The sequence below is a fragment of the Nocardia sp. CA-107356 genome, assembly GCF_050946365.1.
Lineage (GTDB): Bacteria > Actinomycetota > Actinomycetes > Mycobacteriales > Mycobacteriaceae > Nocardia.
This window is the reverse complement of sequence record NZ_CP191992.1, coordinates 1,198,554-1,256,224: the sequence shown is the minus strand read 5'-3', so window position 1 is coordinate 1,256,224 and position 57,671 is coordinate 1,198,554. Positions and strand designations below refer to the sequence as shown.

Genomic DNA, 57,671 nt, shown 5'->3' with positions numbered 1-57,671 from the left:
TGCGACGATCACCTCGGTGAAGATTTCGGAGACCTGTTCGGCCATCTCGACGGTGACCTCACCATTGGCAGCGATCACGCCGCCATAGGCGCTCACCGGATCGCACGCGTGCGCCTTGCGGTGCGCCTCGGCGATATCCGCGCCGATCGCGATGCCACAGGGGTTGGCGTGCTTGATGATCGCGACGGCAGGCGCGGCATGGTCGTAGGCGGCGCGCCAGGCGGCATCGGCATCGGTGTAGTTGTTGTACGACATTTCCTTGCCGTGCAACTGCTTTGCCTGCGCCAGCCCCTGGCTGCCGTCGTTCTGGGTGTAGAGCGCGGCGGCCTGATGCGGGTTCTCGCCGTAGCGCAGCACCGAAGCGCGATCCCAGGTGCCACCGATCCAGCTCGGGAACTGCTGTGCGGCAGCCTCATTCGGTTCGCCGGCGGGGGCGAGCACGCTGGACATCCAGCTCGCGACCGCGACGTCATAGCTTGCAGTGTGCTGGAATGCCTTGGCCGCCAACGCAGTCCGCTCGGCGAGGGTGAAACCGCCCGACCGCACCGCGGCGAGCACATCGTCGTAGTCGCCGCTGTTGACGACCACCGCGACCGACGGGTGGTTCTTGGCGGCGGCGCGCACCATGGACGGGCCGCCGATATCGATCTGCTCGACGCATTCGTCGTTGCTGGCGCCACTGGCCACGGTCTGGGTGAACGGGTACAGATTCACCACGACGAGCTGGAATGCCTCGACACCGAGTTCGACCAGTTGGTCGACGTGTTCGGCCTTGCGGGTGTCGGCGAGGATGCCTGCGTGCACCCGCGGGTGCAGGGTCTTGACCCGGCCGTCGAGCGTCTCCGGGAACCCGGTCAGATCCTCGACCTTGGTCACCGGAATGCCCGCTTCGGCGATCTTGCCCGCGGTCGAACCGGTCGAGACCAGTTCGACACCAGCGGCGTGCAGTCCGCTCGCGAGCTCGATCAGGCCCGTCTTGTCGTAGACGCTGATCAGCGCCCTGGAAATCCCCTTACGCCCAGCTGGATCCAATGGTCGTTCGCTGCGCTCACTCACCGAAGTACCCGCTCATCTGGAATTACTGCCTTTCGTCCGTCGGAGACAATGCCTCTGGTGGCGACGGCGGCGACAACCTCCGCCAGTAACCGTCGCTCGACAACCTTGATGCGCTCGTGCAGCGTGGCCTCGTCGTCGCTGTCGAGCACGACCACCGCTTCCTGCGCGAGTATCGGGCCGGTATCGATGCCGGAATCGACCAGGTGCACGGTCGAACCGGTGACCTTCACCCCGTACGCGAGCGCGTCGCGGACCCCGTGCGCGCCGGGGAATGCGGGCAGCAGCGCGGGGTGGGTATTGATGATCCGGCCGCCGAAGCGGGCCAGGAAGGCCGGGCCGAGGAGCTTCATGAATCCAGCCGAGACCACCAGATCGGGTTCGTAGGCGGCGACCGCATCGGTCAGCGCGACATCCCAGGCGGCCCGATCGGGAAAGTCCCGCAACACCATCCGGAAGTTCGGGATCCCCGCGGCGGCCGCGTGTTCGGTGGCCTGGCAGACCCGGTCGACTCCGACAGCGGCAATGGTCGCCGGATAGTCCGGCGCGACCGCGGCCTCGATGAGGGCGCGCAGCAATGACCCGGTGCCAGAGGCCAGCACGACTACGGTTGCCGGGGCCGTTGCGGGCACCAAGGGGGCATTCGGGGAGGCCAGCGCTCTACTCCTGCGTGTCGGTCGAACGGCGGAGGCGGTGCGACACCGCCGGGTAAAGCCTAACGACCGTCCACCCGGTCACTTTCCGGCAGGTCCGCCTCGACCACTTCGGCATCGACGATGTCGGGGAAGGTGTTGCTGCCCGCGGCGCGCGAGGTGGCGATGGAAGTCTGCTCGTCGACGAGTTCGGCATCGAGTTCTACCTCGAGGTCGGGGCCGTCGTAGTCCTCGTAGTCGTCGTCGTAGTCGTCGTATTCGTCGTAGTGATCGCCCTCGTGGTGATCATCGTCATAGTCGTCGTACTGATCGTCTTCGTCATAGTCGTCGTGATCATCGTGATAATCGGTGATCGGCGCGCCGACCGGAACGATGAACCAGCGCGCGAACACCAGGCCCACGTATCCGGCGGCGGCCAACCAGCCGAAGGTCACCGCCGCGAAGATCGGCAGGTCCAGACCCATATGTCCGAAGGTGCCGAGGTCACCGCCCGCGACCGCGCCGAGCAGCATCAGCACCACGGTGGCCACCCCGGCCGAGGTCAATGTCGCCCACGGTGCGCCGGCACGGTCATTGGAGGTGCGTCCGATATCCAGCCCGCCGAGCACACCCACGGCCGCCGGGATGAGCAACAGCACCGGCCACCAGCCAGCGGCAGGGCCGGGCGGCACCGCCGCCATGACCGGAACGGCTGGAATCGGCCCGCCGACAACGGAGAACACACCGATCGACGCATCGCCGAATTGCGCGCCGGAGCCGACAACTACACCGACGGCCCCGAGCACCACATTCGGCAGATAAGCCAGTGCGAGCAGGCTCAGCCCGATCACACCCGCCGCATTGCCCGCGGTCTGATAGGTATCGCCGATGCGCGACCAGTGCACGAAGAAGGACACGATGACGACCACGGTGGCGCAGGCCAGCAAGCGCAGCACTGACCGGCCCGCGGCGAATGTGCCGGCGACCGCCCAGTCGGGCAGGCGCAGCAGCGTGAAAAGCCTGCGCCGGTTCCGGCTCGCGATGCCGCCCGCCGCGGCGACCAGGTACAGACCACCGATCCAGCCGAAGGCGGTGAGGGTATTCGGCGGCTGCAGCGCGACGACACCGGAGGCATCCTCGGCGACCGCCAGACAGACGGCCGTGACCAGCAGCGGCCCGGCCAGCGCCGCACCGACGATCCAGCCGAGATCGGTGCGCGAACTCTCCGGCTCGACCGCTCGAGCGCAATCCCGACCGCACAACCAGACCAGCAGTCCGGTCGGCAACAGCGGTAGGAGTCCGAGCGAGGTCTTGCCGATCACCAGCGGAACCTGGTGTACCGCAAGCCAGCCCGCGGCGATCGCACCCGAGGTGCCCGCCAGGCTACTGCCCGAGGAGAGCAGGGTGGCCAGGGCCAGGATCGTGATGCCGACCAGTGCGTAGGTCGTCGGACGGGCGGCGACCAGGAGCAGCATGCGGGCGCGCTCCGGGGTCAGCGACAGAAATCCGGCCTCGTCGAGACCGTCGGCGTGTGAACCGCGCGGTGATCGGTCGCTCCGCGCCGAGGGCTCCGGCGCGCCGCGGGACTCGGCGGTCCGGCGAACAAGAGGGGATCTCGGGGAGCTCATAGAAATTCAGCGTGGCAGCTCCCCCGGCGCGAGCGGGTCAGGCGCGCCGACCCGGTCTGGTGCGCGCCGGGAGAGCCGGGGAACTACTTGTTGTCCTCCGACGGGCGGAACGCGTGGGTCGCGTCCGAGGACGGGTCCGAACCGGTCTCACCGCCGAAGGGCTGACCCGGCTGACTGGGCTGACTGGGCTGGCTCTGACCGAAACCCGGTGCGCCGTACTGCTGTCCGGGCTGCTGGGCGCCGAAGTGCTGGGTAGCACTCTCATCCGGGCGCGGCTGCGCGGCGGGCGAAGCACCGTAGGGCGAACCCGGCTGTGCCGCACCATATCCGGGCTGCTGGCCATAAGAGGGCTGCTGACCGTAGGACGGCTGCTGGCTCTGGCCGTAGGACGGCTGGCTCGGCTGGCCCTGACCGTAGGGCTGCTGCGACTGGTACTGCGGACCGGTCTGGCTGCCGTATCCCGGCTGGCCGTAGGACTGACCCGGCTGGCTCTGGCCGTACGGGCTCGGGCTCTGGCCGAAGAGAGAGGGCTGGCTCTGGCCGAACGCGCCCTGCTGGCCGTAGCCGCCGGTGCCGAATCCGCTCGGCGGGCCCTGCGGGGTAGCGGGTTTGGGCGCGGGCGGGGTCAGGATGCCGGATTCGAACAGCACGGCGACGACCGCGACGGCGGTCTGCACGAAGGCCAGGAAGAGCAGCAGGTAGGCGCCCCACTTCAGCTCGACGTTCAGATCGTCGGGCGTGGTGAAGGACAGGAACAGCGTGCCGAGGAAGCCCGCCGCCGATGCCGCGGCCGCGGCGCCGGTCCAATTCTGCTTGGGCAGCAACGAGAGTCCGGCCAGCAGTCCGCCGAGCAGCAGGATCGCCAGCAGCCCGGCCGCGCCGAAGTATTGGAAGAGACTGAGCGTGTCACCGCCGTCGACCGTCACACCGCCACCGACGTTTCTCGGCTTCTGGCCGAAAAACGGCAGAAAGCCGAGCAGGAAATTGATCACACCGAGCGCGGCGACGCCGACCACCAGGAAATACGGCAGGCCCTTGGCGCTGGACTCGGTGCCGGTACCAGCCGACTGGCCGGTGCTGGAAGGTGCGGGTGGCGTCACGGGTGCGTTGTACCCGGAGCCCCCGGTCGGGTATGACATGGTCGTCGTCTCCTAGGTCGAGTCGTACGTAGTCTTGACGGCTTGGATCTCTCCTGACGCTACTGCACTCGCTGGCCGCGGTCACCCTCGAGGAACTGGCCGGGCCGCCGAAAAACACCGTCTACGCTGGTCCTCTGCGAATCCGCGTCCGCCGATAACAATTCAGTGCTACCACCTCCGATGGGAACGCCATTCGGCCCGGAGCGTCGGGCGCTCCGGGCCGAAACCCCTCGATGCGATGACCCGGCGGCAACTAGTGGGGCACGACATACCAAGCGCCGTAGCTGCCCACGCAGTCGTAGTCCTGCCATTCGCCGTTCTGCATGCCTTGGTTGCCGCGGGCGAGGCATTCGGACTCGTATTCGAACGGGCCGAGGTTGCCCGGCTGGGCCTGTGCCGATCCCGTGCCGAACGGTCCCGCGACAGCGGGTGCGATACCGCCGATGAAACCGGCGACGGTCAGAGCGGCGATGGCCGCGATGCGGGCGGGGCGGGTGCGGTTGATGGTCATTGTTCGCGCTTTCTGTTGGGTGTGCGTTGGCGATGACCAGCGTCTCGTCCACCCGTCTCAGCGCGATTTCACCCGCATTTCACGAGGTACTGCCGGGTTTTTCGAGCTCTTCCAGCCTGGCGACGTAGCGTTGCCAGCCGAAACCTGCCGTCTGATAATCGGCACGGATGCGCTCTATCCGATGCGGCCGACCTTGTACGTGCCGCAGCGCGGCCTCGATCGCGCGGGCCGCCAGGCCGGGGACGCCACCGACGGCCGCCGCGTCGTGCTCCGCGAGCAGCGCCGCGGCCTCGTCGAGTTCCCCCTTGGCGATGAGCACATCGGCCAGCTCGAGCCGGGCCAGACCCGCCTCGTCCTCGTGGGCGAGAGCGGCCCGACAGTAGGTTTCGGCCGCGTCGAGTTGCCCGGCAGCCAAGGCGACGGCGGCGCGGGTGAGGTCGTTCAGCGGCAGGATCTGCCGGTCGTCGAGGCGGCGGGCGTAGCGGTCGGACTCTTCGGCCAGTGCGAGCGCGTCCTCGGTGCGGCCCAGATCGAGCAGCGCCTTGGCTTGATTGCTGAGGCCGCGCGAAAGGCCGTGCTCATCGTCATTGACCCGGTCCACTTCGGTGGAGCGCTGATACGCGGCGAGCGCGCCCGCGGCGTCACCCGAGTACAACAGCGCGGTGCCGAGCGCGTCCGCGAAAGACGAGGCCTGCGTGACCCGCACCGCCAGCCGCTCCCCCTCGCGCAACCGCGCGACCGCCTCCGGCAGCCTGGCCCGTTCTATATCGACGATGCCCTGGTAGTAGCGCACGGTCTGGGCGAGTTCGATATCGTCGAGCGGCGCGGCCAATTCACTCGCCCTGCCCAATTGTGCCGCGGCGGAGTCGAAGTCGCCGGTCATCAGGGTGTGGAAGCCGTAATGACTGAGCGCTTGGGCCAATTCGGCCGGTGATACCGGCGCGTCGGCCAGGGCTGGGGCCGGAGCGTCGCCGGGGTGCGAAGTCGTGGCACCACCGATCCGCCCGGCCACTGTGCCATCAGCCTGCCCGGTCGCGGCGGCATTTGGTGGGGCGGCCGGTGTGGCCGCGAGCGATTCGATCAGTGCACCGTAGTGCCGACGGGCCTCGCGGAACCAGGCTCTGGCCAGCCAGGGCACATGCATTGCAATGGCGAGTCGCAAACCGATTGCGGCTCTTGGTGTTCCGGGGGCGTACTCGAGTGCGGCCAGGATGTTCGGCCATTCGGCGAATACCGCGGCCACTGATTCGGCCGTGGCGAAATCGTCGGGCTTCCCGATTTGCCGCACCAGCCCGAGGCCCCAGTCCGCGTGCCGGGCGCGCAACGAATCGGTCTCGCCGGTTTCCGAGAGTTGAGCGAGGGCGTAATCGCGGATGGTCTCCAGCAGGGCGAATCGCCGTGACGCACCGTAGTTCTGGACGGTGACCAAACTTCGGTTCACCAGATCCGCCAGGGCGGGGGCGATATCGCCGACCGCGAGATCCACACGCGTATCGCTCGAACTGTCATCGGGTGCAACCGCTTCGGCCGCCTCCAGCGTGCACCCACCGGCGAACACCCCGAGCCTGCGCAGGACCGCTCGCTCCCGTTCGGCCAGCAGTTCATAACTCCAGTCGAGAGCCACCCGCAGACTCGTATGCCGCCCGCCCCCGGCATCGCGCGCCCCGCCGACCAATAGCCGTACCCGATCATCGATACGCTGCGCCAGCTGCGAAATCGTGAGTGTGCGAGTGAGACCGGCGGCCAACTCGATCCCCAGTGGCAGCCAATCCACCGCTGCGCAGATCCGCACCAGATCTTCCCGCTCGGCCGCGGTCACCAACCCGTGCAACCCGGCCCGCTCGGTGAACAGCGCGACCCCGATCCCCCGCTCCAGCGGCCCCAACGGATAGACCGACTCTCCCGCCACCCCCAACGCCCGCTGCGAAGTAACCAATACGCTGGAATTCACAGCTGTCGAGACCAATTCGACAACCGGCTCGATCACATGTTCGGCGTTGTCGAGCACCAGGAAAACTCTCCGCCCGATGCCGTCTCCCCCGGCAACCGAGTACGCGGATACCGACGAAGCAACCGATCCGTCGACGTCATGCCACACATCCGAACCGCCCAGGGCGGCCGCATGCGCGCCTTCGTTGGCATCCGAATCACTCTGGGCGCCTGAGTCATTCGGCGCACCTACGCCACCGGACACACCTGAACTACTGCACGCACCCGAATCACGGTGCGCAGCTGAGCCACTGGTGCCGCCCAAATCGCCGAGCACCGCCGAATCACCCAGCGCATCCGAACCGCTCCGCGAACCCAACTCACTCGGCGCACCTGAATCGCTCGGCGCACGCAAGTCACTGCGCGTATCGGAGTTACCGGGGGCGCTCGAACCACCTAGCGCCGCAATGATTCCCGGCAGTGGGTCGTCGGGGGCGATCGAGATATCGGTCGCAAGCCCATTGGCCTCGAGCGCAGCGACGACAGCAGGGAGCACATCCTCGGTCCTGGCCAGGGGAGCCAGTTCGACGAAGGCCACCGCGCGGCCGGAGTTGGCGGCCGCGCGGGCGAGTTCGGCTGCCAGGCGGGACTTTCCGCTGCCTGCGACGCCGACCAGGGTGGTGAGACCGGGTTCGGCGAGCCGGGCGCCGAGCGTGTCGAATTCGCGGCCGCGGCCGACGAAGCTGGTCAACGGGGCCGAGACAACCGGGTCGGGACGGGGTACGGCGGTTGTTGTTTCGGTGGATGCAGCCACGCCGCCGCCAACCGGAGCACCGGCCACACCGCCGAACGGTGCACCGGCCACACCACCACCGTGCGGCACACCGCCCGCGCCGCCACCGTGCGCGGCACCGCCACCGCGATGCGCCACACCACCCGCACCACCGCCGTTCGCCACACCACCCACGTCGGTGCCGAACGGCACACCACCATGCGGTGCAGCGGCCGAGGCGGTGTCGACAGGGGCTGCGGCCGTGTAGATGCCGGCCGCACCGGCGGCCGCGCTCGCGGGGCGCAGCGTCGGATCGTGGTCGAGGATGCGCAGCTCCAGCCTCGCCGTCTCGGGCGCCGGGTCGACACCCAATTCCTCGGCGAGCAGCCTTCGCAATCGGGCCAGCCGGTCCAGCGCATCCGCTTGTCGCCCAGTGCGATACAGCGCAAGCGCGAGCAGACCTGACAGCGGCTCGTGCAGTGGGTGCCGAGCGACCAGACCGGTGAGCTCGGTGACCACCTCCTCGGCCGCACCGAGTTCGAGATTGGCCTCCAGCCCCGCAACCGTCAGCGATAGCCGCCAATCATCGAGGCGCTCACCCTCGGCCGCCGCATACGGCACGGCCCGCAGATCCGCCAGCGCGGGCCCGCGCCACAACGCCAGCGCATCCCGCGCGGCTGCCGCGACTGCGGCATGATCGCTGCCGCGGCGCGCGCCGTACAACCGCTGCGCCGCCGCCTCGGCCGTCGACAGATCCGATGCGCTGACGGTCGCGTGGTACCCGGCTGGCGTGCGCCCGATGACCTCGGCACGCGGCCCGAGTGCGGCCCGTAGCCGCGACACCACCACCCGCAGTCGCTGCACCGGCCGCTCGACATCACCGCCCCACAGATCCTCCGCAAGTCGCCCATCCGGCACCGGTACACCGCCCGCCAATGCCAACCGCACCAGCAGCGCACGTTCCAGTGGCCGATCGATGGCGACATCGTCTTCGCCTGCCCAAACCTGCACTGGGCCCAACACCAGCACATCCACGCCACACAGCATGGCAGTGCCGAAGCCCGGCCGCCCACCCGCCGCTGCGACCTGCGAAACCACGGCCAACGGGAATCGAACCCGCGACAATTCCCCACGCCCGCAACAGCTCCGACATCACGACTGGGCCGCCCTGTGTACGGCCCGCTCAGAATCACTATCCGAGCCCAGGTCACGAAGCCGGGGTCGCACTCGAGTGCGATCATTGTGTCGGACGCCCAGTTCTGGGTACCTTCCCACGGCGCAGGGCGGAAACGGTCCCGAATACTGACTGAAACGTCAACTCCGACAAGCATTCCAAAACGGACACAGGTCTGATCCTGGGCGGGCCATTGTGGGTTCGGCGTGCCAAGCTGTCAAGCGATGCTCACGTATACCCAAGCCGTTGTGATCGGCGCACTGCAAGGCATAACCGAACTGTTCCCGATTTCCAGCCTGGGTCATTCCGTTCTGGTGCCCGCATGGCTGGGTGGGTCCTGGAGCGAGCTGGTCACCCAGGGTGATTCCGATTCCGGTACACCGTATCTCGCCTTCGTGGTCGGGTTGCACGTGGCAACGGCGATCGCGCTGCTGGTGTTCTATTGGCAGGACTGGGTCGATATCGTCACCGGTCTTCTCACCACGCTGCGCACCCGGCGGATCGAGACCTCGACGCAGCGCCTGGCCTGGCTGGTGCTGCTCGCGACCGTGCCGGTCGGCATCCTCGGACTGCTGCTGGAACATCCGTTGCGCACATTGTTCGCGAAACCCCTTGCGGCGGGACTGTTTCTCACGCTCAACGGAGTCGTGCTGATCACCGGCGAGGTGCTGCGCCGCCGCAGCCAGCCGACACTGGCCGACTACGGCCGCCGCTTCGCCGAGTCCGAGGCGCGGGCCAAGGCCATCGAAGAGGGATATTTCGTGGCGACGGCGGAGGAGCAGACCAGCCTCGGCGATCTGTCCGTCAAGGACGCGTTGATCATCGGCACCGCGCAGACGGGCGCGCTGTTCGCTGGCATCAGCCGCTCCGGCATGACCATGGTCGGCGGCCTGCTGCGTGGCCTCGATCACGAGGACGCCGCGAAGTTCGCCTTCCTGCTCGCCACCCCGGTCATCCTGGCGGCTGGCGTGCTGAAGCTGCCGACGCTCGCCGGTCCGCAGGGCGAGGGCATCCTCGGTCAGGTTCTGGTCGGGTCCATCGTCGCGGGCGGCGCCGCATATGCGGCGGTGCGTTTCCTGGAGCGCTACTTCAAGTCGAATTCACTGCTGCCGTTCGCGGTGTACAGCCTCGCGTTCGGTATCGCCTCGGTGGCCCACTTCCTCTGAGACAACGACAAAGGCCGCCTTCCGGACCTGGAAGGCGGCCTTTGTGCGTAAGCAGCGGATCAGGCCGTAACGCTTGCCTTCTCCAGGATCTCGCGCGCCAGTGCGGCGGTCTCGGACGGCGTCTTGCCGACCTTGACACCGGCAGCCTCGAGCGCGTCCTTCTTCGCCTGGGCGGTACCGGCCGAACCGGAGACGATGGCGCCCGCGTGGCCCATGGTCTTGCCCTCGGGGGCGGTGAAGCCCGCGACGTAACCGACGACCGGCTTGGTGACGTTGGCCTTGATGTAGGCCGCGGCCCGCTCCTCGGCGTCGCCGCCGATCTCGCCGATCATCACGATCAGCTTGGTCTCGGGATCCTTCTCGAACGCCTCGATGGCGTCGATGTGGGTGGTGCCGATGACCGGGTCGCCGCCGATGCCGATGGCGGTGGAGAAGCCGAAGTCACGCAGCTCGTACATCATCTGGTAGGTCAGGGTGCCGGACTTCGACACCAGGCCGACCGGGCCCTTGCCGGTGATGTTGGCCGGGGTGATGCCGACCAGCGACTCGCCGGGGGTGATGATGCCGGGGCAGTTCGGGCCGATGATCCGGGTCTTGTTGCCCTTCTCCACGTTGTAGGCCCACGCGTAGGCGGTGTCCTGCACCGGAATGCCCTCGGTGATGACCACGAGCAGCGGGATCTCCGCGTCGATGGCCTCGATGATGGCGTCCTTCGAGAACTTCGGCGGCACGAACGCGATGGACACGTCGGCGCCGGTCGCCTTGATGGCCTCTTCGACGGTGCCGAACACCGGCAGCTCGACCGGGTTGCCGTCCTTATCGGTGTGCGCGACGGTGGTGCCCGCCTTGCGCGCGTTGACACCGCCCACGACCTGGGTGCCAGCCTTCAGCATCAGCGCGGTGTGCTTGGTGCCCTCACCACCGGTGATGCCCTGGACGATGACCTTGGAATCCTTGTTGAGGAAGATAGACATTTCCGGTTTCCTTACTTGGCCGCTGCCAGTTCGGCGGCCTTGTCGGCGCCTTCGTCCATTGTCTGCGCAAGCGTGATCAGCGGATGCGCGGCATCGACGAGAATCTTGCGGCCCTCGTCCACCTTGTTGCCGTCGAGACGGACGACCAGCGGCTTGTTCGCCTCGGCGCCAAGGATTTCCAGTGCCTTCACGATGCCGTTGGCGACCGCGTCACATGCGGTGATACCGCCGAAGACGTTGACGAACACGCTCTTGACCTGCGCATCGCCCAGGATGACGTCCAGACCGGCGGCCATCACCTCGGCCGAGGCGCCACCGCCGATGTCGAGGAAGTTGGCGGGCTTGACGCCATTGTGGTTCTCGCCCGCGTACGCGACGACGTCCAGGGTGGACATGACCAGACCCGCGCCGTTGCCGATGATGCCGACCTCACCGTCGAGCTTGACGTAGTTGAGGTCGTTCTCCTTGGCCTTGAGCTCGAGGGGATCGGTCGCGTCCTTGTCCGCGAAGGCCTCGTGATCCGGGTGCCGGAACTCGGCGTTCTCGTCGAGGGTGACCTTGCCGTCGAGCGCGAGGATCTCGTTATCGGGGGTGCGGACCAGCGGGTTGACCTCGACCAGCGTGGCGTCCTCGCCGATGAACACCTCCCAGAGCTTCTGGATGGTCACGGCCGCGGCGTCGAGCACGTCGGCGGGCAGATGGCCCTGCTCGGCGATCGAGCGGGCGAACGCGAGGTCGACCCCCTTGACGGCGTCGACGGGAACCTTGGCGAGGCGCTCCGGCTTGGTTGCCGCGACCTCTTCGATCTCCATACCGCCTTCCACCGAGCACATGGCCAGGTAGGTGCGGTTGGAGCGGTCCAGCAGGAAGGAGATGTAGTACTCCTCCGCGATGTCCTTGGCCTCGGCGACAAGGATCTTCTTGGTGATGTGGCCCTTGATATCCAGGCCGATGATGTTCTGCGCGTGCGTGAACGCGTCATCCGGGGTGGCGGCGAACTTGACGCCACCCGCCTTACCACGGCCACCGGCCTTCACCTGGGACTTGATCATCACCGGCTTGCCGATTTCCTCCGCGATGGCGCGGGCGTCTTCGGCCGTGTCCGTGACGCGGCCCTCGGACGAAGGCACTCCGTGCTTAACGAAGAGCTCCTTCGCCTGATATTCGAAGAGATCCATGTACTCACCGTCTCGTCTGCGTTGTGATGACAACGTCTTTGTTGGCGGCCCGACGTCGGAAGCGGGTCGGTCGGACTTTAACCAGTCACATGGAGGGCTAAACGGCCACGTTCATCGTAAGTGGCGCAGGTCACGGCACGATGCTCAGGGCAGGAAAAAGCCTGGCCAAGACTACTCGCGGGTAGGTTGTGGACGGTGCGCCAGGTAGAGCCGCCGAACCCCGGCGCCTACGGGCTTCTACTACACATTGTCGTCGGACAATCTCACGCACATCCCCCGATTACAGTGAGATATTCCGGTGCGTTACCGTGATCAATCTCACATGTTTGGATTGATCGCACGTAGCGCTTGCGGACCCCGCAATCGTTTCGTTACCGTCATTGAGGTCGATGTCACAACACGGTCACGACTAGGAGGACGGCAAGCTTGACGCAGCACAGCACTCCGCAGACGGAGAGCCGTTCCATAGCGCCTCTGGGTAGGCAGTTCGACACCGTGATCTTTCGCTCGATGATGTGGCACTCCTGATGAACCATCGCTCGACCTTCGCTTCCGATAATCGCGCTCGCTCCGGACATCGTTATCGTTCGGATGACGATGAGGCATTTGGCGGCCATTCCAATGCGGCGGTAGATCCGTTCGGCACCTCTTCGCGGCGGTCCGCCGCCGACGGACACCGGTACGCCGCGCCGGCCGGTGCGGCTGGGCATGACCTCGACGAGAACTCCTGGGGCGCACACGATTCGTGGGCGCAGGCCGATCCGCAGCAGGAATCCGATTCATGGTCGCAGTCGCAGTCCTGGGCGCAGGGCGATTCGTGGTCCGACGGTGGCGCCTGGGCCTCCAATGATTCCTGGACACCCGAGAGTGACGATTCCTGGACCCCCGACTCCGAAGCGTCGTGGACGCCGGAGGCGGACGGATCCTGGGATGACGATGAGTCCTGGGATGGCGACTCTGCTTGGGAGTCCGAAGATCCGGAATCTCCGGCCGGTCCCACTGTCATTCCGGCCCGCCGCGCGAACCGTGGCAGTGGTGGCGCGCATCGGATGCCAGCACCGCCCGCCTCACTCAAGGGCCGCGCCGCGGTCGTCGCCGTCGCCGCGGGTGCGGTGGTCGCCGCCGGACAGTGTGCCTTCGCCTCGCCCGAACAGCCATCGCACGCTGTCGACTACGAGGCCGCTGGCCAGATCCACGAGATCGCCGCACAGTCGGTCAGCCTGGCCGACCCCAACACCTCCCCGGATTCGCCGCAGGTACTGAACGTTTCGGCCCCGACCAACGTCGGCCAGTTCGGCGACATGCTGCAAAAAGGCCAGAAGTTCGCCGAAGATATGGCGGCACAGGAGGCCTCGAAGCTCCGCCCGCTGTTCACCAAGTTCGCCGCGGGCAATTTCACCTCCGGCTTCGGCGCCCGCTGGGGCGTACAGCACCTCGGCGTCGATATCGCGGGCCCGATCGGCACCCCTATCTACGCCGTAGCCGACGCCACCGTGATCGAGGCGGGCCCGGCCTCGGGCTTCGGTATGTGGGTCCGGCTGCTGCACGATGACGGCACCGTCACCATCTACGGACATATCGACACCGCCACCGTGTCGCAGGGACAGCGAGTCATGGCCGGCGACCAGATCGCGACCATCGGCAACCGCGGTTTCTCCACCGGCCCGCACTGCCATTTCGAGGTCTGGCTGAACGGAGTCGACAAGGTCGACCCGTTGCCCTGGCTGGCGACGCGGGGCATCAGTTTGGGTCAACAGCGCGACTAGAAAGCCAGCGGCACATGAGCTTTGGTACGGGCGGCGCACCACGGTGTGCCGCCCGTTCTGGTCCGTATCCCTGCGGCGGAGCCGAACCCGTTCCGGGGCAATGGGATTCATCGGACACCGGTTGCAGGGCCGCAACCGATTCGTTACCGTCGATGGGCCGATCCCCCATCGGCAAGCGTGACCGGAGGATGAGAACCTGAATGCGCGTTGCGAACATCCTGAACGCATGGCTCGACATCCGAAGGCCAGGAACTTTCGAACTTTTAGAACATTTCGGATGCTGTAGCGGTGTGATGCGGTCGCAGCGATGAGGCAGGGACATCCGGACGGTTCCGCGGGACGCGGCGTACCGATTCAGCATTATCTAGACAATTCTCAGCAACCCTCCCAAGTGCCCGGCAATGTCGAATTCTGGCGAGTGGGAGATCCTTGGCCGCAAGCGGTTCCGCCGTTCGACGATGGCGCTGAGAGCTACGACAGGCGTCTGGGTTACAGCAGCCCGGGTTACGACAACAGCCAGGGTTACGACAACAGCCAGGGCTATGGCTGGAGCCAGGGTTATGGCTGGAGCCAGGGTCACGCCGAGAGTCAGGATTACCGCAAGAGCCGGGGCTACGGCGAGGGTCAGCGTGATGGCGGAAGCCAGCTCTACGACGAGGGCTACAACAGCTGGCACGGCATCGATAACGGCCGCGATGATCACGTGAACCCGAATTACAACCACTACGCCACCCAGAACCACAGCGCCGCACTGAATCACGACACTGCCTGGAGCGAAGGCGATTTCGGAAGCACCGGCAATGCATGGGGCACCGACTCCGGAAACACCAACAGCGCGGTAGAAACCCCCAGCGTCAGCGACGCATGGAATGCCGACCCCCGCAGCACTCGCGACAGACGGGACACCGACCTCAGTGCACCCCGCGACGCTTGGCGCACTGACCCCGAAAGTAGCGGCGACGCCTGGTACACCGACTCCGGACACTCCCACAATGCCTGGGACACCGACTCCGGATACTCCAGCGACGCGTGGAACCCCGACCCTGGGCACCCCCACAACGCGTGGAACCCCGACCCCGGACAACCCCACAACGCCTGGAACCCCGACCCCGGACAACCCCACGACCCCTGGAACCCCGACCCGCACAGCACCCGCGATACACCGGCCGCTGAGCCCCGAAGCACCAGTGACGCATGGAAGACCGGGCCCGTCAGCGGTGACGCCCCGTGGCACAGCGGCTCCGGAGGCATCCACAACGCTTGGGACACCGACACTGGAAACACCAGCGACGCGTGGGGTTCCGGGAGCGGCAGGGCTGTAGGGGAGGTCGACGCGCGGGCCACGGTGGAGCGCGCGGACATCCCCGCTGACTCGTCGAACCGACCGGGGCGGGCGAAGCCTCGGCGCGGTGCGCATCGGCTGCCCGCGCCGCCGAGTGGGCTGCGGGGACGGGCGGCGGCTATTGCGGTTGCGGCGGGGGCGATTGTCGCTGCGGGACAGAATCTGGCGGCCCCTGAGAAAGCACCGGACACAGCCGAAATCCAGGCCGTCGGGCAGCAGCAGGCCATAGAGCCGTTGAGCGCAGACCTTCCCACGACACCGGAACTTCTCGATATCGCGACACCGACCGACCTCGAGCAGTACGGCGATGTGTTGCAGAACGGCAGTAAGTTCGCCGAGGATATGGCGGCGGAGGCGGATGCGAAGCTGCGGCCGCTGTTCACCAAATTCGCCTCGGGCACTTTCACATCCGGATTCGGCCAGCGCTGGGGTGTGCTGCACGCCGGTGTCGACATCGCCGCACCCATCGGTACGCCGATCTACGCGGTCGAGGACGGCACCATCATCGATGCGGGCCCAGCTGCCGGATTCGGCATGTGGGTACGGGTGCGCGGCGACGACGGCACCATCACCGTGTACGGCCACATCAATACCGCCGTGGTGTCGGTGGGCCAGTATGTGCTCGCGGGTGACGAGATCGCGACGGTCGGCAATCGAGGTGAATCCACCGGCCCGCACTGCCACTTCGAAGTCTGGCTCAACGGCACCGACCGCATCGACCCGCTGCCCTGGCTCGCCACCCGAGGCATCAGCCTGGGCTTCGAACGCGACTGAGCGCCCGCCGGATCGGGGTGATTCAGAGCTTGATCAGGGTGCGGCTGTATTGGGGGATGAGGCGGATTTTGCCTGCGGTGCCGAAGTCGATGGTGACCGTGGCCAAGGGGCCGAAGCCTTCGGCGGCGACTACCCGGCCGAGGCCGTATTTGTCGTCGCTGACTCGATCGCCGACAGCCAGTACGAGATTGGCGTTGTTGCGGGTTGCGCCGCCGGGAGCGGGGCGGCGCGGGCCACGGTCGCTGACGCCCGGCCGCTGCTGATTCCAGCCGTCGCGGGTCCAGTCGTGTTCCAGGCCGTCATCGTCGCCGCGGCGGCGGATACCGCGTGTCAACGGCGACCCCTTGGGCTCCAACCGCTTCCAGTCGATGAGGTGGGCCGGGATCTCCTGTAGGAAGCGCGACTCCGGATTCGAGACCGGCTGCCCCCAGCCGGAGCGGACCACCGCGCGGCTGACGTAGAGCCGCTGCCTGGCCCGGGTGATACCGACGTAGGCGAGGCGGCGTTCCTCGGCCAGTTCGGTCGGATCGCCGAGCGCGCGCATATGCGGGAACTGGCCGTCCTCCCAACCGGTGACGAAGACGACCGGGAATTCCAGGCCCTTGGCGGTGTGCAGCGTCATCATCGTGACCACGCCGGTGCCCTCGTCGGGCAACTGGTCGCTATCGGCCACCAGCGAGACCCGTTCCAGGAAGGCGGCCAGCGAACCCGGGTCGGGTTCGCCCTCGGCGGCCTCGGGCACCAGGCCCTCCTGCCGGGCAGCCTCTGCGTTGTTGTACGCCTCGGAGCTGAATTCCCGTGCGACGCTGACCAATTCGTTCAAGTTGTCGAGCCGGGCGCCGTCCTGTGGGTCGTCGGAGCCCTCCAGTTCGGCCCGGTAGCCGGTGCGGTCCAGCACCGCGTCGACCATATTGCCGAGGTCGGGGAAATCCTGATCGGCCTGCGCGCCGGCCGCCCTGACCTCCGCCAGCAGGTCGAGGAATCCGGCGATCGCGCGCTGCGCACGGGTATTCAGTAGCGCCACTGTGCCGTCGGCGGCATCGCGCAGCGCCTCGGCGAAACCGATCCCCCGCTGCTCGGCGTGCACCGCAACACAGGCCTCGGCTCGATCGCCGATACCCCGGCGCGGGGTGTTGAGGATGCGGCGCAGGCTCACCGTATCGTCGGGATTGTCGAGCACACGCAGGTACGCGACGATATCGCGCACCTCCTTGCGCTCGTAGAAGCGCACGCCGCCGACCACCTTGTACGGCAGCCCCATTCGAATGAAGATCTCTTCCAGCGCGCGGGAGTTGTTGTTGGTGCGGTAGAACACCGCGACATCGCTGTAGTTGGCATCGCCCGCGTCCACCAGCCGGTCGATCTCCCGAGCTACGAACGAAGCCTCGTCGTGCTCGTTGTCGGCGACGTAGCCGGTGATCAGATCGCCCTCACCGGAATCGGTCCACAGCCGCTTGTCACGACGGTTCTCGTTGCGCGATATCACCGCGTTGGCGGCGGAGAGAATGTGCTGGGTAGAGCGATAGTTCTGTTCCAGCAGGATGGTTTCGGCATCCGGGAAGTCGCGTTCGAATTCCTCGATATTGCGGATGGTCGCGCCGCGGAAGGCGTAGATGGACTGGTCCGCATCACCCACTACACACAGTTCACTCGGCGCGACCGCGTCTTCGGATCTGTCCTGCGTGTGATGCCCGACCAGCTCGCGGACCAGGATGTACTGGGCGTGGTTGGTGTCTTGGTACTCGTCGACCAACACGTGCCGGAACCGGCGCCGGTAGTATTCGGCGACCTGCGGATGGTGTTGCAGCAGCGCTACCGTTTCGCCGATCAGATCATCGAAGTCGAATGCGTTCGCCGAACGCAACCGGCGCTGGTATTCGGTGTACACGCGGGCGACGAGTCCGGGCAGTTCGGTGTCGTCGGTTTCGGCATCGGCGGTGGCCTGTTCCGGGCCGATGAGCTCGTTCTTCAAATTCGAGATGGCGGTGGCCAGCAATCGCGCCGAATATTTCTTGACGTCGATATCGAAGTCTCGGCTGATCATGGTGAGCAACCGCCGGGAATCGTCGGCGTCGTAGATGGAGAAATTCGAATTCAGCCCGGGCAGCAGCGCCGCCTGCATGCGCAGGATGCGGACGCAGCTGGAGTGGAAGGTCGAGACCCACATGTTGTTCGCACGCGGTCCGACCAGGCCGATGACCCGCTCGCGCATTTCGGCGGCGGCCTTATTGGTGAAGGTGATGGCAAGGACCTGCCCCGGCGTCACCCCGCGGGCGGCCAGCAGATAGGCGATGCGCCGGGTCAGCACGGCGGTCTTGCCCGAACCCGCGCCCGCGACGATCAGCAGCGGCGCCCCGGTGTGCACGACCGCCGCGCGCTGCTGCGGGTTGAGGCCATCGAGCAGTCGTTCGGCCTCTTCCGCGCGGCGCTGCTCGCGTTCGGCGCGGCGTTTTTCTTGTTCGACACGATGCTTGTCCTCGACGACACGCGGTAGCGCGTCCGCGCCGGTGTGTTCCGAGCCACCCGCCACAGTCGGCACGGCAGAATCACCCATCTCCTCGGTACGAGCAGCGTCGACCTGCGGTTTCTGGGCCGAATCCTGGTGCCGAGTCCGCCCGGCCTGCGTCTTGGGAGCCACCGTGATGTCCATCGTCCATCCACGCTACCGGCGGGCACCGACAGAGATGAAGTCCCGGTCGGCATCGGTGTCGATTCGGCGACCATGCGACGAACGGCCGATGAACTGGGCCGGGTCAGCGTGGCCGCGGCTAATGTGCCCACCCTCTCAGCAGATTCACAAAATGAAGTGTTTTGCATTGCTTGGGCCCCGTGGCAGACTGGCCACATGATCTGCGCGACCGCGATGTATCCGATTCGGCTAACAGCCGGATATTGCGAACGCGGACTTTGTACCTGAGCGCGCCGCCCGGGAGGGAAGATTGCAAGGCCCACCAGGTTTGTTCTACACGGTGAAGGAACCGATCGGTAACGAGCTCGGCTTGCCCGCCGATCGATGTTCTGACACGAGGAGATGAATGATGAGCACCCCTTCCACGACGACCGGGTCCGACTCGACTCTGCCCCCTACCGAGGCCGAGATCGACAAGCTCCGCAAGGAGATCGACCAGCTCGACGCGGAAATCCTCGCCGCCATCAAGCGCCGCACCGAGATCTCCCGGATCATCGGTCGCACCCGGATGGCCTCCGGCGGCCCCCGCCTCGTGCACAGTCGTGAGATGAAGGTGCTGGAGCGTTTCAGCGAACTCGGCCAGGAGGGCCACACCCTCGCTATGCTGCTGCTGCGCCTCGGCCGCGGCCGACTCGGCCACTAGAGGCGCATCTCCGGCCGCAACTCGCGGCCCAACCAAGACCACGCGGCGATCGCGAGACCGTCGCCTCCCCATGGCCGCCCCGGGTGTTCAGACCCCCGGGGCGGTCGTTTTCATGTCCGGGTCAGGTGAGGGCGATGTACTTGGTGGACAGGTACTCCTCGATACCCTCGATACCGCCCTCGCGGCCGAAGCCCGACGCCTTGACACCGCCGAAAGGCGCTGCCGGATCGGAGATTACGCCGCGGTTGACGCCCACCATGCCGGATTCCAGGCCCTCGGCGATGCGCAGTGCACGGTCCAGGTCGCGGGTGTAGACGTAGCTGACGAGGCCGAATTCGGTGTTGTTGGCGGCGGCCAGACCTTCGGCGTCGGTCTCGAAGCCGACGATCGGGGCGACGGGGCCGAAGACCTCCTCCCGCAAGATCCGAGCATTCGTGGGAACCTCGCTGAGGATGGTCGCGGGGTAGAACCAGCCCGGACCGCCGGGCGCTTTGCCGCCCAGACGGACCTGCGCGCCGACCGCGACCGCGTCGTCGACCAGTTCGCTGACCGTGTTGAGCTGTTCCTCGTTGATCAGCGGGCCAAGGGTGGTGTTCGGATCGGAGCCGGGGCCGAGCGTCACGCTGCTCGACATCGCCTCGACGAATTTGGTGGTGAACTCCTCCAGCACACCGTTCTGCACGTGGAAGCGGTTGGCCGCGGTACATGCCTCGCCGCCGTTGCGCAGTTTGGCCAGCATCGCGCCCTGTACCGCGGCGTCGATATCGGCATCGTCGAAGACCACGAACGGTGCGTTGCCGCCGAGTTCCATCGAGGTGCGCAACAGTCCGTTCGCCGACTTCTCCACCAGCTTCTTGCCGACCTCGGTGGAGCCGGTGAAGGTGAGCTTGCGCAGGCGCGGATCATCCAACAGCGGCTGTGTCACGGCACCGGAGCGGCTGGAGGTGATCACCGAGAGCACCCCGTCCGGCAGACCCGCCTCGCTGCACAGCTTGGCCAGCGCCAGCATGCTCAACGGGGTCGCCGAGGCAGGTTTGACGATCATCGTGCAGCCAGCGGCCAGCGCGGGGCCGATCTTGCGGGTGCCCATGGCCAGCGGGAAGTTCCACGGTGTGATGGCCAGACACGGCCCGACCGGCTGCTTGTGCACCATGATCCGCCCGGCGCCGGACGGCGCGTGCAGATAACGCCCGTGCACGCGAACCGCCTCCTCACTGAACCAGCGGAAGAATTCGGCGCCATAGCGCACCTCGTTGCGGCTCTCCGGCAGCGCCTTACCCATCTCCAGGGTCATCAGCAGCGCGAATTCCTCGGCGCGTGCGGTCAGCTTGTCGAAGACTCTGCGCAGGATTTCGCCGCGTTCACGTGACGGCGTGGCCGCCCACTCGGCCTGCACCGCGGCGGCGGCATCCAGTGCACGCACCGCGTCTTCCGGCGTGGCATCGGCGACCTGGGTCAGCACCTGCCCATCGGCCGGATTGTGCACCGCGAAGGTGCCGCCCCCGGTGGCGTCGACGGGACCGCCGATCCACAGCTGCGTCGGTACGGATTGGAGTACTTCACGTTCGGACACCATGGGCCCAGCCTAGGCCGCGCGCTCGCGCACCACCCTCGACTCATCGATGCGAAATCAAGGACAACATCGGCGAAAGTATGCGGTCCTTGCCTGCACACCCGATCGAGTGCTTGTAATCTCGCGGACGTGAGCAGCGACATCACCGCATCGGCGGCCTGGCGGAAACTGCACGAGCACCACAGCGCCGTCGCCGGACGACACCTGCGGGAGTTCTTCGCCGAGGATCCCGACCGCGGCCGCGAGCTGATCGTGCAGGTCGGCGATCTGCACATCGACTACAGCAAGCATCGCGTCACGCGGGAAACCCTGCATCTGCTGGTCGAATTGGCGCACGAGGCCGGTCTGGCCGAGCGGCGCGACGCGATGTTCCGCGGCGACCACATCAACACCTCGGAGGACCGCGCGGTCGAACATATCGCGCTACGGCTACCCGAGGGCGAGTCGGTCATCGTGGACGACGCCGACGCGGGCGCCGAGGTGCGCGAAGTGCTACGGCGGATGGGTGAATTCACCGACGCGGTGCGCTCCGGCGCGTGGCGCGGCGCCACCGGCGAACGCATCGGCACCGTGGTGAATATCGGCATCGGCGGCTCGGACCTCGGCCCGGATATGGTGCACCGGGCACTGCGGCACTACGCCGATGCCGGAGTCGGCGCCCGTTTCGTCTCGAATGTCGACCCGGCCGATCTGGTCGCGAAACTCGACGGACTCGACCCGGCGACCACGCTGTTCATCGTTGCCTCCAAGACGTTCTCGACGCTGGAGACGCTGACCAATGCCACCGCCGCCCGGCGCTGGCTGGTCGCCGCGCTAGGCGAGGAGGCCGTCGCCAAGCATTTCGTGGCCGTCTCGACCAACGCCGAGCGGGTCGCCGAATTCGGCATCGACACCGCGAATATGTTCGGCTTCTGGGATTGGGTCGGTGGCCGCTACTCGGTGGATTCGGCCATCGGCCTATCGGTGATGGCGACCATCGGCAAGGAGCGCTTCGGCGAGTTCCTGGCCGGAATGCATACCGTCGACCGGCATTTCGTGACCGCGCCGCTGGCCGAGAACGGGCCGGTGCTGCTCGGTCTGCTCGGCGTCTGGTACTCGAACTTCTTCGGTGCGCAATCGCGGGCGGTGCTGCCCTATTCGAACGATCTGGCGCGTTTTCCGGCCTATCTGCAGCAGCTGACGATGGAGTCCAACGGCAAGTCGGTGCGCGCGGACGGTACGCCGGTGACCACCTCGACCGGCGAAATCTTCTGGGGCGAACCGGGAACCAACGGCCAGCACGCGTTCTACCAACTGCTGCACCAGGGCACCCGGCTGATCCCCGCCGATTTCATCGGATTCGCTCGTCCCACCGATGATCTGCCCACCCGCGACGGCACCGGCAGCATGCACGACATCCTGATGAGCAATCTGTTCGCGCAGACCAAGGTGCTCGCCTTCGGCAAGACCGCCGACGAGATCCTGGCCGAGGGCACCGACCCGAAGGTGGTACCGCACAAGGTGATGCCGGGGAATCGGCCGAGCACGACCATTCTCGCGCCGCAGCTGACCCCGACTGCCGTCGGTCAGCTGATCGCACTCTACGAACACCAGGTCTTCGTCGAGGGCACCATTTGGGGTATCGATAGCTTCGACCAGTGGGGTGTCGAACTCGGCAAGCAGCAGGCGCTCGCGCTTGCCCCGCTGCTGACCTCCGCGCAAGAGCCGCCGTCCCAAGGCGACTCGTCCACCGACGCTCTCATCGGCTGGTACCGCGAGCACCGCTGATATCTGGTGGCCGACCGGATCGATCGGCCACCAACCCGATCAGCCCAGTGCCTGTGCCGTCTTGATCAGGGCGGCAACGACATCGGGAAAGTCGGCGGTGATATCCGGACCGATTTCGGGGCCGACGGCATCGGCGGCATCGCCGATGATCTCGGTCCGGTAGACTACGCGGGTCAGCCCATCGCCCGCGGACTCCAAACGGTGTTCGGTGACCACGGTGAAGTCGCCGCCGTCCATTTCATCGGTGAACAGCTCGCCGGGTTCGATCTCCACCAGGCGCAGCCGCACCGTATCGCCGCCGGGCAGCGTCATCGTGAACGCGGTGCCGACCTCGAACGGCCCATCGATCTCGATCTCGTCGAGCCCGTCGTTCCACTCGGGCCAGGCCTCCATATCCGACCAGCACCGCCACAGCGCCTCGGACGCGACCGCCGTCTCGGCGCTGTATTCGTACTCCCACATCCCGCTTGCTCCCCGATATTCCGATACGAATTTCTCGAGCGAGATCATGTCACTCCCAGCGGGATTCAGCGACGCGGAGTCTTGGCGGCCGTCGCGAGGCTGCGGGTGATGCTCGTGGGTGACGAGCGCGAGCAGGGACCATGGTGGCCATCCGGGCGTGCGCGCGACCGGAGATTCGCCGAGCCTGCTCGATCCGTCCGTGATCGGGTCGGCGACGGTATCGAGCGGCAGTACGCGCCGAGTGTCAGCCTTCGGCGGCGTAGTAGCGCCCGCCGCGCTGACGCAGCACCAGGTCTGCGCGGTTCCGGGTGCCCGCGATCAGGTCGGCATTGCGCAGATCGCTGTCGTGCACCTTGATTTTCGCGGCGTCCGCGGTTCGGCCGCCACGGATGTGGCGGCGCAGCAGGCGTTGTTCGATCACCTCGCGTTCCACGTCCAGGTACCAGACCTCGTCGAGCAGTTCGCGCACGCCCGACCAGGCACCGTCGTCGAGCAGGAGGTAATTGCCCTCGGTGATCGCGATCTCGTGCCGATCGAAGACGACACCGGCCGGGGTCGGCTCCTCGATGGCTCGGTCGAAGGTCGGCCATGGCACCGGCTCGCCGATCCGGGTATCGCGTAGGCGGCGCAGGGCTTCGAGGTAGGCGGCGACGTCGAAGGTGTGTGGTTCGCCCTTGTGCTCCAGATCGTCGGTCGCCCGCAGGACGGCATTGGGTAGGTGGAAGCCGTCCATCGGCGCGATCTCGGTGCTCACCCGACCGGCGCGATTGTTCAGTTCGTCGCGAATGGCCTTGGACAGCGTGGATTTACCCGCGCCCGGCGGCCCCGCGATGCCGAGCACGTACCGCCGGGTGCACCCCGCCGCCCGGATCCGCAGATGCTCGACGAGCGAGCGCAGCGGCATTTCGACGGAAGTCCGTGTCATCGAAATCACCCTACTCAGGCTGAGTCCGTCCGCCGTGAATTTGCGCGTGTGGCTATGTAAGTCGGCTATCGAAGTCGGTGCCGGACTTCGGCGGCAAGGTGGGCGGCGGCGTCGCGCAGGGCTTCGATGAAGATCTGTCCCGGCGTCGCCGAGATCTCGCGGCGATAGATGACCTGTGTAGTTCGCACCGCGGCGGGATGATCGATGCGAACCAGCGCGATGCCCGGCGGTAGTACCGGCACCGCGATTCCGGGGACGACGGTAATGCCGAGACCCGCCGCGACCAGCCCGAGTTTGGCGAACCAATCGCGTGCGACAAATGCGATCTCCGGCTCCCAGGTGGCATCTGACCAGGCGCCGAGCAAGGTGCTGCTCGGCTCGGCGCTGCCCGCGATCCAGCGCGCACCGCGCAGTTGCGCAGGCGTGACGCTCACTTGGTCCGCCAGCGCATGGTCGGGCGGTACCGCGATGAGCAGTGGGTCGTTCAGGAGTGGCTCGATCGCGGTATCCGCGGGCAGATTCGGCATTTCGGTCACCACCGCCAGGTCCAGCCGCCCCCGTGCGATCGCCGACAGCAGCCGCGGACTGGTCCCTTCGCGCAGCGGCACCCGCGCGAGCCGGGGCGCGGTGGCGGCAATGGCCCTCGGCACCAGCGCCGCCATGGCGGTCGAGAATGCGCCGACCCGCAGGGTGGCGGGCGGTCGCGCGGCGAGGTCGTCGAGTTCCTGACGGGCCGATCCGAGCCCGCCGAGCACCGTTTCGGCATGGCGCAGCACGATCCGTCCCGCCTCGGTCGTCTGGACGCCCCGTGCGTGCCGCTCGAACAACGCCCGGCCCGCGGCCTGTTCCATGAGCGCGATCTGCCGGGACACCGCCGACTGCGTATAGCCCAGGTTTTCCGCGGCGGTCGAGAACGACCCGCTCCGGGCGGCCGCCCGGACCACGCGCAACCCGATGATGGTGAACTCACCCATGTGATCTACTCATATCAACCATGCAAGACTCTCGCTTGTCGCATGCCTCAACGCTACCTAGCGTCGCAGGTATGAGCGCAACCGAGAACAAGAAACTGGTCGAGCAGATCTTCGAGGAGATGTCCCGAGGCAATACCAGGGCGATGGCCGAGGCCATGACCGACGATTTCCGCTGGATCTTCCCGGGCAACTGGTCATGGTCTCGCACCTGGGAGCCGAAGGCCGTTGTGCTGAACGAACTCCTGCGGCCGCTGATGACCCAGTTCACCGAATACCGCAGCGCCGCCGACTTCATCATCGCCGAAGACGACCGCGTCGTGGCGCAGGTGCGCGGCCATGGCATGACCACCAGCGGCGAGCCGTACGAGCAGACCTACTGCTTCATCTTCCGGGTGGCGAACGGTCGGCTCACCGAGGTGATCGAGCACTGCGATACCGCGCTCGTCGAGCGGGTGCTCCAGCCGCTATCGGGCGTCACCGGTTAGATCGGGCGAATCGCGCGGTAGAAGGTGACACGCCCCAGACGGCGGTGGCGGTGGGAGGCGACTACGGCACTGTCGAAGCCAACGGCGCGCAGCAATTGGGGGATGCCGTCGCCGAGGTTGTCGGCGGCGTGCTCGTTGTGCAGCAGGAGCCGGGCGGCCAGGCCGTCATCCGGCGTGACGACACCGCCGACGTCGACAATGTGCAGGCTGCCGCCGGGGCGCAGGACGCGCAGCGCCTCGGCCAGTGCCGCTGTTTTGATATCGGTGTCCAAGTGGTGCAGCATCATTGCTGAGAGCAGCCGGTCGAATTCCCCTTCCGCATAGGGCAGTTCCTGGGCGTAGGCGCGCTCGAAGCGAATTCCGTTCAACCCGCGCGCTTTTCGTTCGGCACGGGCGAGTGCGAGCGGATCCGGATCGGAGCCGATCAGCTCGGCGGCGGGTTGGGCGCGTTTGGCGCGAATCGTCAGATTTCCGGTGCCGCAGCCGATTTCCAGGACGCGATGGCCGGGCGCGAGTTCGGCCTGCGCGACGAGTGTTTCGTGAAGTGTGTACATCCCGAGCAACCGGGTGAGCAGATCGTAACCGGGCAGCAGCGCGTCACGGCCCGCCGCCGGCAGGTAATCGTGCCGATTACCCATGGCTCGAACAACGGAATGTGGATGATCTTTGGTCATAATTCTTATGGTGCCCGCCCAACGAGCAGCAGAATTGGGTGATTATCGGCAGAATTGGGACTATTTTCGGTCTCATGACCGAGGCCACCCGCGTGATCCGGCACCGCCACGGTGTTCCGGTGTACGACTACCGGACCGACCAGGTCACGCCGCCGATATCACTGATGCGGTTCGATGCACACAGCGCGCCCGGTCGAGGCAGTCCGCATATTCACGAATTCCCCGTACTGCTGTATGTCCAGCCGGCCGGTGTGGTCTATGTGGTTGCGGCGGGCCAGGTGATCGAGAAGGCCACGGTGCACGAGTTCGAGGGCACCACGATGCGCGACTTCGAGGGCGCCGTCGGAGTGTTCTTCGATCCCGCGACGCTCGGCGATGCCGGACGCGCGCCATGGCCGGCTTGGCGCGCACATCCGCTGCTATTTCCCTTCCTGCATCAACAGTCGGGTGGGGTATTGGAGTTGGCGGTGCCGGAGATGCGAAGGCCGTTGTGGGACACCGCGATCGCTGCCATCGATTCGGAATTGACACAGCGGCAGGAGGGGTATCGCGAGGCCGCGACCGCACATCTGACGCTGCTGCTCATCGACCTCGCACGACTGGCCGCCGACGTGGTGGGTGATCTACGGCGCAGCGGGGAACCGCTGCTCGCCGAGGTGTTCGATGTGATCGACCAGCGGCATACCGCACCGCTATCGCTGCGCGATGTGGCGCATGCGGTCGGCATGACGCCGGGACACCTGACCACCGTGGTGCGCCGCCGCACCGGGCGCACCGTGCAGGCGTGGATCACCGAACGGCGGATGACCGAGGCGCGCCGACTACTGGCCGACACCGATCTGCCGGTCGGCGAGATCGCTCGCCGCGTCGGCGTTCCCGATCCGGGCTACTTCACCCGGCTGTTCCGGCGCAACCACGGTCTATCGCCACGTCAATGGCGCGACCAGCCCAACGCCCTCACCCCGGCCCGCTGACGACGAACCCCGCTGACAGCTGACCGTGCCGAGTGGTTCCCGCCCCGGCCGCGATCAGACGAGGGCGCGTTCGATGATGGCGGCGGTGTCCACGCCGGTGGGCAGGGTCCCGAAGGCGATGCCCCAGTCGTCGCCGAGGCGGGTGGCGCAGAAGGCATCGGCTACGGCCGGATGGCCGTGGCGGACCAACTGTGCACCCTGCAGCACGAGGGCCATGAGTTCGACGACGCGGCGGGCGCGGTATTCGATCTCGTCGAGGTCGGACAACTCCTTGCCCAGGCGGGAGATGGCGTCGTCGAGGCGGGGGTCGGCGCCCGCGGCGAGGGAAACTTCGTTGAAGAATGCCTCCACGGTTTCGGGCTGGCGCCCCATGGCGCGCAGGGCATCCAGGGCGGCCACATTGCCGGAGCCTTCCCAGATCGACATGAGCGGGGCTTCGCGATACAGGCGCGGCATACCCGATTCCTCGGCATAGCCGTTGCCGCCGAAGCATTCCAGGGCCTCGGCCGCATGCGACGGTGCGCGCTTACAGACCCAGTACTTGGTGACCGCCAAGGCGATTCGACGCAATGCGGCCTCGGCGGGATCGGTGCCCGCCCGGTCGGTGGCACCGGCCAAGCGCATCATGACCGTGGTCGCGGCGTCGGACTCGATGACGAGGTCGGCCAGTACGTTGCGCATCGCGGGCTGGTCGATCAGCTTGGCCCCGAACACTTCTCGGTGCCGCGCGTGATGGGCGGCGTAGACGGCGCCGACGCGCATGCCGGTGGCCGAGCCGATGACACAGTCCAGGCGGGTCATATTGACCATTTCGATGATGGTTTTGACGCCCGCGCCCTCCGCGCCGACCAGCCAGCCGGTGGCGTTCTCGTATTCGATCTCCGAGGACGCGTTGGACTTATTGCCGAGCTTGTCCTTGAGGCGTTGGATCCGAATGGGGTTGCGGGTGCCGTCCGGCAGGACGCGCGGCAGCAGGAAACAGGACAGGCCGCCGGGGGCCTGGGCCAGGGTGAGGAACATATCCGACATGGGCGCCGAGGTGAACCACTTGTGGCCGACGATGCGGTAGCTGCCGTCGGGTTGCGGTGTCGCGGTGGTGGTGTTGGCACGGACGTCGGAGCCGCCCTGCTTCTCGGTCATCGACATGCCCGCGATGAGACCGGCCTTGGTCGATGGTTCGCGCAGGCCGAAATCGTAAATGCGGGAACCGAGTAGCGGTTCGTACACGGCGGCGAGTTGCTTATTGTGGCGCAACGCGGGCACCACGGCGTAGGTCATCGAGATCGGGCACATATGTCCGGCATCGGCCACGCCCCAGGTGTAGAACTTGGCCGCGCGGGCGGCGTGGGTGCCCGGCCGGTCGTCGAGCCAGGGCGAACCGTGCAGTCCGTGCGCGACGGCGACTTTCATGAGTTCGTGCCAGTACGGATGGAACTCGACCTCGTCGATGCGGTTGCCGTAGCGATCGTGAGTGTGCAGGACGGGCGGGTATTCGTTGGCGAGGCGGCCCCACTCCTGCGCTTCGAATCCGCCTGCCAGCCTGCCCAGTTCGCGCACTTCCGGCTCGGCCCAGCCCGCACCTTCCCGGTGCAGCCCCTCCAACAGGGCCGGGTTCTTCGAGACATCGAAGGGCACGATATTCGGAACCTGGTTGAAGACTTCATGCGTCGGCATCGGACACTCCTGAGTGGGATTCATCGCGCACACCCAGCGCGCGTAACGCGAAACTGATGATTTCGGGCACAACGGATTCGCTGTGCGGTGCGTCGGCCAGTGGGCCGACCAGGACCTCGCCGATGGCGCCGACCAGCGCGGCGGCACTGGTCCTGGCATCCTGCGCGGGCAGTTCGCCGCGCGAAACCCCGTCCGCGACAGCGGATTCGAAGGCCTCGGCGAAGGCGCGGCGGAAGTGCAGTCGCTCGGTGTCGACCGCGGTATCGACGGGTTCGACGAGCAGGACGTAGGCGAGTTTCGGATTCTTCAGCGCCCGGCCCGCGAAGGTCTCCACCGCGGCGGTCACCCGCTCGACGGCGGTTCCGGCGGCAGCGGCGGTTGCCACCGCGGTCACCTCGTGCGCGACCACCTTGCGGAATACCGCGCTCACCAGGTCGGCCTTGCCGCTGAAGTTCTTGTAGACCGTTCCGGTGGCCAATCCGGCCTCGGCGGCGACCGCCGCCATGGACAGCCCGGCGTAGCCCTCGCGGGACAGCACTTTGGTCGCTGCCTGCACGATCAGCCCCGCCTGCGCATCGAGGCGGGCCTGGACAGCGGGGGTTCTGCGATAGGCCACACAAGAAGTGAACCACATATTCATTTCTTCACACAAGGCCGGTCTCGACGCGTATGGTCTTGCTCGTGAGTGTGCGAATCGAACGCAACGGGCCCGTGACTACCGTGATCCTGCACCGTCCCGAGGCACGCAACGCGGTCGACGGCCCGACCGCCGCGGCCCTCGCCGACGCATTCCGCGAATTCGATGCCGACCCGACCGCGGCAGTCGCCGTGCTGTGGGGCGACGGCGGCACCTTCTGCGCGGGCGCCGACCTGAAGGCGCTGGGCACCGAGCGCTCCAATCACGTCACCGAGGACGGCGACGGCCCGATGGGACCGACCCGAATGCGGCTGTCCAAGCCGGTGATCGCCGCCGTCTCCGGATATGCGGTCGCGGGTGGGCTGGAGCTGGCGCTGTGGTGCGATATGCGAGTTGCCGAGCAGGACAGCACATTCGGCGTGTTCTGCCGCCGCTGGGGTGTGCCGCTGATCGACGGCGGCACCATCCGCTTGCCGCGCATCATCGGCACGGGTCGCGCCATGGATATGGTGCTCACCGGCCGCGCCGTCGCCGCGACGGAGGCACTGCAGATCGGACTGGTCAATCGCGTGGTGCCGAATGGCGAATCACGCGGCGCCGCCGAACAACTCGCCGCCGAACTGGCCGCACTGCCGCAGACCTGCCTGCGCTCGGACCGGATGTCGCTGCTGGAGCAGGACGGTATGGACGAGCAGACGGCCCTGCACAACGAATACCAGCACGGTCTGAGCGCCCTCGCCAACGGAGCCCTGGACGGCGCCCAGCGATTCGCCGCTGGTGCGGGCCGCCACGGCGCGCGCAACTGAGGGGCGAGCCCGACGGTGCCGGGGCGGTTGAGCGTCGTCGACGAGATCTTCCTGCGCACGCATCGCGGGCTCGGCACGCCGATCGCACTACAGGGGTTGTGGCGCACGGCCGACCGCGTCGATCCGGAGCTGCTGCGGCGGGTGCACGCGGCACTTCGCGTCGGGCCGTTGGGGCGCAGGGTGATTCGGCCGCGGGTACCGGGCGCGCGTCGTAGCTGGCGGCCGAATACCCGGGCGCATCCACTCGAGTTCACCGAAGGCACGATCGCTGACGCGGATCTGCTCACGTGGGCCGACCAGCAGGGCGCCGACCTCGATCCCGAATACGGTCCGGGTTGGCGACTATCCGCCGCCGCACTGGACGATGGTGGATCGATCGTGGCGCTGACCTGTTCGCATGTGCTCGCCGACGGTAGGGCGCTGGTGCTCGCCGTGGACGATGCACTCGGCGGTACGGGCTTGACCGCGCCGACTGCGCGGCCCACGCGTTCGTTCGCGAAATCCACTGCATCTTCTGCGGTTACGTCCACTGCACGGGAATCAGACCGGTCCGATAGCGCGCGCGCACCTGCCCGCATGGACCAGGCAGCCGAGGTCCGCGCTCCGACATCGGATTGGTCCGATGCATGGCGGCAGTGGTCGATCGTTGTGCACGGTAGTTTTCGCGCGCTGCGCCGTGGGATCCCGGAACGTCCCACACGTGCGGTATCGACTCGCGAACGCGGGGTTTCGACCTCCGGACACGGTAGGACGGAGACGCCCAGCGTCATATTGCAATGTCCGGCGGCCGACTGGGAGTCGGCCGCCGCAGCACAGGGCGGCACGGCCAATAGCCTTTTCATCGCATTGATCGCGAAGATGCTGTGGGCCAGTGGCTTTCCCGGCGTGACCATCGATGCCAGCCTCCCGGTCGACACCCGCGACGATCCGCGCGTCGATAACGATCTGGCGATGACCGAGATCACCATCGATCGCGCCGATACGCCCGCGACGATCCGCGAGAAGTCCCGAATCGCCTACGAGCGCCGCATGTCCGGCCCCGGCGGGATGCCGGAGGAACTGCTGCAGGTGCTGCCCGACCGCTGGGCCTACGCACTGGCCAAAGGCGCTGGTGAACGAGATATCCTGTGCTCCAACATCGGAACGCTCCCCGACTCCCTGCGCGCCCTTGGTCCGCATCGCTGCACCGGCGTCGCCGCCCGCGCAATCCATCCCGGCCTCACCGCGGACCACCTCCCCCGCACCCGCCTATCGGGCTACCTGTGCCGCATCGCCGACACCTACACCCTCGCCATCGTCAGCCTGGACCCCGACCGCATCGACTCACCCGAGACCTTGCGCAATCTGGTCCACGCGACGACGACCGCCCTCTGGCTGCCGATCACCCTGTGGTGAGTCGCCGTCCGCGTTCTGGGCGAGCGTTCGCTGCGGCCATCGGCGGCGGCGCCGACACGGAACCGTGGCCGCAGGTCGAGCGCTCGCTCGACGGACTATCGCGCCACCACCATGTGGCACAACAACATCCGCTCGCCACGGCGGATGGTCCGCACACCTTTGGAACCGCATTCGGTTCACCTTCAACTTTGTGAATTGAAGAGTCCAGTGCCGCGTCCAGATAGCCTCTGCCGTATCGAGCCATGGGGCCGGGGTTCCGTCGAACGCAGTCGAATGGTGGTCGCACACGCCGCATTCGATCGCCATTTCACGCTCGGCGAGCAGCCGGAGTGGGTAGCGCAGCAACCTATCTGTACGCGGCACCAGGTAGGACAAGGATTTTCGAGCCCTCTAGTCGCTCATGACCGCTCGATGTCGACGGCGCGGGCAGGTTGAACAACTTCGGGCGCGCTCGGGTCTTCATAGTCGCTGGGCCAACCGTCTTCGCCGACCTCGATCACCTCGCCATCCGCAGTGTGATGTTTCGGAGCGCTGTCGGTCGGGGCCAGTTCGAGCTTGCGCATGGTGTCCTCGTGGAACACCGCAAGGAGATCCCTTACCGAGGGCGCTATTTCGCCACTCCATGGCCGGAGTCCGAACATCGCGATCACGTCCCCGCTTGCGAGGCGGGGCGGTCGGAAATATCCAGCAGCGCGGCCCAGTAATCCTCGCGGACCGCGTCCCACAGATCGCCATGCTGGGGCAGCAATTCCCGGGCGTCGACCAGATCGGGATAGGCGTCGAACATGATCGTTCCGGGCTGCGCCCCCGGGAGCGGCGTTCGCGACGGCAGGCGATACGCGGTGAACGCCTGGCCGGTGAGCTGAACACGCAGTATGCGGGCAGCGCGGTTGACCAGCTGCCACACAGCTACCTTGCCAGCTGGTATCTGCTTGGTACGCAACGGATTCGGTTTCATCGCAGCCTCACGATCGGAGTCGCAACACCCGCGGTGGGACGGGCCACCTCGCCGCTTGGCCGCTCGGGGGGTGCCCAGACTAGGAGTGCTTCGAGGTAGCGCTCGATCACCTCGGTTGGCACATCGCAATAGACCCTGTGCTGTGGCCCAAGGAACGCGGCTCGCTTTGGAAGTTCTCGGCTCGGCATGTACCGACCTCCGTGAATCGATGGCTGTAAGTGTCTCCGCGCCGGGGCCAGACGAGTCCGGACGGGCAGTTGGTGCCCGTCTGGCGCGTTTCCGCGTATCCGAGATAGGAATCGGGCCCGGCGCCGGGTGCTGACTCCAGATTCGTATGTGGGTCAGGTCGTCCCAACGCCCATAAGGACTAGTCCCAGTGGGGCTTGCATATTCGGCGCGCGCGATGCTCTCTGGTCTGTGGAGAGATCATTTCCGCACGTAGGGAAGGCTTCGGCGCATAGGCTGGTGCGGGCAGCGGTTGATACGGCTGAAGGTGGGACATGGCTATTGGGGGACACTTCTGCCGCGCATGTAGGGCAGCAATCCCGGGCAGCGAGGCCGGGGGGCTCTGTGTGTCCTGCACCCGTGCTGCCGGATTCAAACGTCTGCTACCTGCCGACTTCTTCGACAATCGAGCCCTCCGTAAACCGTTGGCCGACCATGACTTCGGCGTCGTGTTCGCGATGATCCGTGAACAGACCGGTCTTTCACAGCTGCAGCTGGGTGCGTTGCTCGATCTCTCCCAGTCCCGGGTCTCGGCGGTTGAACGGGGTGACCGCCGCCTGACCAGCGCCAAGCTCATTGCCCGAATTTCCGATACCCTCGGCATCCCGGCTTCGCTCCTCGGCTTCTACGGCGGCTCTCCGAGTAGCCTGGCCAGCGAGGAGGTGACTTGGGTGGAACGCAGGGATTTCATCACCTTGGTAACTGCGGCGGCGCTCGGTTCGCACCTTCACCCGGAACTCGAGCGGCTCGGCGGTCTCCTGCCGCGGCGGTTGGAGCCAGTTACGCAGCCACACATCGGATCCGCCGATATCGACGCCATCGAGGCGATTACCGATGGGTTCCGCCGGTGGGATCTGGCCCACGGCGGCGGACTCTGCCGCACTGCCGCTCTTACCCAGCTGCATCAAGTTCGTGCGCTGGAGGGCGCGGTATGTTCGTCCGACATCCGGACACGACTCTGGATCGCTACTGCCGAGTTGGCGAGTATGGCTGGATGGTTGGCCTATGACGTCGAAGAACACGATTCCGCACGCAAGCTGTGGACATACGCCCTGCAGACCGCGCACCGCGGGGAAGATCATCCGCGCAGTACCGATCTCACAGTGAGCATCCTGCTGGATATGGCGCACCAATCGCTGCACATGCGGCGACCGCAGGAGGCATTGAAATTCACGCAACTCGCCTCGTCGACAGCGATCAACCGGAAGTATCCGGTCAGCACGATTATCTCCGGATACATTGCGGCGGTGCTGGGTTGGTGCTGGGCATCGCTGAATGAGGCCGCGGCAACCGAACGGGTGATTGGGCAGTCAGAAGATCAGTACGCCTCGGCGAACCCGGACCGGACACCGCCGTGGGCGTGGTTTGTGACGCCAGCGGAAATCGCTGCGCAGCAGGGTCATTCGATGTATCTGCTATCGCTGACTCAACCGCGATATGCGTCGGCTGCGATCGAGCGTCTGTCGATCGCGGTGAGTGGACACGCGATCGAACACGCTCGTAGCCGCGCCGTCGTCCTGCCCACCCTCGCAGGGGCGTGCCTACAGGCCGGTGATTTCGGTGCGGCTACCCGCTACGGCCGCGACGCGATTACAGCGATAGCGGAGTTGTCGTCACAGCGTTGCTATATCCGCCTTCGCGATCTGGACTCCATCGCCGCACGCTACGACAACGACCAAGATGTCGCCGAGCTGCGCAGCAATATCGGCGCTGTTCTCGCATCTCCCGTATGAGGTCCGATAGCGAATTGCCCGGGCGCGAGGCGCTGCGCGCGGCCTGCAAGGAATTCGGCGTCAGTGACCGGGGCGCACAACTGCTCCATCAGCGGTCGAATGCGGTGTGGATGCTTCCGGATTGTCAGCTTGTGGCCCGATTGGCACCCAACACTGACTACCGGAGAGAACGTGCGGAAGCGGCGGTTGCTGTCTCTCGGTGGCTCACGGCTACCGAGGAACCGGTTGCGCTTACCCCGGCATCCGGGAACCAGCCGATAGCGACCGGCGACGCGATCGCAACGTTCTGGCCATATCGTCCCTCGGATGATCAGCCCGGCCCGGCAGACCTCGGCGCGCTGGTACGGAGGCTGCATGAATTCTCCGTGCCACCTTTTCCAGTCCCGCGGTACCGGCCGCTGCGCAGACTTTTCGAGGCGCTGGCTCTGGACAACGAGCGGGCGGTGCCAGCACTCACCGCCCCGGATAGAGCTTGGTTGCAGGAGCGTGCCGAGATGGTGGTTGCGGTGTTCGCCCGCACTCGGTTCCCGTTGGGGGAAGGTCTGACTCATGCTGATGTACACGGAGAGAATGCAGTCCGAGATGGCGAGCGGTGGGTATTGATCGACTGGGACCAATGCTGTTTCGGTCCTCGTGAACTCGACTTGGTCTCCGGGCTGCCCGATCATTTCCATCAGCCTCTAGGCGACCGCAGGGAGTTCGCGGCCGCATACGGCCACGACCTCCTCGACTGGCCAGAATGGACGCTCCTGCGCGACATCACCGAATTGCATTCGCTCGGGTCCTACATCCGTCTCGCACCGAGCAAACCCGCAGCCGCCGCCGAACTCGACCATCGCCTCCAATCACTGAAAACCGGTGACCGCGAAGCCATCTGGCAGGCAGTTTCGTAGCCGGACACGCGAGGACAGAGGATCAGGCCCGGTCCGCTCGTTCGGATCGGGCCTTTTCGTATCCGCCCGGCGTGATCGCAACGATCACGATGTGGTGATCGAGGCGATATCGAGTCGATCGAGCACATCCCCCGGCACCTCGATGCCCGGCTCCAGATCATCCGAGGAGATCGGGGCATCCCAGACCTGGCGCATGGGCAATACGCCCGCCCACACGCCGCCGGTCTCGATATCCGCGGCATCGTCCTTCGGACCGCCGGTCCGCACCTTCACCGAGGCTTCGGTCAGGTCGAGCGCGAGCACCATGGTGGCGGCCATTTCCTTCTTGTTCGGCCACCGCACCCGATCCCATGCCCCTGGCGCGGCGTGTTCGACGATCACCCGCAGTGCGTGCATGCACTCGTCGGCGTCGGTGAGTTCGACGGCACGGCCACGTACCACCGCCGAGCGGAAGTTCGCGGAGAAGTGCATGGCCGAACGCGCGTAGACGATGCCGTCGACCAGGGTGACGGCGATGGAGATATCACCGGTCAGCGCTGCACGCAGATTTCCGGCACCGGTCGAACCGTGCAGGTAGAGCGTGTCGCCGTCGCGGCCGTAGACGGTCGGGAGCACCACCGGACTGCCGCCGAGCAGCACGCCGAGGTGGCAGACTAGTCCGGCATCGAGAACAGCATCGAGTTCGGCCCGATCGGTCCGGCCGCGTTCCTTGGAGCGGGTCAGGGTGGTGCGCGGGGTCGGCGAAAGCGGCGGCCGAGAGCTGGTCGACTTCATACCTCTAGCCTGGAGGTCAAAGTGGCATTCTGAAATAGCCAATTCATCAAAATTCCAACAGGCCAATTTCGGAGGTGAGTGATGCTCGACGAACTTCCGCTGATCCTCGACCGCGACGCGGACCAGCCCTTATCGGTACAAGTCGCGCAAGGGCTGCGAGCCGCGGCGAGCACCGGCCTGCTGCACGCGGATGACCGCCTGCCCTCCTCACGCGCGCTCGCCCAGCGCCTCGGCGTGAGCCGCACCGTGGTCGCCGCGGCCTATGACCAACTGCACGCGGAAGGCTGGATCACGGGCCGCCGCGGTTCCGGCACCTACCTGACGACCGCCCCCGCCGAAGCACCCGCCCGGCCGAGCCCGCGCACCACGGCCGAGCAGCCGTCGGAATTGCTCGACCTCGGCCCCGGCGCACCGTGCATCGAAGCGATCGACCAGGCGGCCTGGCGACGCGCGTGGCGCGCGGCCGCCGACGACTACCCCATCGTGCGCAAGGACCGCGGCGGCGAACCGGACTACCGTGCGGCGGTCGCCGAGCATCTGCTGCGCCACCGCGGACTCGGCGCCGGCAGCAAGTCCGCGGTGCTCGCGACGGCCGGAACCAGCTCTGCCGTCGGCGAATTCGCGGCCGTGCTGCTGCGCCCCGGCGACGCCATCGCCATGGAGGATCCCGGCTACCAGCGGGCCGCCGGCGCATTCCTCGCGGCCGGTGTCCGGGTGCTCCCGGTCCCGATCGATGCCGATGGACTGCGCGTCGACCGACTGCCGGACGGGATCAAGGCCGTGTATTGCACTCCGGCGCATCAATTTCCCCTCGGCACCCGTATGCAGGCGGCCCGTCGCGTGCAGCTCGTCGAATTCGCCAGGCGCGCTGGCCTACTCATCATCGAGGACGACTACGACGGCGAATTGCGCTACGACACTGCACCATTGCCGCTACTGGCCGCAATGGCCCCGGATGTGGTCGTACACCTCGGCACCACGAGCAAGATCCTCTCGCCGACCTTGGGCGTCGGCTGGCTGGTCGCCGCCCCCGATATCACCGAAGCCGTACTGGCGCACCGTGAACGAACCGGCACCGGCCCCAGCCCCGCGGGCCAGCGCGTACTGGCCGAATTCGCCCGCAGCGGCGACCTGGCCCGGCACCTGCGCCGACTGCGCCGCGCAGTGCCTCCGCGCCGAGCCCTGGTCGCAGCCGAACTGCGCCGCCGCGGACTCGCAGTACTCGGCGATGATGCCGGTTCACACGTGGTCGTACCGCTGGAGTCGGCCGACGCCGAACAGCAAGCCGTTGCAGCGGGCCGAATGCGTGGCGTTGCGCTCGACGGACTGGCCCGCCACCACCTCGTGGCGCAACAACATCCGCTCGCCATGGCGACAGGTCCGCACACCTTCGGAATCGCCCTCGGTTATACGGCGCTGAACCGGCCCGACCTGAGCACCGCGGTTTCGATTGCCGGGGAGTGCATTGCCACTTCGTCGCGGCGGTAGCCGCGGTCCATTCGCAAACCAACCGAAGACAGGCGTATCGCTGGTTACTCCTCGACCCGGCCGTAGCATGGTCCCCATGACCGAACAGGACATCCTGGCGCGTATCAAGAATTTGGTCGACCGCGAACACGATCTGCGGTCACGGGCGACGGCCGGTGCGGTCGATCCGGTGACCGAGCGGCAGCAGCTCGCCGAACTCGAAGTGATGCTCGATCAGGCCTGGGATCTGCTGCGGCAGCGCCGGGCGCGCATCGAGGCGGGGGCCGCGCCCGAGGATGCTCAGGAGAATCCGGCCCGCCAGGTCGAGGGTTATCTGCAGTGACCTCGGATTCCGCTGCCGACTACGACGTCATCGTGATCGGCGGTGGGCCTGCCGGCGAGAACGCCGCCGCCTACGCCATCGCGGGTAGTGCGCGGACCGCCGCGATCGTGGAGCGGGAATTGGTCGGCGGTGAATGTTCGTATTGGGCGTGCATGCCGAGCAAGGCACTGCTGCGACCAGCGCATGTATTGTCCGGCGCCGAGGCCATGGCCGGGATCACCGCGAGCGGACTCGACGTCGACGCGGTGCTGAAACGCCGTGACGCCTTCACCCACAAGCACGATGACAGCTCGCAGGTCGACTGGGCCGCGGACAACCGCATCGACGTGGTCCGCGGGACCGGACGGCTCGCGGGCGAGCGACTGGTCGAGGTCGACGGACGACTGCTGCGCGCCCGACACGCGGTGGTGCTGGCGACCGGGACCAAGGCCGCGGTTCCCGATATCCCCGGACTGCGCGATGCGCTGCCGTGGATCTCCCGGGATGTCACCAATCTGCACGAAGTCCCGCGCCGGGTGGTGATCATCGGCGGTGGGGTGGTCGCCTGTGAGGCCGCCACCTGGCTCGCCGCGCTCGGCGCGAACGAGATCACCATGCTGGTGCGCGGTGACGCACTGCTGGGCAATTCCGAACCGTTCGCACGGCAGCGAGTGACCGCGGCGCTATCCGATGCCGGTGTCCGGATCCGATTCGGCACGCAACCCACGCGAGTGGAACGCGCCGTGGCGAAGGACACCGGCGAGGGGTTGATCCACGGCGGTGCCGTCACCGTCCAGGTCGGCACGACCGAACTCGAGGCCGACGAGATCGTGGTCGCCGCCGGGCGCGGACCGGCGACAGCGGAACTGCGCCTGGGCGCGGTCGGACTCGCGGACGGCTATATCGAGGTGGACGACCGGCTGACGGTCCGCGGCATCGACGGCGACTGGCTGTACGCGGTCGGCGATGTGAATCATCGTGCCGCGCTGACCCATATGGGCAAATACCAGGCCCGGGTGTGCGGTGACGTCATCGCGGCACGGGCCGAGGGACGCGCGCTGTCGGACACGCGTTACGCGGCGACCGCCGATCACGGGCAGGTGCCGCAGGTGGTGTTCACCGCGCCGGAGGTCGCCTCGGTCGGACGCACCGAGGACGCGGCACGGAAAGCGGGCTACGCGGTCGAAACCGTGGAGATCGATATCGCGGTCGCCGGATCGTCGCTGGCGCGCGACGACTATGCGGGACGGGCGAAGATCGTCATCGACACCGCCACCGATACGCTGCTCGGCGCCACTTTCGTCGGTCCCGAGGTCGGTGAGCTGATCCACGCCGCGACTGTTGCCGTCGTCGGCAAGGTGCCGCTGGCCATGTTGTGGCACGCAGTGCCGGCCTACCCGACGGTGAGCGAGCTCTGGTTACGTCTGTTGGAGGCCCGCCGCTCGTAGTTACCATCGGAAAGATGTCCGATATCACGACCGCCGACGGAGTTGTCCGCGGTTACCGCGGCCGCCGTGCGCTGCGCTGGCGCTCCCTGCCCTATGCCGCCGCACCGGTGGGCGACCTGCGATTTCGAGCGCCGCAGCCGGTGCAGCCGTGGACCGGTGTGCGCGAGGCGACCGCCTTCGGATTCGCCGCGATGCAGCATCGCTCCGGTGCGCGGATCGGACCGCGCCGGTACCAGCCGACCAGTGAAGACGCCCTGACACTGAATGTCGTCGCGCCGATCGAGCCGTCCGCGACGCCGCGGCCGGTCATGGTGTTCATGCACGGCGGCGGCTATCTGATCGGCACCTCGGCGCTCGGCCTGTATTCCGGTGCCCGGCTCGCGGTGGGCGGCGATGTGATCGTGGTGTCGCTGAACTACCGGCTCGGTGCGTTCGGCTACGTCGATTTCGGTGAATTCGGCACGTCCGAGCGGCCTTTCGACGCCAACCTCGGACTGCGCGATCAGGTCGCGGCATTGGAGTGGGTGCACCGCAATATCGCCGCGTTCGGCGGAGATCCGGACAATGTCACGATTTTCGGTGAATCGGCGGGCGCACACGCGGTGCTGTCGCTGCTGGCAACGCCCGCGGCCAAGGGGCTGTTCCATCGCGGCATCGCGCAGAGCCCACCGGCCGATTGGGGTATGTGCGCCGAGGATGCGCGCGCCTTCGCCCGGCGGTGCATCGATGCGCTCGGTGCGACCCCGGATACCGCCGCCGAGGCACTGATCACGGCCAGTGCCAACGATATTCGCCGCGCGGTCGACAAGATCAGCGGGCAGGTATTGCGGGAGCGCCCCGGGCTGTTCCCGATTGCCCCGGTCGTCGACGGCGAATACCTTCCGCAGTCGCCGATCGACGCCATCACCAGCGGTGCCGCACACCGGGTTCCGCTGATCATCGGCACGAATCGCGATGAGGGCACGTTATTCGCGAAGTTCGCCGACGAACTACCGACCACCCCACCCCGCCTGCACGCCCTGCTGACCCGCGCGGGCGGAGCAGAGCTCGAATCACGGGTGCTCGCGGCCTATCCCGGCTATCCCGACGCGAAGGTCGCCGTTCGCGCCGGTGGCGACTACGTCTTCTGGCGCCCCTCGGTCACCGTCGCGGCGGGTCATAGTCGCTACGCCCCGACCTATGCCTACCGCTACGATTTCGCGCCGCGCACATTGCGGCTCACCGGCATCGGCGCGACCCACGCGACGGATCTGATCCCGGTCTTCGGCGCCGCCGACTCCCCGTTCGGGCGCGCCATCACCGCGGCGGGCGGGCGGCGTGGACTGGTATCGGTCACCCGCCAGTTCCAGGACAACTGGCTCGCGTTCGCCCGCACCGGCCGACCGCTCCCGTCCTGGCCCGCCTATACCGAGGATCGGCGCACCACATTGATCATCGACGAGATCACCCGCGTGGAGAACGATCCGGATGAGGCCAAACGTATTGCCTGGCAAGGAATTCGGGTGCCGACGCTGATCTGACGCGCTACTTCAGCTGATCTGACGCGCTACTTCAGCAAGCGCGACATGCGGCGGTCGGCCAATACCTTGCCGCCGGTCTGGCAGGTCGGGCAGTACTGGAACGAGCGCTCGGCGTAGGAGACCTCGCGAACGGTATCGCCGCAGACCGGGCACGGCAGGCCGGTGCGGGCATGTACCCGCATGCCGGAACGCTTTTCGCCCTTGAGGCGCGCGGCGTCCTGGCCGACGGATCGCTGGACCGCATCGGTCAGCACCGAACGCATCGCCTGGTACAGGATCGAGATCGTTTCCGCCGACATGGTTTTGGTGTTGGCAAAGGGTGAGATCCGCGCCGTGTGCAGAATTTCGTCGGAGTAGGCATTACCGATGCCCGCGATCAGTGTCTGATCGACGATCGCGGTCTTGATGCGTTGCGATGCGCCGTGCAGGATTTCGCCGAACTGCTCCTCGGTCACCTCGAGTGCATCCGGGCCGAGGCGCGCGACGCCGGGCACCAGCTTCGGATCGTCGACGATGTACACCGCGAGGCGTTTCTTGGTGCCCGCCTCGGTCAGGTCGAATGCGGGTGTCATGCCCTCGGGGGTGAAGAAGTGCACCCGCAGCGCGAGCGGACTCTTGCCGCCCGGTTTGGGTGGCGTCTGGCTCGGCTCATCGATCCACCGCAACCACCCACCCCGCGACAGATGCGTGATCAACCACAGCCCATCGCATTCCATCCCGAGGAATTTGCCCCACCGACCCGCACCGGTCACATCGCGCCCGGACAGTGCCGTCACCGGCGGATCGAACGTCTTGACCGCACTCAACGCCGCCACATCGACACGCCCGATTACGGCGCCGACCGCGTGCTCCCGCAGGAACTGCGCCAACGCCTCCACTTCCGGTAGCTCGGGCACGAGTGCCAGGCTACCCGGCCCCACCGACATATGCGCTGTTCACGCACGCGGCGGGGGATCAAGATCAGATGGAATCTATGGCGGCATCGCACGGGAAACCCCCGCCACCAGTTCCACCTGATCTTGATCGCCGGATAGTGCTATGCGGCGTCCGCTAGGGCGAAGTGGTGGCGGTGGTGTTCGGCCCAGGTGCGGAACGATCGGGGTGGGGTTGCGGTGATCCGCTCGACGGTGGGGTGTACGACCGAGGTGAACGCCTCCAGTGCGGTGGCCCGCAGCGCCATGATCGCGTCGGCCATTTCGTCCGGCACGCCGTGGTCGATGATCGACTGCCGGGCGGCGGCGGGCGCGACCTCGACGTAGCGCAGCGGTCGCCCGAGCACGTCGGCGAGGATGGCGGTCTGCTCACCGGGCGACAGCGGCTCCGGTCCGCTCAGGGTGTAGATCTCACCCTCGTGGCCGCCGGTGGTGAGTGCCGTCGCGGCGACCGCGGCGATATCGTGCGGGTCGACCACGGCGATGCGGCCCTGGCCGAACGGTGCGTAGACCGCGCCGTGATCGCGAATGGAACCGGCCCAGTGCAGGGCATTGGCCATGAACCCCAAAGGGCGCACCATCGTCCACGCGACCCCGCTGTCCCGGACCGCCTGTTCACCGGCGCGGTGCCAGGTGGGGATCGGATCGGTCGCGGTGTCGTCGCCGGTGCGGCCGGATGACAGTTTGACCAGGTGGCCGACCCCGGCGCGGGCCGCGGCCTGCGCGAGATTCGCGTCGTGGGTGGGGATTTCGGGTCCGCTGGACAGCAGGAAGACTCGATCGACACCACGCACCGCATCGGCGAGACCTTTCGGGTCGCCCAGATCAGCGCGCACCACCTCGACACTGTCGGGCAGTCCGGCGGTATCGGGCCGACGTGTGCTCGCCCGCACCCGGACGCCCAACTCGAGCAACTGGCCGATCAACTCGCGGCCTACGGTCCCGGTCGCTCCGGTCACCAGAATCATCGCTGTCTCCTTCATCGATCCGCCGGGCCCGACGAGCCCGTGACGAAGTCCACCTTCGACAGACCCGACGAAACACACCATCGACTGACGAGAATCAGCGGATACTTTCCATATCCAGCGGAGATATGAAAGATATTTCCATGCTCGACGACCTCGACCGTGGCCTGATCCACGCCCTGCACATCGACGGGCGTGCCCCGTTCAACAAGATCGCGGCTGTCTTGCACGTGTCGACGCAAACCGTCACCCGCCGCTATCAACGCCTGCGCGCCACCGCCGGACTCCGCGTGGTCGGCGTCGCCGATCCGGGCCACGCCGGACACACCCGGTGGCTCGTCCGCCTGACCACAACCCCTGCCACCGGTCAAAACCTCGCGAACTCCCTGGCCCGGCGCCCGGACACCTCCTGGGTCAAACTCACCTCGGGTGGTACGGAAATCCTGCTGGTAGTGAATATTCCGCGCGACGCCGCTGCCTCCCGCTCGATCCTGCTGCAGGACCTCCCCTTGGCCGCGGGCATCACCGCCGTCTCGGCCCACTACGTCCTGCACACCTACCTCGGCGGCCCGACCGCATGGCGCGGCCATACCACCGCACTGGCCGAACACCAGCGAAAACAACTGCGGCCGAACAGATCCGGTCCCGCACCCCGCCGCGGCCTCGCCGATACCGACGCCGCACTACTGGCCGCCCTACAACTGGACGGCCGAGCCACACTGGCCCAACTCGCCGCCGCGACCGGTTGGTCCCGAGCCACCGTCACCCGGCGACTCGCCGACCTACAAGCGGTCCAGGCGATCTTCTTCGATGTCGAACTCGATGACGCCCACTTCGGCGCCACCACCCGAGCGCTGCTGTGGATGTCGGTGGCACCGGCACACCTCGACCGCGTAGCGACCGCACTTGCCGAACACGACGAACTGGCCTTCGTCGCCGCCACCACCGGTGCGACAAACCTTGTCGCACAAGCGATGTGCCCCGATCCCGAGGCACTGCACCACTACCTCACCCACCGCCTGGGCGCGCTCGAGGCCATCCACTCCTTGCAGAGCACGCCCGTCCTTGTCACGGTGAAGGCCGCTGGCCGGTTCCCGCACCCGGACGCAGCAGGTAGACGTCCATGATCCAACCCTTTTCGGCCCGTAACCGCGTCCGGCGCTCGACGATCTCCTTTTCGACCTCGCGCAGCGGCCCCTCGATCAACGTCTCGTCGGGCATCCCCAGATACGCACCCCACCAGATGTGCACATCGTCACCGGGCACCTCGGTGAACGAACAGTCACCGTCCAGCATCACTACCGTCGAACCGCTGAGCCCGTCCTCGCGCAGGCGACGCCCGGTGGTGACGTGCACCGGCTCGCCGATGCGATGCAGCACCATCCGATGCCGCGCGGCCAGCGCCTGCACGCTGGTGACGCCCGCGATCACCTCATAGTCGAAGCTCTGCGCACCGCGATCCAGTACGCGTTCGATCATGCGCAAGGTGCTGTCGTACAGCGACGGATCGCCCCAGACGAGAATGCCGCCGACACCGTCGACCTGGGCGAAGGCATCTTCCAGCAATGCCGAGCGGCGATCGTGCCAATCCTCGACAACGCCCTGGTAATCGGCGGGCGCGCGGTCGCGCGGCGGATCGGCGATCTCCACGATGCGGTAGGGGTGATCGAGGTGTTCGGTGAGGATCGCGGTGCGCACGTCGAGGAGTTCCTGCTTCTCGGCGCCCTTGCCGATGACGAAGAACACCTCGACCTGCCGCATGGCCTTGATCGCCTGCACCGTCACCTGGTCCGGATCGCCCGCACCGATGCCGATCACGTAGAGCTTGCGCATGGGCCCGAGCTTGCCAGGCGCGGGGGTGGGTAAGCTCGCCAGGCGTGGCCAACAATGCTGATACCCAGTACGAGGATCTGCTCCGACTGGTCCTCGAATCCGGCACCCCGAAGGCGGACCGAACGGGCACCGGCACCCGCAGTGTCTTCGGCCATCAGCTGCGCTACGACCTCGCCGCGGGCTTCCCGCTGATCACCACCAAAATGGTGCATCTGAAGTCGATCGTCTACGAGTTGCTGTGGTTCCTGCGCGGCGATTCCAATGTGGCCTGGTTGCACGAGCACGGCGTCTCCATCTGGGACGAATGGGCGGACCGCAAGGGTGAACTCGGCCCGGTTTACGGTGTGCAATGGCGATCCTGGCCCACGCCGAACGGCACCCATATCGACCAGATCGCCGAAGTGCTGCATACCCTGCGCACCAATCCGGATTCCCGGCGCATCATCGTCTCGGCCTGGAATGTGGCCGATCTCGACAAGATGGCGTTGGCACCCTGCCACGCGTTCTTCCAGTTCTATGTGGCCGAGGGCAAGCTGTCCTGCCAGCTCTACCAGCGCAGCGCGGACCTCTTCCTCGGCGTGCCGTTCAATATCGCCAGCTACGCGCTGCTCACCCATATGGTGGCCCAGCAGACCGAACTCGAGCCCGGTGATTTCATCTGGACCGGCGGCGACTGCCATATCTACGACAACCACGTCGCGCAGGTCACCGAACAGCTGACCCGCGAGCCGTATCCGTTCCCGAAACTGAACCTGCGGCCCGCGCCGACACTGTTCGATTACGCCTACGAGGACGTGGAAGTGGTCGGCTACCAACACCACCCGGCGATCAAGGCGCCGGTAGCGGTGTGAAGGACCGCATCATCGGCCTGATCTGGGCGCAGACCCCGGACGGGGTGATCGGCTCGCAGAACACCATCCCCTGGCGCGTGCCCGAGGATATGGCGAACTTCAAGGCCGTCACCATGGGGCATCCGGTCATCATGGGGCGGCGCACCTGGGATTCCCTGCCGCCCCGATTCCGTCCGCTCGACGGCCGCCGCAATATCGTGGTGACCCGCCAGCCCGACTGGTCGGCGGCGGGCGCCGAACGTGCCGCCGCGCTCACCGACGCGCTGGCCAGCTGCGCACCCGATGACGTCTGGATCATCGGCGGTGGCGAAATCTACCGGGCGGCCATCGATTTCGCGACGGACCTGCTGGTCACCGAGGTGGACACGCGCGTCCACGGCGACGCCTACGCGCCCGCCATCGGCCCCGAATGGCACGCCGAGGACACCGCCCCGTGGCGCGGGTCGAAGTCCGGTCTGCGCTTCCGGATTCGCCGATACACCCGCAAATAAGCACACGTCAACCCGCCTATCGGGCATACTCCTGAATATCAGCCCGTGTCACCAGCCCTGATCCGGCTGATTGCATCTGCGAAAGGCGGTCCATGGACAAGAAATCGCTGACTGCGGTCGCTCGCCAACAGCTCAAGTTGGCCGCAACCGCCACGAGCGGGCGCAGTTCGCAAACAATCTACGGCGGTCACGCCAATGCGCTCCGGCAGACCGTTGTCGGTCTCTCGGCCGGCCAGAGCCTGGCCGAACACGATAATGCGGGCGAGGCCACCCTGCTGGTGCTCAGTGGCACTCTGACCTTGATCAGCGGCAGCAACGAGTGGAAGGGTTCGGCCGGGGACCTGCTGGTCGTGCCGAAGGCGCGGCACAGCGTCAAGGCCGTCGACGATGTCGCATTCCTGCTGACAGTCGCCAAGTAGTAGCCGACAGGCCAGCACCGCGTGGCCGGTAGGTCGGTACCGGGCTCTAGTCTGGAGCCCATGGGTGAGCCGCAGCCGATCCTCCAACCGCTCACACCGGCCGCGATCTTCCTCGTCGCCACGATCGACGAAGGTGGCGAAGCGGCGGTGCGCGACCTGCTCGCCGATCTCCCCGGGTTGCGTCGTTCGATCGGTTTTCGGGTGCCCGGCGCCGGACTCACCTGCGTCGCATCGATCGGCTCCGCCGCATGGGATCGTCTGTTCGGCGGGCCGCGGCCCGCCGAATTGCATGAACTCCCGGAATTCGTCGGCGAGGTGCATCGCGCCCCCACCACCCCGGGCGATCTGCTCTTTCATATCAAGGCCGAAACCCAGGACGCCTGTTTCGAATTGGCCATGACGATCGGTGACCGGCTCGACGCTGCGGTCACCATCGTCGACCAGACCGTCGGGTTCCGCTATTTCGAGCAGCGCGATCTACTCGGCTTCGTGGACGGCACCGAGAATCCGGAGGGCCCGGCAGCGGTCAGCGCGGCCGTCGTCGGCGACGAGGATCCGGACTTCGCGGGCGGTAGTTATGTCATCGTGCAGAAGTACCTGCACACCATGGCGGAATGGCGGGCACTGCCGGTCGAGGAGCAGGAGCGGGTGATCGGACGCACCAAGCTCGATGACTTCGAACTCTCCGATGCGGAAAAACCCGCGAATTCGCATGTCGCGGTGAACACCATCACCGAGGCCGATGGCACCGAGCGGCAGATCGTGCGCGCCAATATGCCCTTCGGCAGCATCAAGGACGACGAATTCGGCACGTACTACATCGCCTACGCGGCCACGCCGAGCGTCACCGAAACCATGCTCTCCCGGATGTTCGTCGGTACGGAAGAAGCGGCCTACGACCGCATCCTCGACTTCTCCATCGCAGTGACCGGCACGCTGTTCTTCACGCCACCCGCAGACTTCTTCGACGACCTCCCCGCAGCGCCCGAGGTCGCCGCGGCAACGCGCGAGGAATCTTTGCCGCCCAACGGCGTTGGCACTATCGGCTCTCTCGGTATCGGCACGTTGAAAAGGAGCATGCAGTCATGAACAACCTCTATCGCGAACTCGCGCCGATCACCTCCGAGGCATGGAAGGCGATCGAGGAAGAGGCGACACGCACCTTCAAGCGTCATATCGCCGGTCGCCGGGTGGTCGACCTGTCCGGACCGCACGGCGCCGACTACTCCGCGGTCGGACTCGGCCGCACCACCGCGATCACCGCACCGGATGAGGGTGTGCAGGCCCGCCAGCGCGTGGTCGCGCCGCTGGTCGAACTGCGGGTGCCGTTCACGCTCTCGCGCGAGGAACTCGACGATGTCGAACGCGGCGCCAAGGACACCGATCTGGACGCGGTGAAAGATGCCGCGCGCCGGATCGCCTTCGCCGAGGATCGGGCCATCTTCGAGGGCTACCAGGCCGCGAATATCACCGGTATCCGGGCGAGTTCGTCCAATGCCCCGATCACACTGCCCAGCGATCCGCGGCTGGCGCCGGAGGCCGTCGCCCAGGCACTGAGCGCACTGCGGCTGGCCGGCGTCGACGGCCCGTATTCCGTGCTCTTGAGCGCGGACCTGTACACGGCGGTCAGCGAGACCTCCGATCACGGCCACCCGATTCGCACCCATATCGAACGCCTCATTCCGGAGGGCGAGATCATCTGGGCACCGGCCATCGACGGTGCGTTCGTGCTGACCACCCGCGGCGGCGACTTCGATCTGCAGCTGGGCCAGGACCTCTCGATCGGCTACCTCGCCCATGACGGGCAATCGGTACAGCTCTACTTCCAAGAGAGTCTGCAGTTCCTGGTCTACACCGGGGAAGCCGCGGTCGCGCTGGAAGCCTGAATTCACCGACCCGCCCGCATCGGGAAGCCACCGGTCAACCGGACCGGCTAGGTTGGGGTGCGGTAAAGCGGGAGGTCAGATGACGATGGTGCGTGCGGGTGTGGTTCCGACCCGGCGGGCAATGCTGTATGGGACGCTCGGGATCGCGGCGACCGTCCTGGTCTGCGCTGCGATCGTCGCCGGATTCGGGCTCAACCGGGTCTTCACCGGATTGCTGGCCGGTGCGGTCGCTGGCGTAGCCCTGCTCACCGCATTGTTCGGCAGGGACGTCATCGTGCTCACCGACGGTGCGATCTACCGGCGCACCCCGTGGCGGGAATCCAGTATCGAATGGGACCGGGTGGTGGCCGGACGGTTTGCCCTCGACGAGCGAGCTCGCTGGTCGCTCGCACTGGATCTGATCGGTGGCGACGAGCGCCACGGCGAACTCGTCCTGCTATCCATCCCGCCGGTGCGGCGGCCCGTCGCCGGCGCGTACGACATGCGCAAACGCGAGCAGGTCACCGAGATCCGGGCGATGCTGCGGCACAAGCGGGTGCCGGTGACGGTACTGCCGGAAATCGCCGGTGCGCTGCAACAACATTGGCGGATCGCACCGCCGACCCGTTGATCGAACGCGGTCGCACAGATCGAGACAGGGCGCGCTCGGGTCGTATACCTTGGCAGATGTGTCGATGATGAAGGGCGCCAATGTCGCGGTGCCGATGTCGTCAGTCCGCGTCGAGCTGGGGTGGCAGTCAGGTCAGGGGGTTCCGGATGCGGATGCCTCGGCCCTATTACTCGTTTCCGGAAAAGTGCGCTCGGACAACGACTTCGTCTTCTACAACCAGCCGAATCACCCTTCCGGCGCGGTGCGGCACGAAGGTAAGCGTCAAGGGCCGACCGTAACCGACACAGTGGCGGTCGATCTGGCACAGGTCGAACCGCAGATCGACACGATCGTGATCGCGGCTTCCGCGGATGGCGGCACCTTCGGGCAGTTCCGTGGGCTGTATGTGCGGGTGTTCGATGCGGTGAGCGGCGCGGAGGCGGCGCGGTTCGACAGCACCGGTGCCAGTTCCGAGACTGCGTTCGTGCTCGGGGAGTTGTATCGGCGGCAAGGAGCGTGGAAGTTCCGGGCGGTCGGGCAGGGGTATGCGACCGGATTGGCCGGGCTGGCTACCGATTTCGGGTTTCGGTTGATGATGCGGGAGCTGGGCAGCAGGCGAGTGCGCCGCGGTACACCCAACCGCAGCAGCCGAGCGCAGCGCCGCCCGCGCCGCAACAGCACTACGCGCCACCGCCTCCAGCGCAGCCGTATGCGCCCCCACCTACAACGCAACAGCCGTATGCGCCCCCACCCACTCCGCATACCGCGCCTGCGCAGCAGTACGCGGCACCGTTGCCGTACCCGCCTCCGGCACCGCCCGGGTACCCGCCGAATCCGGTGTCCCAGCCTTATCCGGCGAGCCCGACCTCGCAGCCTTATCCGCCCACCCCAGCGTCGCAGCCGTACCCGCCGCCGACGACACCCGGCCAATTCGCCCCGCCGCCTGCGGGTCCCGCTTCGACGGGGGCCCCGGTCGATCTCAGCAAGGTCTCGCTGACGAAGGAATCGCCGACGGTCTCGCTGACCAAGCACGGCGCGACCTCGGGCACCATGCGGGTCAACCTGAATTGGGTCACCGCGCAGACCGGCGGTGGCGGTCTGTTCGGCCGCAAGCGCGCCAACTCCCTCGATCTGGATCTCTGCTGCTTCTTCGAGCTCGCCGATGGCAGGATCGGATCGGTTCGCGCCCTCGACCGGTCCTTCGGCGCACTGGATCGTCCGCCGTTCATCCGGCTCGACCAGGACGACCGGACCGGTGGCAGCGCGACCGGCGAGAACCTGGATATCAATCTCGACTACACCGCGCAGTTCCGCCGAATTCTGGTCTTCGCCTCGATCTACCAGGGCGCGAACAACTTCCAGGGCGTGCAGTCGACCGCCAACCTGTACCCGCGCAATTCGCCGCCGATCGAAATGATCATCAGCGGCTGCCACGACGATTCCCGCGATGTGATCCTCGCGCATATCGAGAACCTGAACGGCGAGTTGATCGTTCGCCGCGACGGCACCTTCATCCGACCGCCCGCGGGCCATCCCGGCGGCGGTATCCGCGAGATCGCCCGAATCTACAACTGGAACTTCGAGTTCAAGGCGACCCGGGGCAAAGACTAGAGTCACTCGAAACGATTGCGGGGGTTGGTTATGTCGATGCTCGAGGGCGCCAACGTCGCGGTTCCGACGTCAACGGTTCGGGTGGAACTCGGCTGGCAAGCCGGGCCGGGTATGCCCGATGCCGATGCGGCGGCGCTGCTGCTCGCCAATGGAAAGGTGCGCTCGGACAACGACTTCGTCTTCTACAACCAGCCGGGTCATCCGTCCGGCGCGGTGCGCTACGAGGGCAAGCAACGGGGGCCGACGGTGCTGGACGTGTTGTCGGTCGACCTGTCACGGGTGGAACCGCAGATAGAGACGGTCGTGATCGCGGCCTCCGCGGACGGTGGCACCTTCGGCCAGTTCCATGGTTTGTCCGTGCGGCTGGTGGATTCGCTGAACGGTGCCGAGCTCGCGCGCTTCGACAGCGTCGGCGCGACCACCGAAACCGCCTTCGTACTCGGCGAACTGTATCGGCGACAGGGCAATTGGAAATTCCGTGCCGTCGGGCAGGGGTATGCGTCCGGATTGGCCGGGCTGGCAACCGATTACGGGATCTCCGTCGACGCCGAACCCGCGCCGACGCAACAACCGGTGCCAGCGCAACAGTTCGCACCCCAACAGCAGCCCGCGCCACCACAGCAGCCCGCTCCACCGCAGCAGTTCTCTCCACCGCAGCAGTTCGCGCCACCGCAACAGCCAGCGCACCCACCGCAATTCGCCCAACCACAGCAGTTCGCGCCACCGGCCGCACCGGTCCCACCACAGGCGCCGCCGATCAATATGAGCAAGATCTCCCTCACCAAAGAGGCTCCGGCGGTCTCGCTCACCAAGACCGGTGCCACGCGGGGCATCATGCGGGTGAACCTGAACTGGACCTCGCCGTCGGGCAAGGGCATCTTCGGCAAGCGCAAGACCGGTGATGCGCTCGACCTGGATCTCTGCTGTCTGTGGGAGCTCCAGGACGGATCCAAGGGCACCATTCATGCCATCGGAAATTTCGGATCGCTGGAGCATTCGCCCTACATCCTGCTCGATAAGGACGACCGTACCGGTGCCAGCGCGAGCGGCGAGAACCTCGATATCAATCTCGACCACACGGCCGCCTTCCGCAGAATCCTGGTGTTCGCCGCGCTCTACGAGGGCGCGCCGGACTTCCGCGGTGTCAAAGCCACCGCGACGCTGTATCCGGCGGGCGCCCCGCCGATCGAAATGAGCGTCGACAGTTGTACCAATGACTCGCGCCGCATGGTGCTGGCACTCATCGAGAACATCAATGGTGAACTCGTCGTGCGGCGCGAGGGCGTATTCCTGCCGCGCCCGACCGATCCGTCGATCTTCCTCAACCAAGCCGTCGACCTGGCGTACGGCTGGGGCATGGAGTGGGTGCGCGTCGACGGAAAGGCCTGACCCGCAGACGTTTCAGGCCGCCAAACGTTGGAGGAGTTCGCTCGCATCGGCGCGGAGTCGGTCCAGATCTCCGGACCAGCCGAGCATCCGCATGACCGCGGCGGGGATGGCGCGTTCCGCATCCGCGGGCCCGCTGCCTTCGTCCGAGCGGATATTGATCACCGTCTCCACGAGCCGAAACGGCAGGCCCTCGGCCCCGGGAACACCCGCATCGGCACTCACCCCCGCGGCCAGAGTCTCGTAGTGCCCGCGTAGTTCGTCACGGCGGAGCCGGAAGGCCGCGAAGCGTTCGGTGCGCAACTCCGGAAGCAGGTACAGCGCACCGAGATTCCACTGCGCCGCGCACAGCTGGCGCACATCGAACCAAGCGAGCGCGTACAGCCTGGTGTGCACCGGTTCTCGCACCTCGTGCAGGCGTTCGGCGAGTTCCAATGGACCAGCGATGGTTTCGGCGAGCAGTGCGTCGAGGATGTCGTCCTTGGCGGCGAAGTGGTGATAAAGCGAGGCCTGCCGGATCCCGACTGCATCCGCGACCGCGCGGGTGGAGGTATTGGCATAGCCATTGGTGGTGAAGAGCTCTCCGGCGGCGTCGAGGATCTCCGCGCGCGGCGTCCGACCACGACGGGGTCGCTGGTCGAGCCGGGGACGGCCGGGACCGAGATTTGCCACGATGCCATTCTGACACCGCGTCCAGTACGGTCACCCGCCGCCATAGCATTCAGACCAGTCTGGTCGTTCTGGACCGATCACCGAGGTGTGAGGTTTCTGTCACTCGATAGAAATCCGGGCAACGCAGAAGTTACCGGCGTTCCCGGAAGCGATACACACCGGACACCGAAATCGCGATCGCGAACGCAAAACTGTCATCTGATAGGTATTGGCCGCTCGCGAAGGAACCCCCATGGCCACCAAAGTCGATTCACTCGCCCCCGTCCTCCCACCGCCCGACACCATCCGGGACAACGCCGACCTCGCAGGCTTCGGCTATCAGCCGGTACTGCACCGCAAACTGGGCCGCTACGCCTCGTTCGCGGCCGGATTCTCCTTCGTCTCCATCCTCACCACGATCTTCCAGTTCTTCGGCTTCGGCTATTCATTCGGTGGGGCCGCGTTCTTCTGGACCTGGCCGATCGTGTTCGCGGGGCAGTTCCTCGTCGCGCTGAACTTCGCCGAACTGGCCGCGCGCTACCCGATCTCGGGCTGTATCTACCAGTGGTCGCGGCGGCTCGGCGGCGAGGTCGTCGGCTGGTTCGCCGGGTGGATGATGATCATCGCGCAGATCGTCACGGCCGCGGCGGCGGCGATCGCGCTGCAGGTGGTGCTGCCCTCGATCTGGAGCGGATTCCAGATCGTCGGCGACGATGCCGCGCTCACCTCGACCTCCGGCGCTACCAATGCGGTGGTGCTCGGCAGCATTCTGCTGGTGATCACCACGGTGATCAATGTGATCGGCATCGATCTGATGGCCAGGATCAATTCGATCGGGGTCACCGTCGAGATCGTCGGCGTGCTGGCGATCATCGCATTGTTCTTCACCCACACCGAGCGCGGGCCGGGTGTGGTGCTGCAGACCGATCAGGCCGCGCCGGGACCGTACTGGGCGGCATTTCTCGTCTCGGGTCTGATGGCCGCCTATGTGATGGTCGGATTCGATTCCGCTGGTGAACTTTCCGAGGAAACCAAGAATCCACGGCGGGTCGCCCCGCGCACCATCCTGACCGCGCTCGCGGTCTCCGCGCTCGGCGGCGGACTGCTGCTGCTCGGGGCACTGATGGCCGCACCCAGCCTGGACGACGGTGCGCTATCCACCGAGGGTCTGGCCTATGTGCTCACCTCGAAGCTCGACAGCCCAGCGGGCACGGTGCTGCTCGGATGCGTCGCGGTGGCGATCACGGTATGCACCTTGGCAATTCAGACAGCAGGCTCGCGCCTGATGTTCTCGATGGCGCGGGATGGCAAGTTGCCCTTCGCCCGTCGCCTCGCCGCGGTGCATCCGCGCTTCGGCACCCCGGTGCTGCCCTCGGTGATCATCGGCGTGCTCGGTATCGGCCTGCTGGTGCTCAACCTCGGCAATGCCGCCATCTTCGCCACCCTGGCCAGTGTCTGCATCGTGACGCTCTATCTGGCGTACCTGCTGGTCACCGTGCCATTGCTGGTGCGAAGGAGCAAGGGCTGGGATAGCGACGCCGCGCTGTTCAGCCTGGGCCGCTTCGGCATTGCGATCAACGCACTGGCCGTCGTCTGGGGCATCGCCATGGCGGTGAACCTGGCTTGGCCGCGCGCCGAGGTCTACACGCCGAATGGCGGTGGCTGGTGGATGCTCTGGGCCGCGCCGCTTTTCGTGCTGGTGGTGATCGCCATCGGGGTGGTCGTGCACCGCGTCGTCAATGGCGGGCCGAATGCCGAAAGCCTCGAACCGGCCGCCCAACCGGCCTGACTGTGTGCGGTGGCGGGCATCGGTGCCCGCCACCGCACACCGACCACAGACCACATCGAAAGGAGTCAACGATGACCAGCACAGCCTCCACGACCGGAGCGCGCGCACATGCGAGGTCGCAAGCGGCCGCCGCGACGATTGCGGGGCCGGAGCTGCCCGATGATGTCGCGGCGGCGAAAATCACCTTTGCCCACCGTGTTCCGGCCGGTGGGTATGCGAATATCGTGCTCGGTCGCGGGACCAGGATGTGCTTGCGCGATCCGGCCGGTGCCGCGTGCGCGCAGCTATTGCTGCTGCGGGCCGATGCGCCGTGGGAACGGCTGAATGTCGCCGATACCGTGAAGGTGCCGTGGCAGGCCTATCTGGGCATCGGGCATCCACTGCTCTCCGATCAGGGCCGGGTGCTGGCCACCGTGGTCGCCGATACCTCCGGCCACCACGACACGCTGTGTGGGCCGACGCCCGAAGGGCGCGCACTGCTGCGGCTCGCGGGGACCAAACAGGGACTCGAGCCGCGCGATATCGCGCCGACGGTGTCCTTCTTCCGTGGTGTCCGTGTCGAATCCGATGGTGCGCTGACCGCGACGGGTAGTGCGGCCCCTGGCGCCTCGATCGATCTGCTGATCCATCTGCCGGTGGTCGTGCTCATCGCCGACACCGCGCATCCGCTCGACGACCGGCCCGCGACGGATCTCGATATCGTCGCCTGGTCCGCGACCGAAGAGCTTGCCACACACCATAATTCGGATCCGGAGTACCTGCGGGCCGTCGAGAACACCGAACAGGCCTGGATGGCCGCGACTGTGGAGGTAGGGGCATGACCTCGGCACCGACCCGCACCATCGTGCTCGACGAGACCGTGCCGGCACGCGCGCCATGGTCGAGCGTGGTCCGCGCGGGCGATCAGCTCGAAATCATCGATCTGCACGGTAATCAGGCCGTCGACTGTCTGCTGTACTCGGCCGCCGACCATACCGACCGCTACAGCGCACAGGCCACCATCACCGCGCAGCGCAATATCTTCCTCGGCACCGGCAGCGTGCTGCGCACCGATGCGGGCACCGCACTGATGACCGTCGTCGCCGACGAGGTCGGCAATCACGACACCATCGCCGGCGCCTGCTCCCAGGAGTCCAATACGCTGCGCTACGGCCACCACACCCGCCACCAGCACGCCTGTGTGGAGAACTTCCTCGCCGAGGCGTTGACATGGGGCCTCGGTAAACGGGATCTCGTCTCGAATATCAACTGGTTCATGAATGTTCCGGTGGAAGCCGACGGCACCCTCGGCATCGTCGACGGATTGTCCGCTCCGGGAAAGAAAGTCACATTGCGCGCCGAGATCGACACCCTCGTGCTGGTCTCGAACTGCCCCCAGATCAATAACCCCTGCAATGGTTTCGATCCCACGCCCGTTCGGATGGTGGTGACCCGATGACCGTTGCCGACCTATCGGCGGTGGCAACTACGCCAGCAGGCCAGCAACCCGGAACGACCGAGGTCGTCGAGCCGACGCGTCACCCCGCTGACGACATTTCATCGACCGCAGGAGTCGTCACAGCCGACGATTCGTCGAAGTGCGCCCAAGACGCCGCGAACCGCTCTGGTCCGACGGCAGCGGCCTGTACCACCGACGCGAACCATGTCGGACACTCGGCCGAGATGTGGGGGGCGACCGGCGCGGGACAAGCTCTCGCCGCGGCCGTCGAGGTGATACGGCCGGGAATGCTGACGACGGTGCAGGATTGGCCGGGGCGGGTCGGGTATTGGCATGTCGGGGTGCCGCCATCGGGGCCGATGGACGATCTGTCCTTCCGGCTCGGTAATCGAGTGCTCGGCAACGCCGAGGGTGCGGCGGGTCTCGAATGTACGCTCGGCGGACCGGCTTTGCGATTCTCCGCGCCGACCTGGGTCTGCGTCACGGGTGCGCCGACCGATATCCGGGTCGACGGCGTCGCCGTGCCGCAGTGGCGTACGGTTGCGGTGCCAGCGGGCGGCGTACTCGATATCGGCGCGGTGCGCGGGCCCGGTATGCGTTGCTACGTGCTGATCGCGGGCGGTATCCAGGTGCCCGAATTTCTCGGCAGTGCGGCCACCTTCACACTCGGCAAGTTCGGTGGTAGTGCGGGCGGCACCCTGCGGGTCGGTGAGGTGCTATCGCTCGGCCCGCACGACGGTCGGGTCACGACCGGGGTGCCGATGGAGGAACAGCCGGTCCTGTCCCGACGGTGGGAACTTGCCGTCACCGAAGGTCCGCACGGCGCGCCGGAATTCTTCTCCCGCACCGACTTCGACACCATCATCGGCACCGACTACGAGGTGCATTTCAATTCCGATCGCACCGGTGTGCGGCTGATCGGCCCGAAGCCGGAATGGGCCAGGACCGACGGCGGCGAAGCCGGCCTGCACCCGTCCAATATTCACGACACCCCGTATTCGGTGGGGGCACTGGACTTCACCGGTGATACGCCGATCCTCCTCGGCCCCGACGGACCCAGCCTCGGCGGCTTCGTCTGCCCGGTGACGGTGGTCGCCGCCGATCGGTGGAAACTCGGTCAGCTCGCCCCGGGCGACGCGGTACGTTTCGTCCCGATCCGCAGCGATCGCGCCGCATCGATTCGGGAGCTGGGTTCGGCCAGACGCGCCGCATGGCCCACGGTGCTCGCCCCCGGCGGCGACGGCGATGACGGTGTGCTGCGCCGCACCGATGTCGACGACGAGACCGGGGTGACCTATCGCCGCCAGGGTGACGACGGCGTCCTCGTCGAATACGGCACCATGACACTGGATCTCGGTCTACGCGCCCGCGTGCACGCCCTGCACCAGCATCTGCTCGAGGTCGGCGTGCGCGGCGTGACCGAGCTGACGCCGGGTGTCCGTTCACTGCAGATCCGGGTCGATCCGGGCATCCTGCCCGTTGCCGTACTACTCGATCTGCTGACCGAGGCCGAACAGCACATCCCCGCCTCGGATCAGCTCGTCGTGCCGAGCCGTACCGTACATCTGCCGCTGTCCTGGGACGATCCGTCGACCCGGGAGGCGATCACCCGCTACATGCACGGCGTACGAGCCGACGCCCCTTGGTGCCCATGGAATATCGAATTCATCCGGCGCATGAACGGATTGGACTCGGTCCAGGACGTCTACGACACGGTGTTCGGGGCCGAGTACCTGGTGCTCGGACTGGGCGATGTCTATCTGGGCGCACCGGT

At 66.7% G+C, this 57,671-nt stretch carries 51 protein-coding genes and 1 pseudogene (2 of these 52 cut by a window edge); 29 read left to right on the top strand and 23 right to left on the bottom strand.

From position 1 onward, the window contains the following. The 6 genes from purH to ACQP1G_RS05630 all read right to left on the bottom strand — a co-directional run. Window positions 1-1,056, bottom strand: the 5' portion of a protein-coding gene (gene purH, locus ACQP1G_RS05655; RefSeq protein ID WP_433199037.1) for a bifunctional phosphoribosylaminoimidazolecarboxamide formyltransferase/IMP cyclohydrolase. It extends 549 nt beyond the left edge of the window; 1,056 of the gene's 1,605 nt are visible here — the first part of the coding sequence; it begins with the start codon at window positions 1,054-1,056; its stop codon lies off the left edge, out of view. Further along, entirely contained in the window at window positions 1,053-1,685 is a 633-nt protein-coding gene (gene purN / locus ACQP1G_RS05650) for a phosphoribosylglycinamide formyltransferase (protein WP_433208187.1), read from the bottom strand. Before purN ends, purH begins: the two co-directional genes overlap by 4 nt. A gap of 83 nt (window positions 1,686-1,768) precedes the next feature. Beyond that, window positions 1,769-3,313, bottom strand: coding sequence for a cell division protein PerM (locus ACQP1G_RS05645; protein WP_433199035.1), 1,545 nt, complete (start codon window positions 3,311-3,313; stop codon window positions 1,769-1,771). 83 nt (window positions 3,314-3,396) lie between these two features. Further along, window positions 3,397-4,452, bottom strand: a complete 1,056-nt coding sequence (locus ACQP1G_RS05640; protein WP_433199033.1) for a DUF5336 domain-containing protein — start codon at window positions 4,450-4,452, stop codon at window positions 3,397-3,399. 253 nt (window positions 4,453-4,705) lie between these two features. Beyond that, on the bottom strand, window positions 4,706-4,963 hold the full coding sequence (locus tag ACQP1G_RS05635; RefSeq protein ID WP_433199031.1) for a hypothetical protein: 258 nt from the start codon (window positions 4,961-4,963) through the stop codon (window positions 4,706-4,708). 79 nt (window positions 4,964-5,042) lie between these two features. Further along, window positions 5,043-8,699 (bottom strand): BTAD domain-containing putative transcriptional regulator, encoded by a 3,657-nt coding sequence (locus ACQP1G_RS05630; protein ID WP_433199029.1) that lies wholly within the window; start codon window positions 8,697-8,699, stop codon window positions 5,043-5,045. Between the two features lie 363 nt (window positions 8,700-9,062). On the opposite strand from ACQP1G_RS05630, the gene ACQP1G_RS05625 reads away from it, so the two are divergent. Beyond that, window positions 9,063-10,004: an undecaprenyl-diphosphate phosphatase gene (locus ACQP1G_RS05625; protein WP_433199027.1), complete on the top strand. Its 942-nt coding sequence runs from the start codon at window positions 9,063-9,065 to the stop codon at window positions 10,002-10,004. Between the two features lie 59 nt (window positions 10,005-10,063). Here ACQP1G_RS05625 and sucD read toward each other — a convergent pair whose 3' ends face one another. Together sucD and sucC are read right to left on the bottom strand one after the other, a co-directional pair. Further along, window positions 10,064-10,978 (bottom strand): succinate--CoA ligase subunit alpha, encoded by a 915-nt coding sequence (sucD, locus tag ACQP1G_RS05620; RefSeq protein ID WP_063036866.1) that lies wholly within the window; start codon window positions 10,976-10,978, stop codon window positions 10,064-10,066. A gap of 11 nt (window positions 10,979-10,989) precedes the next feature. Continuing rightward, the gene (sucC, locus tag ACQP1G_RS05615; RefSeq protein ID WP_433199025.1) at window positions 10,990-12,156 is read right to left on the bottom strand and encodes an ADP-forming succinate--CoA ligase subunit beta; all 1,167 of its coding nucleotides are present in this window, start codon (window positions 12,154-12,156) and stop codon (window positions 10,990-10,992) included. A gap of 527 nt (window positions 12,157-12,683) precedes the next feature. Between sucC and ACQP1G_RS05610 the strand changes: the two genes are divergently transcribed. Together ACQP1G_RS05610 and ACQP1G_RS05605 are read left to right on the top strand one after the other, a co-directional pair. Next, window positions 12,684-13,922 (top strand): peptidoglycan DD-metalloendopeptidase family protein, encoded by a 1,239-nt coding sequence (locus ACQP1G_RS05610; RefSeq protein WP_433208184.1) that lies wholly within the window; start codon window positions 12,684-12,686, stop codon window positions 13,920-13,922. A gap of 418 nt (window positions 13,923-14,340) precedes the next feature. Further along, a complete protein-coding gene (locus tag ACQP1G_RS05605) occupies window positions 14,341-16,038 on the top strand; it encodes a peptidoglycan DD-metalloendopeptidase family protein (RefSeq protein ID WP_433199023.1) in 1,698 nt (565 codons plus the stop codon). A 22-nt stretch (window positions 16,039-16,060) separates the two neighbouring features. Here the strand turns inward: ACQP1G_RS05605 and ACQP1G_RS05600 are convergent, their stop codons facing one another. Further along, window positions 16,061-18,688, bottom strand: a complete 2,628-nt coding sequence (locus tag ACQP1G_RS05600; RefSeq protein WP_433199021.1) for a UvrD-helicase domain-containing protein — start codon at window positions 18,686-18,688, stop codon at window positions 16,061-16,063. Between the two features lie 388 nt (window positions 18,689-19,076). Here ACQP1G_RS05600 and ACQP1G_RS05595 point away from each other — a divergent pair, with 388 nt between their 5' ends. Next, window positions 19,077-19,370 carry a chorismate mutase gene (locus tag ACQP1G_RS05595; RefSeq protein ID WP_433208181.1) on the top strand — a complete coding sequence of 98 codons (294 nt, stop codon included), beginning with the start codon at window positions 19,077-19,079 and terminating at the stop codon, window positions 19,368-19,370. A gap of 121 nt (window positions 19,371-19,491) precedes the next feature. On the opposite strand, the gene ACQP1G_RS05590 is transcribed toward ACQP1G_RS05595, so the two are convergent. Then, entirely contained in the window at window positions 19,492-20,946 is a 1,455-nt protein-coding gene (locus tag ACQP1G_RS05590; RefSeq protein ID WP_433199019.1) for an NAD-dependent succinate-semialdehyde dehydrogenase, read from the bottom strand. Between the two features lie 126 nt (window positions 20,947-21,072). On the opposite strand from ACQP1G_RS05590, the gene pgi reads away from it, so the two are divergent. Then, window positions 21,073-22,710, top strand: coding sequence for a glucose-6-phosphate isomerase (gene pgi, locus ACQP1G_RS05585; RefSeq protein WP_433199017.1), 1,638 nt, complete (start codon window positions 21,073-21,075; stop codon window positions 22,708-22,710). 39 nt (window positions 22,711-22,749) lie between these two features. Here the strand turns inward: pgi and ACQP1G_RS05580 are convergent, their stop codons facing one another. The 3 genes from ACQP1G_RS05580 to ACQP1G_RS05570 all read right to left on the bottom strand — a co-directional run bounded on the left by ACQP1G_RS05580 (window position 22,750) and on the right by ACQP1G_RS05570 (window position 25,071). Further along, on the bottom strand, window positions 22,750-23,220 hold the full coding sequence (locus tag ACQP1G_RS05580; protein WP_433199015.1) for an SRPBCC family protein: 471 nt from the start codon (window positions 23,218-23,220) through the stop codon (window positions 22,750-22,752). A 196-nt stretch (window positions 23,221-23,416) separates the two neighbouring features. Then, on the bottom strand, window positions 23,417-24,097 hold the full coding sequence (locus tag ACQP1G_RS05575) for a nucleoside/nucleotide kinase family protein (RefSeq protein WP_433199013.1): 681 nt from the start codon (window positions 24,095-24,097) through the stop codon (window positions 23,417-23,419). 65 nt (window positions 24,098-24,162) lie between these two features. Then, window positions 24,163-25,071: a LysR family transcriptional regulator gene (locus ACQP1G_RS05570; protein WP_433199011.1), complete on the bottom strand. Its 909-nt coding sequence runs from the start codon at window positions 25,069-25,071 to the stop codon at window positions 24,163-24,165. 71 nt (window positions 25,072-25,142) lie between these two features. Here ACQP1G_RS05570 and ACQP1G_RS05565 point away from each other — a divergent pair, with 71 nt between their 5' ends. Beyond that, on the top strand, window positions 25,143-25,556 hold the full coding sequence (locus ACQP1G_RS05565) for a nuclear transport factor 2 family protein (protein ID WP_433199009.1): 414 nt from the start codon (window positions 25,143-25,145) through the stop codon (window positions 25,554-25,556). On the opposite strand, the gene ACQP1G_RS05560 is transcribed toward ACQP1G_RS05565, so the two are convergent. Then, a complete protein-coding gene (locus ACQP1G_RS05560) occupies window positions 25,553-26,230 on the bottom strand; it encodes a class I SAM-dependent methyltransferase (RefSeq protein WP_433199007.1) in 678 nt (225 codons plus the stop codon). The genes ACQP1G_RS05565 and ACQP1G_RS05560 overlap by 4 nt on opposite strands. Before the next feature lie 74 nt (window positions 26,231-26,304). Between ACQP1G_RS05560 and ACQP1G_RS05555 the strand changes: the two genes are divergently transcribed. Beyond that, window positions 26,305-27,204 (top strand): helix-turn-helix transcriptional regulator, encoded by a 900-nt coding sequence (locus ACQP1G_RS05555; protein ID WP_433199005.1) that lies wholly within the window; start codon window positions 26,305-26,307, stop codon window positions 27,202-27,204. Between the two features lie 54 nt (window positions 27,205-27,258). Here the strand turns inward: ACQP1G_RS05555 and ACQP1G_RS05550 are convergent, their stop codons facing one another. Further along, on the bottom strand, window positions 27,259-28,878 hold the full coding sequence (locus tag ACQP1G_RS05550; RefSeq protein ID WP_433199003.1) for an acyl-CoA dehydrogenase family protein: 1,620 nt from the start codon (window positions 28,876-28,878) through the stop codon (window positions 27,259-27,261). Next, on the bottom strand, window positions 28,865-29,494 hold the full coding sequence (locus ACQP1G_RS05545; protein WP_433199001.1) for a TetR/AcrR family transcriptional regulator: 630 nt from the start codon (window positions 29,492-29,494) through the stop codon (window positions 28,865-28,867). Before ACQP1G_RS05545 ends, ACQP1G_RS05550 begins: the two co-directional genes overlap by 14 nt. A 65-nt stretch (window positions 29,495-29,559) precedes the next feature. Here ACQP1G_RS05545 and ACQP1G_RS05540 point away from each other — a divergent pair, with 65 nt between their 5' ends. Together ACQP1G_RS05540 and ACQP1G_RS05535 are read left to right on the top strand one after the other, a co-directional pair. Beyond that, the gene (locus ACQP1G_RS05540; protein WP_433198999.1) at window positions 29,560-30,321 is read left to right on the top strand and encodes a crotonase/enoyl-CoA hydratase family protein; all 762 of its coding nucleotides are present in this window, start codon (window positions 29,560-29,562) and stop codon (window positions 30,319-30,321) included. Between the two features lie 27 nt (window positions 30,322-30,348). Further along, window positions 30,349-31,716, top strand: coding sequence for a hypothetical protein (locus ACQP1G_RS05535; RefSeq protein ID WP_433198997.1), 1,368 nt, complete (start codon window positions 30,349-30,351; stop codon window positions 31,714-31,716). A gap of 398 nt (window positions 31,717-32,114) precedes the next feature. On the opposite strand, the gene ACQP1G_RS05530 is transcribed toward ACQP1G_RS05535, so the two are convergent. Both ACQP1G_RS05530 and ACQP1G_RS05525 read right to left on the bottom strand, forming a co-directional pair. After that, window positions 32,115-32,279 (bottom strand): hypothetical protein, encoded by a 165-nt coding sequence (locus ACQP1G_RS05530; protein WP_433198995.1) that lies wholly within the window; start codon window positions 32,277-32,279, stop codon window positions 32,115-32,117. Window positions 32,280-32,362: 83 nt separating this feature from the next. Further along, entirely contained in the window at window positions 32,363-32,674 is a 312-nt protein-coding gene (locus tag ACQP1G_RS05525; RefSeq protein ID WP_433198993.1) for a hypothetical protein, read from the bottom strand. 572 nt (window positions 32,675-33,246) lie between these two features. On the opposite strand from ACQP1G_RS05525, the gene ACQP1G_RS05520 reads away from it, so the two are divergent. Both ACQP1G_RS05520 and ACQP1G_RS05515 read left to right on the top strand, forming a co-directional pair. Beyond that, window positions 33,247-34,632: a helix-turn-helix domain-containing protein gene (locus ACQP1G_RS05520; RefSeq protein ID WP_433198991.1), complete on the top strand. Its 1,386-nt coding sequence runs from the start codon at window positions 33,247-33,249 to the stop codon at window positions 34,630-34,632. Beyond that, window positions 34,629-35,525, top strand: coding sequence for a phosphotransferase (locus ACQP1G_RS05515; protein WP_433198989.1), 897 nt, complete (start codon window positions 34,629-34,631; stop codon window positions 35,523-35,525). The genes ACQP1G_RS05520 and ACQP1G_RS05515 overlap by 4 nt, the downstream gene beginning before the upstream one ends. Before the next feature lie 84 nt (window positions 35,526-35,609). Here the strand turns inward: ACQP1G_RS05515 and ACQP1G_RS05510 are convergent, their stop codons facing one another. Then, window positions 35,610-36,299: a pyridoxamine 5'-phosphate oxidase family protein gene (locus ACQP1G_RS05510; RefSeq protein WP_433198987.1), complete on the bottom strand. Its 690-nt coding sequence runs from the start codon at window positions 36,297-36,299 to the stop codon at window positions 35,610-35,612. An 81-nt stretch (window positions 36,300-36,380) separates the two neighbouring features. On the opposite strand from ACQP1G_RS05510, the gene ACQP1G_RS05505 reads away from it, so the two are divergent. From ACQP1G_RS05505 to ACQP1G_RS05490, 4 genes are all read left to right on the top strand, one after another. Continuing rightward, window positions 36,381-37,787 carry a PLP-dependent aminotransferase family protein gene (locus ACQP1G_RS05505; protein WP_433198985.1) on the top strand — a complete coding sequence of 469 codons (1,407 nt, stop codon included), beginning with the start codon at window positions 36,381-36,383 and terminating at the stop codon, window positions 37,785-37,787. Between the two features lie 76 nt (window positions 37,788-37,863). Beyond that, window positions 37,864-38,109 carry a DUF2630 family protein gene (locus ACQP1G_RS05500; protein WP_433198983.1) on the top strand — a complete coding sequence of 82 codons (246 nt, stop codon included), beginning with the start codon at window positions 37,864-37,866 and terminating at the stop codon, window positions 38,107-38,109. Further along, complete coding sequence (locus ACQP1G_RS05495) at window positions 38,106-39,536, top strand: dihydrolipoyl dehydrogenase family protein (RefSeq protein ID WP_433198981.1); 1,431 nt, start codon at window positions 38,106-38,108, stop codon at window positions 39,534-39,536. Before ACQP1G_RS05500 ends, ACQP1G_RS05495 begins: the two co-directional genes overlap by 4 nt. Before the next feature lie 14 nt (window positions 39,537-39,550). Then, entirely contained in the window at window positions 39,551-41,056 is a 1,506-nt protein-coding gene (locus ACQP1G_RS05490) for a carboxylesterase/lipase family protein (protein ID WP_433198979.1), read from the top strand. 26 nt (window positions 41,057-41,082) lie between these two features. Here ACQP1G_RS05490 and ACQP1G_RS05485 read toward each other — a convergent pair whose 3' ends face one another. Further along, window positions 41,083-41,952, bottom strand: a complete 870-nt coding sequence (locus ACQP1G_RS05485; protein WP_433198977.1) for an Fpg/Nei family DNA glycosylase — start codon at window positions 41,950-41,952, stop codon at window positions 41,083-41,085. A 140-nt stretch (window positions 41,953-42,092) separates the two neighbouring features. Then, window positions 42,093-42,956 (bottom strand): NAD(P)H-binding protein, encoded by an 864-nt coding sequence (locus ACQP1G_RS05480; RefSeq protein ID WP_433198975.1) that lies wholly within the window; start codon window positions 42,954-42,956, stop codon window positions 42,093-42,095. Between the two features lie 125 nt (window positions 42,957-43,081). Here ACQP1G_RS05480 and ACQP1G_RS05475 point away from each other — a divergent pair, with 125 nt between their 5' ends. Further along, window positions 43,082-44,080, top strand: a complete 999-nt coding sequence (locus tag ACQP1G_RS05475; protein ID WP_433198973.1) for an Lrp/AsnC family transcriptional regulator — start codon at window positions 43,082-43,084, stop codon at window positions 44,078-44,080. Here the strand turns inward: ACQP1G_RS05475 and cobF are convergent. After that, window positions 44,022-44,786: a precorrin-6A synthase (deacetylating) gene (gene cobF, locus ACQP1G_RS05470; protein ID WP_433198971.1), complete on the bottom strand. Its 765-nt coding sequence runs from the start codon at window positions 44,784-44,786 to the stop codon at window positions 44,022-44,024. The genes ACQP1G_RS05475 and cobF overlap by 59 nt on opposite strands. Before the next feature lie 44 nt (window positions 44,787-44,830). On the opposite strand from cobF, the gene ACQP1G_RS05465 reads away from it, so the two are divergent. The 9 genes and pseudogenes from ACQP1G_RS05465 to ACQP1G_RS05425 all read left to right on the top strand — a co-directional run bounded on the left by ACQP1G_RS05465 (window position 44,831) and on the right by ACQP1G_RS05425 (window position 52,022). Beyond that, the gene (locus ACQP1G_RS05465) at window positions 44,831-45,637 is read left to right on the top strand and encodes a thymidylate synthase (protein ID WP_433198969.1); all 807 of its coding nucleotides are present in this window, start codon (window positions 44,831-44,833) and stop codon (window positions 45,635-45,637) included. Then, window positions 45,634-46,128, top strand: a complete 495-nt coding sequence (locus tag ACQP1G_RS05460) for a dihydrofolate reductase (protein WP_433198967.1) — start codon at window positions 45,634-45,636, stop codon at window positions 46,126-46,128. Before ACQP1G_RS05465 ends, ACQP1G_RS05460 begins: the two co-directional genes overlap by 4 nt. A gap of 92 nt (window positions 46,129-46,220) precedes the next feature. Further along, a complete protein-coding gene (locus ACQP1G_RS05455) occupies window positions 46,221-46,547 on the top strand; it encodes a cupin domain-containing protein (RefSeq protein ID WP_433198965.1) in 327 nt (108 codons plus the stop codon). 60 nt (window positions 46,548-46,607) lie between these two features. Next, window positions 46,608-47,636, top strand: coding sequence for a Dyp-type peroxidase (locus ACQP1G_RS05450; protein WP_433198963.1), 1,029 nt, complete (start codon window positions 46,608-46,610; stop codon window positions 47,634-47,636). Next, window positions 47,633-48,433 carry a family 1 encapsulin nanocompartment shell protein gene (locus ACQP1G_RS05445; protein WP_433198961.1) on the top strand — a complete coding sequence of 267 codons (801 nt, stop codon included), beginning with the start codon at window positions 47,633-47,635 and terminating at the stop codon, window positions 48,431-48,433. Before ACQP1G_RS05450 ends, ACQP1G_RS05445 begins: the two co-directional genes overlap by 4 nt. 79 nt (window positions 48,434-48,512) lie before the next feature. Then, window positions 48,513-49,043 (top strand): hypothetical protein, encoded by a 531-nt coding sequence (locus ACQP1G_RS05440; protein ID WP_433198959.1) that lies wholly within the window; start codon window positions 48,513-48,515, stop codon window positions 49,041-49,043. A 64-nt stretch (window positions 49,044-49,107) separates the two neighbouring features. After that, window positions 49,108-49,542 (top strand): annotated as a pseudogene (locus ACQP1G_RS05435) (TerD family protein); the annotation flags it as partial. 272 nt (window positions 49,543-49,814) lie between these two features. Then, on the top strand, window positions 49,815-50,633 hold the full coding sequence (locus ACQP1G_RS05430) for a TerD family protein (protein ID WP_433209569.1): 819 nt from the start codon (window positions 49,815-49,817) through the stop codon (window positions 50,631-50,633). A 30-nt stretch (window positions 50,634-50,663) separates the two neighbouring features. Next, complete coding sequence (locus ACQP1G_RS05425) at window positions 50,664-52,022, top strand: TerD family protein (RefSeq protein WP_433198957.1); 1,359 nt, start codon at window positions 50,664-50,666, stop codon at window positions 52,020-52,022. A 12-nt stretch (window positions 52,023-52,034) separates the two neighbouring features. Here ACQP1G_RS05425 and ACQP1G_RS05420 read toward each other — a convergent pair whose 3' ends face one another. Next, entirely contained in the window at window positions 52,035-52,691 is a 657-nt protein-coding gene (locus tag ACQP1G_RS05420; protein ID WP_433198955.1) for a TetR/AcrR family transcriptional regulator, read from the bottom strand. A 232-nt stretch (window positions 52,692-52,923) separates the two neighbouring features. Between ACQP1G_RS05420 and ACQP1G_RS05415 the strand changes: the two genes are divergently transcribed. The 4 genes from ACQP1G_RS05415 to ACQP1G_RS05400 all read left to right on the top strand — a co-directional run. After that, window positions 52,924-54,459 (top strand): amino acid permease, encoded by a 1,536-nt coding sequence (locus tag ACQP1G_RS05415; RefSeq protein ID WP_433198953.1) that lies wholly within the window; start codon window positions 52,924-52,926, stop codon window positions 54,457-54,459. A gap of 71 nt (window positions 54,460-54,530) precedes the next feature. Beyond that, on the top strand, window positions 54,531-55,280 hold the full coding sequence (locus tag ACQP1G_RS05410) for a DUF1989 domain-containing protein (RefSeq protein ID WP_433198951.1): 750 nt from the start codon (window positions 54,531-54,533) through the stop codon (window positions 55,278-55,280). Next, entirely contained in the window at window positions 55,277-55,897 is a 621-nt protein-coding gene (locus ACQP1G_RS05405) for an urea amidolyase associated protein UAAP2 (protein ID WP_433198949.1), read from the top strand. The genes ACQP1G_RS05410 and ACQP1G_RS05405 overlap by 4 nt, the downstream gene beginning before the upstream one ends. A 224-nt stretch (window positions 55,898-56,121) precedes the next feature. Next, on the top strand, window positions 56,122-57,671 hold the 5' portion of the coding sequence (locus tag ACQP1G_RS05400; RefSeq protein WP_433208179.1) for a 5-oxoprolinase/urea amidolyase family protein. It continues 454 nt past the right edge of the window; 1,550 of the gene's 2,004 nt are visible here — the first part of the coding sequence; its start codon is at window positions 56,122-56,124; the stop codon falls past the right edge of the window.

Bases quoted from the DNA above. Each gene is read 5' to 3' on its own strand.
- ACQP1G_RS05500 (WP_433198983.1), top strand. From the start codon at position 37,864: ATGACCGAACAGGACATCCTGGCGCGTATCAAGAATTTGGTCGACCGC.
- ACQP1G_RS05550 (WP_433199003.1), bottom strand. From the start codon at position 28,878: ATGCCGACGCATGAAGTCTTCAACCAGGTTCCGAATATCGTGCCCTTC.
- ACQP1G_RS05560 (WP_433199007.1), bottom strand. From the start codon at position 26,230: ATGACCAAAGATCATCCACATTCCGTTGTTCGAGCCATGGGTAATCGG.
- ACQP1G_RS05475 (WP_433198973.1), top strand. From the start codon at position 43,082: ATGAAAGATATTTCCATGCTCGACGACCTCGACCGTGGCCTGATCCAC.
- ACQP1G_RS05510 (WP_433198987.1), bottom strand. From the start codon at position 36,299: ATGAAGTCGACCAGCTCTCGGCCGCCGCTTTCGCCGACCCCGCGCACC.
- ACQP1G_RS05445 (WP_433198961.1), top strand. From the start codon at position 47,633: ATGAACAACCTCTATCGCGAACTCGCGCCGATCACCTCCGAGGCATGG.
- ACQP1G_RS05480 (WP_433198975.1), bottom strand. From the start codon at position 42,956: ATGATTCTGGTGACCGGAGCGACCGGGACCGTAGGCCGCGAGTTGATC.
- ACQP1G_RS05440 (WP_433198959.1), top strand. From the start codon at position 48,513: ATGACGATGGTGCGTGCGGGTGTGGTTCCGACCCGGCGGGCAATGCTG.
- ACQP1G_RS05515 (WP_433198989.1), top strand. From the start codon at position 34,629: ATGAGGTCCGATAGCGAATTGCCCGGGCGCGAGGCGCTGCGCGCGGCC.
- sucC (WP_433199025.1), bottom strand. From the start codon at position 12,156: ATGGATCTCTTCGAATATCAGGCGAAGGAGCTCTTCGTTAAGCACGGA.
- ACQP1G_RS05580 (WP_433199015.1), bottom strand. From the start codon at position 23,220: ATGATCTCGCTCGAGAAATTCGTATCGGAATATCGGGGAGCAAGCGGG.
- ACQP1G_RS05415 (WP_433198953.1), top strand. From the start codon at position 52,924: ATGGCCACCAAAGTCGATTCACTCGCCCCCGTCCTCCCACCGCCCGAC.
- ACQP1G_RS05525 (WP_433198993.1), bottom strand. From the start codon at position 32,674: ATGAAACCGAATCCGTTGCGTACCAAGCAGATACCAGCTGGCAAGGTA.
- ACQP1G_RS05450 (WP_433198963.1), top strand. From the start codon at position 46,608: ATGGGTGAGCCGCAGCCGATCCTCCAACCGCTCACACCGGCCGCGATC.
- ACQP1G_RS05425 (WP_433198957.1), top strand. From the start codon at position 50,664: ATGTCGATGCTCGAGGGCGCCAACGTCGCGGTTCCGACGTCAACGGTT.
- ACQP1G_RS05610 (WP_433208184.1), top strand. From the start codon at position 12,684: ATGAACCATCGCTCGACCTTCGCTTCCGATAATCGCGCTCGCTCCGGA.
- cobF (WP_433198971.1), bottom strand. From the start codon at position 44,786: ATGCGCAAGCTCTACGTGATCGGCATCGGTGCGGGCGATCCGGACCAG.
- ACQP1G_RS05490 (WP_433198979.1), top strand. From the start codon at position 39,551: ATGTCCGATATCACGACCGCCGACGGAGTTGTCCGCGGTTACCGCGGC.
- ACQP1G_RS05570 (WP_433199011.1), bottom strand. From the start codon at position 25,071: ATGGGTGAGTTCACCATCATCGGGTTGCGCGTGGTCCGGGCGGCCGCC.
- ACQP1G_RS05405 (WP_433198949.1), top strand. From the start codon at position 55,277: ATGACCTCGGCACCGACCCGCACCATCGTGCTCGACGAGACCGTGCCG.
- ACQP1G_RS05640 (WP_433199033.1), bottom strand. From the start codon at position 4,452: ATGTCATACCCGACCGGGGGCTCCGGGTACAACGCACCCGTGACGCCA.
- ACQP1G_RS05410 (WP_433198951.1), top strand. From the start codon at position 54,531: ATGACCAGCACAGCCTCCACGACCGGAGCGCGCGCACATGCGAGGTCG.
- ACQP1G_RS05565 (WP_433199009.1), top strand. From the start codon at position 25,143: ATGAGCGCAACCGAGAACAAGAAACTGGTCGAGCAGATCTTCGAGGAG.
- sucD (WP_063036866.1), bottom strand. From the start codon at position 10,978: ATGTCTATCTTCCTCAACAAGGATTCCAAGGTCATCGTCCAGGGCATC.
- ACQP1G_RS05645 (WP_433199035.1), bottom strand. From the start codon at position 3,313: ATGAGCTCCCCGAGATCCCCTCTTGTTCGCCGGACCGCCGAGTCCCGC.
- ACQP1G_RS05455 (WP_433198965.1), top strand. From the start codon at position 46,221: ATGGACAAGAAATCGCTGACTGCGGTCGCTCGCCAACAGCTCAAGTTG.
- ACQP1G_RS05530 (WP_433198995.1), bottom strand. From the start codon at position 32,279: ATGCGCAAGCTCGAACTGGCCCCGACCGACAGCGCTCCGAAACATCAC.
- ACQP1G_RS05635 (WP_433199031.1), bottom strand. From the start codon at position 4,963: ATGACCATCAACCGCACCCGCCCCGCCCGCATCGCGGCCATCGCCGCT.
- ACQP1G_RS05590 (WP_433199019.1), bottom strand. From the start codon at position 20,946: ATGGTGTCCGAACGTGAAGTACTCCAATCCGTACCGACGCAGCTGTGG.
- ACQP1G_RS05575 (WP_433199013.1), bottom strand. From the start codon at position 24,097: ATGACACGGACTTCCGTCGAAATGCCGCTGCGCTCGCTCGTCGAGCAT.
- ACQP1G_RS05625 (WP_433199027.1), top strand. From the start codon at position 9,063: ATGCTCACGTATACCCAAGCCGTTGTGATCGGCGCACTGCAAGGCATA.
- ACQP1G_RS05505 (WP_433198985.1), top strand. From the start codon at position 36,381: ATGCTCGACGAACTTCCGCTGATCCTCGACCGCGACGCGGACCAGCCC.
- ACQP1G_RS05595 (WP_433208181.1), top strand. From the start codon at position 19,077: ATGAGCACCCCTTCCACGACGACCGGGTCCGACTCGACTCTGCCCCCT.
- ACQP1G_RS05600 (WP_433199021.1), bottom strand. From the start codon at position 18,688: ATGGACATCACGGTGGCTCCCAAGACGCAGGCCGGGCGGACTCGGCAC.
- ACQP1G_RS05555 (WP_433199005.1), top strand. From the start codon at position 26,305: ATGACCGAGGCCACCCGCGTGATCCGGCACCGCCACGGTGTTCCGGTG.